Genomic DNA, 57,671 nt, shown 5'->3' with positions numbered 1-57,671 from the left:
GTTCGCCACGCCCAAGTTACCTTCTGAGTTTTCAAAATCAATCGGATTGACTTTGTGCGGCATGGTAGAAGAGCCCACTTCACCATCTTTTAGGCGCTGCTTAAAATAGCCTAAGCTAATATATTGCCAAATATCACGGTTAAAATCGATCAAGATGGTATTAAAACGTTTGACCACATCGAACAATTCAGCGATATAGTCATGCGGCTCGATTTGGGTAGTGTAAGGGTTAAACGTTAGCGCTAGGTGCTGGTCAATAAACTGCTCAGCGTGTGCTTGCCAATCAACATCAGGATAGGCTGAGAAATGAGCATTATAGTTACCGACTGCGCCATTAATTTTGCCGAGTAGCTCAACTTGACCGATTTGTTTAATTTGGCGGGCTAAGCGATAAGCGACGTTTGCCATCTCTTTACCGAGCGTCGTTGGACTGGCCGTTTGACCGTGCGTGCGTGATAGCATTGGCTGGTCAGCATGAGTAATCGCCAAATCAACAATGCTATCGGTCACTTGCTGCATTTTAGCAACGACGATTTCGCGGCTGTCTTTTAGCATTAACGCATAGGACAAGTTGTTGATATCTTCACTGGTACAAGCGAAATGAATAAACTCCAAGCTGTCTTCTAACTGCTGATTACCACGGAATTTGTCTTTGATAAAGTATTCAACCGCTTTGACATCATGGTTGGTCGTCGCTTCGATATCTTTAATCGTTTGCGCGTCCGCTTCGCTAAAGTCGTCAACGATGCTGTTTAAAAAGGCATTGGTATCGGCATCAAACGCTGCCAACTCACCAATTGCGCTATTATCTGCCAATGACTGTAACCAGCGAATCTCGACGGTAACGCGAGCTTTAATCAGACCAAATTCAGATAGATAAGGACGCAAGCTGTCGGCTTTAGATGCGTAACGGCCATCGATTGGAGAGAGTGCGGTAAGTGGAGTCATAGTGATGCCTCAAATAGTTGTCAAAAGTAACAGGAGTAAAAGTGATAAAAATAAGCAAAAATGAAGAAAGGTTGAAAGTTATTTAAAATCAAAACCCACAAGGCGCATCGATAGCGGCAATCACACCGCCACCAAGACACACCTCATCGATATAAAATACCGCTGATTGACCAGGCGTAACGGCTCGTTGCGGCTCATCAAATACCACACGGACTTCACTGCCATCATCATTTAGCGCGTAAACACGGCAGGCCTGATCGGGCTGACGATAGCGAGATTTTGCCATACAGCGTAAGCCTTCCGTGCTAAAAATATTGGCAGGCGGCAAGCCTTCGACCCAGTCAAGCTTATAAGCTTGTAGCTCATTACTCATCAGCATCGGATGCTCATGACCTTGACCGACGATCAAACGGTTTTTAGCCAAATCTTTTGCTAGTACAAACCAAGGCTCTTCTGGACGGTCTTTGACGCCGCCGATACCGATGCCGCCGCGCTGACCTAAAGTATAATACATCAAGCCATCATGCTGACCTATCACATGACCGTCGTCGGTGACGATATCGCCTTTTTGTGCTGGCAAGTACTGTTGTAAAAAGTCTTTAAAACGGCGCTCACCAATGAAGCAAATACCAGTAGAATCTTTCTTTTTAGCCGTCGCCAAGTCATGTTCTTCGGCGATTTGACGCACGACTGGTTTTTCAAGCTCGCCTACCGGGAATAGCGTCTTAGCGATTTTATCGCCGCCGACCGCATGTAAGAAGTAGCTTTGGTCTTTATTATTATCTAGTCCACACAAGAGCTGGGCGACGGTTTCACCGTTGTTATTTTCATAGTTCACGCTGCGGCGCGTATAGTGACCAGTGGCAATATAATCAGCACCGAGGGTCAAAGCATAATCTAAGAACGCTTTAAATTTGATTTCTTTATTGCATAAAATATCTGGATTTGGCGTGCGTCCGGCTTTGTACTCTGCTAAGAAATGCTCAAACACGCGATCCCAATATTCCATCGCAAAATTAGCGGTGTGCAGCTTGATACCGATTTTGTCACATACCGCTTGCGCATCTGCTAGGTCGTCCATCGCCGTACAGTATTCGGTGCCGTCATCTTCTTCCCAGTTCTTCATAAACAGACCTTCCACTTTAAAGCCTGCTTGCTGGAGCAAAACGGCAGATACGGAAGAGTCGACGCCGCCTGACATACCAACGATGACGTGCTTGCTGCTAGGATTGTCAATATTGGCAAGCGTCAAAGGACGATGGATGCTAAAAGCGTCTGAAACGGGTAGACTTGCGGTGTTTGGCGTGGCTGACATAGAATTGCTCAACAATTTATACCTTACCTAAAGTATAAAATGCCCCTATTCATCGATAAAAAGACTAAGAGTGATAGACTTAGTCAGCGGATAAGGTCATCTCATTTTTTGGACGGGGTATTTTGGACTGGGTATTGTGATAAAATAAGCGTCATATTATAACAGTTAATCGTAAGCGGTGGCGAGCTATGCACGCTCATGTTGTCTAAAAGCGCTTTAGAAATTTAGATAGCGGTTCTAAATTATTTTAATCACTCTTCATTCACTTAGTAATTCACTTGGAATAATAATGATAAAAATTGGTCAAGGTATCGATGTCCATGCGTTTCATAATACGGGCGAGCAGCAGCAATATGTGATATTAGCAGGCGTGCCGATAGAGCATACCCATAGTTTGCTGGCACATTCTGATGGCGATGTGGTGCTCCATGCGCTTGCTGACGCACTGCTTGGTGCATTGGCACTTGGGGATATTGGGCAACATTTCCCAGATACCGATGCCGCGCACGCCGGTTTGGATTCGCGCGTCCTACTCCGTTATGTGTATGGTAAAGTCCAAGCTGCCGGTTATACTTTAGGCAATGCTGATATTACTGTGATGTGTGAGCGCCCAAAATTGGCACCCTATAATTTGGCGATGCGCGAAAATATCGCCAGTGACTTGCAAACAGCTGTGAGTAATGTCAGCATTAAAGCCACAACGACTGAAAAATTGGGCTTTACCGGTCGCCAAGAGGGCATTATGGCCAATGCCGTGGTATTATTGGTACCAAATATGATGATGTCTGACGACAATATGGCTAGCAATACTATTTCTGATGTTAACGTTTCAGATGCTAATATGCCTAATGTTTAATCCCTAATGGCTTAGTAGTCAGTCATGATGGTTGCAATAAACGGCAATCGCCCCATGTAGCAGCCACAGGCCAAATTTAGCGTGACCTATCTTTTTTTGATAATAGTTTTAATAAATAGGAGCTTTTATGAGTGAGCAAACCCCAAATACTGCTGCAAACGATGTTGAACAGCTGATTCGTGATCAAATCAAAGACAATAAAGTCATCCTTTATATGAAAGGCACACCGCAGTTTCCACAGTGTGGTTTTTCTGCCAAGTCGATTGAGGTTTTGACCCAAATTGGCCGCCCGTTTGCTTATGTTAATATTCTAGAAAACCCAGAAATTCGTGCTACGTTACCGAAGATTGCTAATTGGCCAACGTTCCCGCAATTATGGATTGACGGTGAATTGATGGGCGGTTCAGACATCATTTTGCAAATGTACCAATCAGGCGAGCTAAAACCTTTGGTTGAAGCCAATAGCCCAGCTGCTTAATGGTTAAGCGTTTTTATTGGGCAGTTGATAAGCCTCAATAAATCATTTAGAAATTGCAGCAAAGTAAACCTGAATAGCCATTTCTCTTCATGAAGAAAGGCTATTCGGGTTTTTTATTGTCTATGCAATTTATTGTTTTTATCGCTTTTAGCCCCATATAGTGTCCAAGATAAATATATTTTGCCTAAAAGCGAGAGTTATATGAGTAATCACTTAGCAAACACCGAATTACCAAATACAGAATTAACGGAGCAGCAGGAGGCGGCTGAACAAGCGGCTATCGAAAAACGCCGCGAGTATTTAAAAAACGAATCAACCCGTTTAATCGATATGGCGGGCAATGAGCCAAATTCTGCCCTTAAATGTATCCATCAGCTTAGCGTAGCAGGCGGCGCAACCGAAGCGACTTATATTGCCATTGAGCAGCGTATCGTCGCGGATCAAGATGCAGCTGGTGCTTATCATTTGGCATTATTGGCACAAAACACCCCTGATTTACCCATCGATGCGCGGCAACTTATTGAGATGGTTGTGCTAAAGGGTGATAACGCTCAGCGTTTGGCCTTGCTAAAAAACTTGCCATTGCCGCCAGTTGAGATGATTAAAGAGCAAATCTTGGCGACCAATGACGGCGACGCTATTGGGCAGATGAATGCCTATTTGCAGATTAACCCAGAAGCTTACGGCAGCCACCATATGCTGGCAAGTGGGCAGGCTGACCGTATTGTACCGCTCAGCCCTGGTAAATAAATCCATTCGAGGTTTATCAAGCTTTTATTGATGCACCTTTATGATTAATGGCAATAGCAGTTAATTTAAATAGTTTTTCGTATAACGTTTTTTCAGTGGCAAAAAATTGTTATAATTACCAGCTATTTTACCTATCTTTAATGGCTCATCTGAGTCGTTATCTCTTTTTTAAATTCGATTGACGTTTATTGACCGGCAGCCATGCTATTTGACATAGCATCACGCTCACGGTTGCGTCGAGAGTCAAGTGAGGCATACATGCAATACCCAAAAAATTACGACGTGGTAGTGATCGGCGGCGGTCATGCTGGCACAGAAGCAGCTTTGGCGGCCGCACGTATGGGTGCGCAAACGTTACTCTTGACGCATAACATTGAAACGCTAGGGCAGATGAGCTGTAACCCTGCGATTGGTGGTATTGGTAAGTCGCATTTGGTACGTGAGATTGATGCGCTTGGCGGTGCGATGGCACTGGCGACTGACAAATCTGGTATCCAGTTTCGAGTGCTTAATAGTCGTAAAGGTGCTGCCGTGCGTGCCACGCGTGCGCAAGCGGATCGCATTCTTTATAAAGCCGCCATTCGTCATACGTTAGAAAATCAGCCAAATCTTGATATATTCCAACAAGCAGCAGATGATATCTTAGTCGAAAATGGTCGCGCGACCGCTGTTGTGACGGCAACGGGGATTGTTTTTAACACCCAAACTGTAGTGCTGACTTCAGGAACGTTTTTAGGCGGTGTCATTCATATTGGTTTGGAAAATTCAAAAGGTGGACGCGCAGGCGATCAGCCTTCTATCAAGCTTGCAGATCGTTTACGTGAATTGAAATTACCGGTGGGTCGCCTAAAGACCGGTACACCAGCACGTATTGATGCGCGTAGCGTTGACTTTAGCGTGATGACAGTGCAGCCAGGCGATACACCGCTGCCGGTGATGAGCTATATGGGCGATGTGTCCATGCATCCTGAACAGGTCAATTGCTATATCACCCATACCAATGCGCGCACCCATGACATTATCCGTGAAAACCTAGACCGCTCACCGATGTTCTCAGGCAAAATCGAAGGCGTTGGGCCGCGTTATTGTCCATCAATTGAAGACAAGATTCACCGTTTTGCCGATAAAGACAGCCATCAAATCTTTATTGAGCCAGAAGGTTTGACCACGCATGAGCTATATCCAAACGGTATCTCAACCAGCTTGCCGTTTGATGTGCAATTAGACTTTATTCATAGTATGAAGGGTCTAGAGAACGCACACATCACGCGTCCCGGCTATGCGATTGAGTATGATTATTTTGATCCGCAGAACCTAAAACCAACGCTTGAGACCAAGTCAATCGACCGCTTATACTTTGCCGGTCAAATCAATGGTACAACAGGCTACGAAGAGGCGGGCGTCCAAGGTTTATTAGCCGGCACTAATGCGGCATTGGTCACCTGTGAAAACAGTGAATTTGATATTTGGACGCCGCGCCGCGATGAAGCCTATCTTGGCGTACTGGTCGATGACTTGATTACGCATGGTACCACTGAGCCATATCGTATGTTTACCAGCCGCGCCGAATATCGTTTGCTACTGCGTGAAGACAATGCTGATCAGCGTTTGACTGAGACTGGTCGCAAGCTTGGTTTGGTAGATGATGTGCGCTGGCAGGCTTATCAAGAAAAAATGGAAGCCGTTGCTACCGAAACCTCGCGCCTCAAAGATATTTGGGCAACTCCTGCTAATGCTTTAGGTCAGCAAGTGACGGCGCAGACAGGCGAGGTGCTGTCTAAAGAATCGACTGCGTATGATTTATTAAAACGTCCGCAAATACATTTTACTGATATCGCGGCGATTACTGGTTCAGAGGTTGATAGCCAAGTCGGTGAGCAGATTGAGATTTCTGTTAAATACGCCGGCTACATTGACCGTCAGCAAGAAGATATCGATCAGATGAAGCGTTTGGAAAATACTGCCTTGCCAATGGATTTTGATTATAGTGTGGTGTCGGGATTGTCCAATGAGATTGTGCAAAAGCTGGCGCAAATTCGTCCTGCCACGCTTGCCCAAGCGGGACGCATCAGCGGGGTCACGCCTGCCGCCATTCAGCTATTGGCGATGACCGTCAAGAAGCAGAAAAAAGCCCAAGCAGCGTTAAACTCATAATAATGGTTTAGCAAATCTTAAAGCTTTAAACTGTGTTTATAAAAGAAGCCCGTAATGACAAAGCGTTACGGGCTTCTTTATGGCAAATACCTTAACAATTTCAAAACAGTTTCCTGATTTAAAACTTGATAATTTAAGACGTGCTCGTTTAAGAGTAGGATAAAAGAAAAATAATTAGCAAGGAGTAATGATATGCCTTACGATAAATTATCTGAACTGCCCGATTCGGTAAAAGGTAATCTGCCTAAGCACGCGCAAGAAATCTTTTTGGCCGCATTCAATAGCGCCAGTAAACAATATGACGATGAATCACGCTGGTTTGCTACCGCATGGGCCGCTGTCGAAAACAGTTATGAGAAAAACTCGGACGGCAAGTGGGTGAAAAAGTCTGATTAGGGCGTGTTTTCATTTTAAAATTTTAACCATTTTTAGCCCATTTAGATATATATCGATTGAATTGAGAACACGCCCTCGTATTCAAATCAGCAATAGCGGCGTTATATACACTATAATAAAATAGCTTTCCGTTATCCAAGCTAACCCATTTTAAAATACCTACTCACCATTGCTGTTTATTTAACAATATAGCTTTGGATATATTCATAACCTGAGCTTATTTATGACCGCTGCTATTATTTTTGCTATCACTATTGTATTGCCCAACCTTGTTTTGATGTGGTTGGGTTTTTTTATGCAAAGGCGCGGTGAGGCAAGCCAAGCTTTTATCGATCAAGCATCCAGCTTTGTCTTTAATTATTGTTTACCGTGCTTACTGTTTTTTAGCGTGGTTGATAGCGAGGTCGATTATGCCAAACAAATGACTTTAATCATTGCTGGTATTGTTGTGACCTTTATTTTGTTTATAGGCGCAGAGATTTATGCCAAGGCTTTTGTCGATAAGCCTGCCGACCAAGGGGTGTTTGTACAAGGTATCTTTCGCAGTAATATGGCGATTATCGGTCTGGCAACCGTCGCCAACGCTTATGGAGAGCAGGGTTTAAGTATTGGTGCCGTCTATATGGGCGTGGTGACGATATTGTTTAATATCTTAGCGGTCATTACCTTAAGTCGGGTGTCCAAAAGCGCCGACGATACATGGGTCAGTCGTAGCATAATGATTGTCAAAAAACTGTTTACCAATCCGTTAATTATCGCCTTGGTCGCAGCTTTTGCTTATAAAGCCCTGCCGCTGCCGCCTATTAGCGGCGTCATTCATACCACTGGCGATTTACTAGCTGCGGTGGCATTGCCATTGGCGCTGATTTGTGCGGGTGCAAGTATTGATTTAAAGTCGATGTTGCATCCGTCAGGTTTATCCATGCAAGCCAGTATTGGACGTATTGTGATTGCGCCTATAATCGCTATCGCAGTCGGATTGAGTTTTGGCTTATCAGGCGTGCATATGGGTGTGCTGTTTTTGATGGTGGCGTCACCGACGGCGGCGGCCAGTTATGTGATGGCGAAAGCCATGGGCGGTAATGATATATTGGCGGCCAATATTTTAGCATTTACCACCGTGGTGGCAATGTTTGGTATGGCGATTGGTGCGGCGATATTACGCGGATTAGGGTGGATATAGCATCGATAATAATGTTAGGTATATGAGAAATGCTTTCGCTTTTAATAAAAATAAAAACAGTCGTTATAAAAAAGTCCCCTTTTTAAATTAGAAAAGGGGACTTTTAAGATTTATTGTCGTTATCTCACATTGTCTTTATCATGATTATTCACGCGGCGATGTTTGCGTTTAGGGCTAACACGATACGTCAAATAACCGCCAATAATCAAGACCACAATAAAAGCGACGATGTATAAAAATATTGATGAGCCGATAAAGGCAGAAGGTTCCATGACCATAACCTCCTTAAGGTTTATCAATAATTATGCAAGCGGCGCGGGTTATTGTAAAGTAAACAAGTTTAACTCAGATGTAAGTTCCAGTGAACGCAGACGTGCTGCCTGGTCATAAACATTGGCGGTGACAATTAGCTCATCTGGTTGATACTTTGCGATAAATTCTGCCAGTTTTGGTTTGACCGTTTCGACAGAACCAACAAATGACACCGATAAAGCGTTGTCTACCATCATTTTTTCCGCAGGGCTCCAGATGCTGTCCATATCATGAGTTGGCATAGGCATTTGTCCACGCTCACCGCGGCGCAAGCGGACAAAGCTTTGCTGCGCTGAGGTAAAGTGATAATGCGCCGTTGCATCGTCGTCAGCCAGTAGCAGGTTAGCCGCCAGCATTACATAAGGCTTATCTAGATGCGCTGATGGTTTAAACTGTTCGCGATAGGCATTAATCGCTTGTGCCATCATCTGCGGCGCAAAATGCGAGGCAAACACATAGGGTAGGCCTAAATGCGCTGCTAGAGTGGCGCCAAAAAGAGACGAGCCCAATATCCAAATAGGAATATTAGATTTCGCCCCTGGGAATGATTGCACAGGACTGTCATCGGTGCCATCACCTAAGAAATACATAAGCTCTTGGACGTCTTGCGGGAAACGATCGGCATCTTGCATTTGACGGCGCAGCGCCTGAAATGTTGCACCATCGGTACCTGGCGCGCGGCCTAAACCTAAATCGATACGGTCACCGTATAACGCCTGTAAGGTACCAAACTGCTCAGCAATGATAAGCGGTGCATGGTTGGGCAGCATGACGCCACCAGCCCCGATGCGTATGCGCTTGGTTTGGCTACCGATGTGCGATAACAGCACCGACGTCGCCGCACTAGCGATACCCGGCATATTGTGATGCTCGGCCATCCAATAGCGGTTGAAGCCAGATTTTTCTGCTTGCTGCGCGATAGCAACGGTTTGGGCAATGCCTTCAGCAATGGTTTTGCCTTCGGGAACGGGTGCTAAGTCTAAAAATGATAATGGAATTGTGTTGCTCATGATTCACCTATTTTTATGCGGTCGCCTTGCAACGACGTTTTTATAGTTAGTTTTTAAATATCAGGAATAAAAAGCAGGCTGATGATTCAATAGCTCATATGATGGGGCAGTTATAGAGAATATAAAGGTCAGCCCTTAAAATAATAACAAATCGTAATAATTCGCAGCATGTATAAGAGCAAAAAAACACCGCTATCTATTGAGAACGGTGCCATTTGTATTTATCAAAGAAATCATGATTAAGCAGAATGCTTGAAGTTATTATTCATTGCCTAAGTGCTGAGTTTTAAAAAGCTACTCACTACATTCAAAGCTACTGACTAAATTGCTTTTGGCATAGTTCCATAAAGGCGCGTCCGTATTGACGGATTTCTGCATCATCACGTACCGCCATCCAACTGGTAAAACGTCCAAAATGATCGACAGGAATGGCGGTTAAATTATGATAATGGCTTGGCTCAAATGCCATTTCAGCGATAATACCAATGCCCAATCCTAATCCAACATAAGTGCTAATCACGTCGGCATCAAGAGCTGCGAGTACAATATCAGGCTCAAGTCCTGCGTCGCTAAAGGTTTTGTCAATCGCGCCGCGTCCCGTAAAGCCGCCGTGATAAGTGACAATCGGGTAGCTGGCAAGGGTTGGCAAATCAATCGATTCTAAACCCGCCAGCTCATGGTCGCTCGGTACAATAACCCGATGCGTCCAGTCGTAATAACGGTAGCAGCGTAGATAATCATTGTGCAACAAGGATTCGGTCGCAATGCCAATATCTGCCTGCCCACGAATAACCATCTGCGCGATGGTTTCGGGATCTGCTTGTTGCAGGATTAAATTGACCTTGGGAAAACGATCTTTAAATTCTTTGACCACTCTTGGCAATACATAACGCGCTTGCGTATGGGTGGTCGCAATGGTCAGTGTGCCAATATTGGGGTTATTAAAATCCAAACTGAGGTTTTCAATGGTCCGGATTTCAGCAAAGATAGATTCGATATGCGGCATCAGCGCTGTACCCATGGTCGTCAGTCCTGTTAGACGTTTGCCTTGGCGCACGAACACTTCGGTTTTAAGCTGGTTCTCAAGTGCCGCGATATGCTTTGATAGACTCGATTGACTGGTATGCAGCACGGTGGCCGCTTGACTTAAATTATAGCCATTGATTACCGTATGCCACACTGTTTCCAACTGTTTGAGCTGGATTTGTAGATGCCGTTGATTGACCACTACGTCGATTGCCATCATTTAACCCTATGTATAAATATACAAACCTCGTCTGTATATAAAAATAAAAAACTACAAGCATTCAATAAGTCGCTAGTGTAAATCAAAGTTATTATTCTCGTATATAATAAATGGCTATGAATTTATACTAATTTGGAATATATAGTAATTTATTTTTCTTAAATTGACAATAGGTGTTTAAAGCAATAGACAACGAAAGAAAGATTGTTTTAATGTTTGGGTGAGCTACTGATACACGACGTTACCGTATTGAAATAAACGGTGTTGCCAAATGCTATGGTTATTAAGTTAATGCAAAAACATCTAGTCAAGGTTAGCGTTCTCAAGTACCATAATTCAATTTTGTGCTAACGATGGTTTTTATACAACGCTGAGCAATTTTTATCGATCTTTTTTATCCGTATTACTGAGAAATGATTGATAAAAATTGTGCGCAGTTGTGTTTTTTATCTCAATTTTTGGTGAGTGATTATGTCTGCTGTCCAACCTGTAACGCCTGAACAACCGATTGCCAAAAAATCATGGGCAGAAGCCGCCAAGGCTTATCTAGATTCGCGCGTTATTATCATGCTGTTTTTAGGGTTTTCGGCCGGTATTCCCATTTTGCTTATTTTTTCCAGTCTGTCGTTATGGTTAAGAGAAGCAGGCATTGACCGCGGTGTCGTCACCATGTTCAGCTGGGCAGCATTGGGATATTCCTTTAAGTTTATTTGGGCGCCATTAATCGACGCGCTGCCGGTCCCTTTTTTGACCAAATGGTTGGGTCGTCGCCGTAGCTGGATGGTGGTATCGCAGATGCTGATTGTATTGGCCATTTTTTTGATGGCGACGGTCAACCCTATCAGCGAAGACGTGTTGGTTTATATGGCGGGCGCGGCGGTTTTGTTGGGCTTTTCTTCTGCTACCCAAGATATCGTTATTGATGCTTACCGCATTGAGCTGGCACCGCCATCGATGCAGTCTATTTTGTCCTCTATTTATGTGTCAGGTTACCGCATTGGTATGATTGTCGCTGGGGCAGGCGCGCTGTATTTAGCAGATTATTTTGGTTCAACGGAAAGCTTTTATAGTTATGAAGCGTGGCGCAATACCTATTATATTATGGCTGGAGTCATGACTTTAGGTATATTGACCACCTTTGCCAGCTATGAGCCAACCGCTGAGATTTTGCAAAATAATAAACAAAGAAATAACCTCAAAGTTTTCTTAATTTACTCAGCGTTACTATTAATACCGGCGTTGTTGTTTAGCGCCATATATCTTGTCAATATTCTGATTAATAAAGTTTTTGATAGTAGCATTGCGCTGATACCGCTGATAGCCATGCCGAGCATTAAGTTCTACTTTTTAGCATTGGTTGCTTGTGCGCCATTGCTGCTGCTTTATTTTATGATTAATCAACCTAAAATTATCAATAAAGCGCCATTGGTGGCTGAAACCCGCGAAGACTATGTCAGATTGGTTTTATTGTTTGTTTTTGCCGTCGTCGCCTTTATCGCCGCCTATGTTTTGATAGGGCAAGGATTGCCCGAGTTTGATGGTGTGTTTGTCAGCTTTATCAGTGAGACGCTGCATTTGCTAACAAGCTTAGCTGTAGCGCTGGCAGCGGGTTATGCCTTGGTAAAAGTCGGTTTGGTGAAAAAAGAAATTGCGATGGCGACGTGGATTGAGCCTATATTGGATTTCTTTAGACGCTATGGTAAAAAGGCATTATTGTTATTAGCGCTGATTGGCTTGTACCGTATCTCAGACATCGTGGCAGGGGTGATATCAAACGTCTTTTATCAAGATATGGGCTTTAGTAAAACCGATATTGCCAATGCGGTAAAACTGGTTGGCGTCATTATGGCCATTGCTGGTGGTTTCTTAGGTGGTCTGTTGGCGCAGCGTTTTCGTATCATGCATGCGATGATGATTGGCGCCATTCTCGCTTGTGCGACCAATTTATTATTTGTGGTGCTGACTTACAATCCTGGCAGCTTGCCTATTATGTATATGGCGGTGATTTTTGATAACTTAGCCGCTGGTCTTGCCAGCGCCGTATTTATTGCTTTCTTATCGGCATTGACTTCTATCCGTTTTACCGCGGTACAATACGCTATTTTTTCTTCATTAATGACGCTTATTCCTAAAGTAATGGGTGGTTATTCAGGCTCTATCGTTGATAGTATGGGCTATCCGTTCTTCTTTATTTTTACCTTTGCGATTGGTATTCCAATTTTAGCGCTGATTTACTTTGTCGATAAACATATCGTTATTGGTGATAACGACGATATTTATGACAATAATGGCGATAGTGAAGGCGGCAGCGGTATTGGCGATAAGTTAACCAAAGCCAATCCAAACCTAACGGATACCAAAGAGCCGCCCCGTGCTTCAGATTAGTTAATGCATGACATATAGCAAGTTCAACAGGCTTATTCAGTAAACAGTGACTTTACGAGTTATCTATGACAGCAGCTACCATTGGTCAAATAAAACAACAAATTCAGCAGTGGCTAAACGATAGTGAAAATAGTCATTTGCCCTCGTTTTGGCTCACGGATTGGCTGTTGTTTGTCATTGAGCAGCCAAGCTCTTTTTTAATCACAGATGAAAACTATCAACTGACCGATAGCGAGCTTACGCAATTTTATGCGGGTGTGACTAAGATGCAGCAGGGCACGCCCTTGGCGTATTTAACGGGACAGCAAGAATTTTGGTCGCTGAATTTTACAGTCAATGAGCATACATTGATACCGAGACCCGATACTGAGGTACTGATTGAACAAGTTTTAGCTTGGATAAACTCTCAACCAAACCGCAACGATGACGATAATAAACCAAAGCGCCTCTTAGATTTGGGCACTGGCTCAGGCTGTATAGCGATTAGCCTCGCGCATGAGTTAAATAAGCGTCAGCCAAACAATAAGGCTGAGAGATGGCAAGTGGTTGCCGTTGATTTATCGCTAGAGGCGTTAAAAATAGCGAAGCATAATGCAATGGTAAATGAGGTTGCTGCTGATATTAAGTTTATCCAAAGCAGTTGGTATGAGGTGCTGTCTGCTCAGAATGAGCCATTATTTGATGTGATTGTATCCAACCCGCCGTATATCGATGAAGAAGATGAGCATTTAGCAAGACTGGTCGCCGAGCCGATTAGCGCCTTAAGCGCCCCCAATCATGGACTTGCCGATATAGCGCTTATTGTTAAGCAGGCACCGCAATATTTGAATGCAGCTGGGCTTTTAGCAATTGAGCATGGTTTTGATCAAGGTTTAGCGGTTCGTCAGCTATTTTTGGACAATCGCTTTGAGTCTGTTCATACTGTGCAGGACTTTGGCGGTAATGACAGGGTGACTTTAGGTCAGCTGTTATAATTGGTTTTTAAGAGTAAGTTTTTAAAGGTGAGTCTTTAAGAATAGGTTTTCAATAATAGATATTTTGCTTATAACTTGTGGTAAAAAATAGTGGTAGAAAGTATGACGCACTCCAAAGAAACAGGACAGCTAACAGATGCAGAACTGCTGCGTTATGCGCGGCAGATTTTGCTTGATGGCTGGGATATCGATGCGCAGCTACGTTTGAAAGCCTCGCGAATCGTGATGATTGGGGCGGGCGGTCTCGGTTGTCCTGCTTCTGAGATGTTAGTGCGGGCAGGGCTTGGGCAAGTGCAGCTGATTGATGATGATGTGATTGAAGCCAGTAATCTACAACGCCAAACGCTATTTTTACCTGAAGATATCGGCAAACCTAAGGCGCTCACGGCAGCTCATATGCTGACCAAAATTAACCCTTTGGTTAGCGCGCGTGGGACAGTGGCCAGATTGAGTGAAGACAATGCTTATGAGCTGCTTGAGATGGCATCTGGTAAGCCTGACTTACTTTTAGACTGCACGGATAATTTTGCCACTCGCGATATCATCAACCGCATTAGTGTGCGTTACCAGATTCCGTTATTATCCGCCTCAGCGATAGCCATGCAAGGACAATTGGCACTATATGAGCCGCACTTAAATACCGGCTGCTATCATTGCGTCTTTGGTTCGGTAACAGACGATGCAGCGGCGGATGAACGTACTTGTGCCAATTCAGGGGTACTCGCCACCACGCCCGCTATTATGGGTAACTTGCAAGCCAATGCAGCGCTACAATATCTAGGATTAACCAAAAATCCACTGACAAATAAGCTGTTAATATGGGATGGTAGCCAGATGCAGCAACGACTGATGGGCTATCGCAAAGATGTGCATTGTCCGATTTGTGCCAAACATTAGCAAATTGCTCAAGCTTTTTAACTCTTCCTATCCTCATAACCTCCTTTTTATTACCATAGTTGTTTTTTTATGAAAATTCATCGTCCGCATTTATTAAAGCATACCTTTAATGTCGTTAATCGTGTGCGCCAAACCGCAAGCGTTGCTGGTTTGTCTGCACTGAGAGTTGCAAAGGGTGAAAAACCTGATGCGATGCTGTTAAAAGAAACCTTTGAGCAATTGGGCACGACTTATATAAAAATCGGGCAGTTTATTGCCAGTACGCCGTCATTATTTCCACGTGAATATGTAGAGGCGTTTCAGAGCTGTTTGGATCAAACGACGCCATTATCCTACACTTATATCGAACAGGTATTAAAAGAAGAGCTGGCCGCCACTGGCCTGACGCTTGAAAAGATTTTTGCTTATATCGACGAAAAACCACTCGCTTCAGCGTCTATTGCCCAAGTGCATGCCGCGCGATTGCATAATGGTGATGAAGTGGTATTAAAGGTACAAAAACCGGGGGTTGAAACCATTATGCAAACCGATTTGGGCGTCTTACATGGCGTGACTAAATTGGTTGAGCTACTAATGCCTTCGATGCGCTTTGCCAGTATTGCGCCAATTATCGATGAGATTCGTCTGCGGATGCTTGCCGAAACCGATTTTATCGCTGAGGCGCAAAATATCCGTGATTTTCAGCAGTTTTTAGCGATATCAGGAAATACACGCGTCGTTGCGCCAACTGTCTATGAGGAGCTGACCACCAAGCGCGTGCTGACTATGAGCCGCTTATACGGCGTTTCTATGGTAGATGAAGCCGCCATGCGTCAGTATAGTAATGATCCGGCACAAGTGATGGCAGATACCCTTAATACTTGGTTTGCCAGTTTGATGCTATGTAATAGTTTCCATGCGGATTTGCACGCAGGTAACTTGATGCTATTAACCGATGGGCGTATTGGTTTCTTGGACTTCGGTATCGTTGGTAAATTAAAAGCGGAAAGCTGGCGCGCCTGTATGGGTATGATGCAGGCAATGCAAGACAGTGATTATCAAGCCATGGCGCGCCATATGATTGATATGGAGATGACCCATGGCGGCAATCAAGTTGAGGTCGCGGCATTGGGCAATGATTTGCAGCGTATGATGAAAACCATTATGGCAGAAGACAAAGCCTTTACCAGCGGTGTGCCTTTTAATAGTAAAGAGCAAGCCGATGAATTAAATAAGATGATGCTTGAGATTGTTGAGGTCGGCAAGCGTCATGGCATTCATTTCCCACGTGACTTTGCCTTATTGACCAAGCAAATGCTCTATTTTGATCGCTTTATGCGCACGCTTGCCCCTGACATGGATATGTTTAGCGATCAGCGCGTGCAAATGCTAGGGCAGACGGAAGCAGCTGAACAAGCAAGCAATCCAATTCGCAATATTTCTTAGTAGTAAGCACGTGATAGCAGTAAGTGTTGTATTGAGACGTTTTTCTATTTTTAATTGGTTAGGTATGGCTTTTTTTAACACAAAGGATTGTGGGCGTTTTGCCACAAAATGGCTCTGTCATGATGACTGCTCTTAAAAGCCGTGCTGCTACTATTATTACCCATCAAACGGCGATTGCTTGCATAGGGTTGTATTGTCTGGCAGTAGTGATGGGGTTTGGGCGCTTTTTATTTACCGCCACCTTACCTGATATCATGACGCAATTATCGTTATCGACGGTCATTGCAGGTTGGCTGGCTTCGGTCAATTATAGTGGTTATTTTATTGGGGCGCTGATTGCGATGTTTGTGCCTCAGCGTTTGACATGGCAAATGCTCATAACATGGACAGCCGTCAGCATCGTGACCACCATGCTATTGGTGGTGCCAAATCTGTCATTAAATAGCTGGTATGTCATTCGGCTACTATCAGGTATCGCCAGCGGGGTGGCCATGATTTTAAGCTCATCGCTGGTGATTCAAAGCTTTAGTGATGAGCGCCGCTCGGTACTTTCAGCCTTACATTATGCAGGGATTGGCGTCGGTATCAGTGCCTCTGCCGTCTTGACTTGGTGGCTATTAACGCTCGGTTATCATTTTGATATCATTTGGCTGGTAGCAGGAATTATCAGTCTGCCGTTATTATGGCTACTTTATGCTATCAGACCGCAAAGCTTGATTTCGTCCGCTTCACACTCATCTAAATCCACGTCTTCTAATTTACAATCCTTTCAGCAAAAGGCTCTCAAATCGAAGCCTGCCGAATTAAACCATAACAATCAACGCCTATCTGTACCGCAAGCTTATCGTAATTTTAAACGTTCGTTATATGAAGCGGCCGCTGGTCATAGCAAGGCGATTGCATTACTGTCGGCAAGTTATGTGCTGGCGGGGTTTGGTTATATTACGTCGGCGACTTTTTTGCCAGTCATGGCAACGCAGCGCCTGACGGCACAAAACTATGCAGGGTTACTGATTTGGTTGGTAGTTGGTATCTTTGCCATGCTATCGAACCCTATTTGGGGCGCGCTTGCCAAGCGTATTGGCGAAAGCAGAACCTTGATGGGGTTGACGTTATTGCAAGCGTTTGGCATGTGTTTGCCGCTATGGTTTGATGGCGCTGTTGGCTTGTACGGTAATGCGGTGATTTTAGGATTAACCTTTGTCGGTATGGTGTCAATGACACTTAATTTGATTAAAAACATCAATCCTGCTTACTCAAATTTGTTGATTGGACTGGCAACTTTGGCCTATGCCATAGGGCAGTTCATAGGGCCGCTGGTCACGGTAGCGCTGGCAGGGAAACAGGACAATTTTAACGCGGGTTTGTTGGTCGCAGCGAGCGGTTTATTATTAGGGTTGGTTTTAGTCTTCTTTTTTCAGCGTCAAGCTCAAAAGCAGTCAAACTAGACCACGCTACGGCTAAAGACTTCTCGTAGCTCAAAACTGGTATGCACTTGAGCGACGCCTTCGATACGATTGAGCCTATGCAATAAAAATTCCTCATAATGTGCCATATCACGCACCCGTACTTTGATTAAGTAATCTTCGGTGCGACCGGTGACGATACTACAGCTCACCACTTCATCAAAACTTTGGATTTTCTCTTCAAAATGCTCAAAGCGATCTGCAGTATGGCGATCCATACTAATCGCAATAAATACCGCCAGAGGGTAACCGAGTTTTTGCGCATCGGTCTGGGTATGGTAGCCGGTGATAATACCTACTTCTTCCAAGCGTTTGATACGGCGCGCGCAAGGGGTCGCCGATAAATTCACCTGCTCGGCAAGCTCGGTAATACTCATACGTGCTTGGGTTTGTAGTAAGCGTAATAACTGTTTGTCGATAGCATCAATATCTATAGGTAAAACATTGTTCGTATGATTATTTAACATCGGATATCATCTGTCTAGTGAAATAATCTAATTATAGGTGAGATAGTGGTTTATTTCACTAAAATTTTATAAATAGTAGCTAAATAAAGCTGATTTCTAGCATAGAAACTTTGTTATTATAATGGCATAAACTTTTATTATCTCGTATGATAAAGAGTGCTTGGTCATTAGTTGCCCAGTTAAAACCTATACTTCAACTCAGCTCTTTATGTTATCTAAGGATTGATTATGCCTAATCAAGCAACACGCAATGCAGACCGCGCGCCTGCAAAAGTCACCCCAAAAAATGCCGCTTTTGATTTCCGTAAATATCGTCCATTTGCGTTTGCACCTGTGCTGCCAGATCGCACTTGGCCGAGCAAGACGATTGAGAAATCACCAATTTGGGCAAGCGTGGACCTGCGTGATGGCAATCAGGCGCTGATTGATCCGATGACCATTGAACAAAAAATGCGCTTTTTTAAAACCTTGGTCGATGTGGGTTTTAAAGAGATTGAAATAGGTTTCCCGTCAGCGGCGCAAGTAGAGTTTGATTTTGCGCGTAAACTCATTGAAGAAAATCATGTGCCAGCTGATGTGACCTTGCAAGTATTGGTACAGGCGCGTGAGCATTTGATTGCTCGTACTTTTGAGTCATTAAAAGGCGCGAAGCGTGCCATCGTTCACGTCTATAACTCAACCAGTCGTGTACAACGCGAAAAAGTATACGCTAAAGATAAAGCAGAAATTAAAGAAATAGCCATTGCTGGCGCTAATTTATTGGTTGAATATGCGGCCAAGTACCCTGAAACAGAATGGGTATTTCAGTATTCGCCTGAAAGCTTTAGCCAAACGGAAACTGAATATGCGGTAGAAGTCTGTGACGCAGTTTGTGAGGTTTGGCAGCCTGAAAACGGCCAAGAAGTGATTTTAAACTTGCCAGCGACGGTTGAAGCATCAACGCCAAACGTATTTGCCGACCAAGTTGAGTATTTTTGTCGTCATATTGCCAAGCGTGAGCATGTCACGGTAAGCTTACATACGCATAACGACCGTGGCTGTGCGGTAGCTGCTGCCGAGCTTGGCGTGCTTGCTGGTGCCGATCGTATCGAGGGCACCTTGCTTGGCAATGGCGAGCGTACCGGTAATATGGATATCATGGTGATGGCGATGAACTTGTTTAGCCAAGGTATAGACCCCGAGCTTGATTTTAGTAATATGAGCGAGATTGTACAAGTGGTGAGCGAGTGTAATAACTTGCCCTTACATCCGCGTCATCCATACGTTGGCGAATTGGTCTTTACCGCCTTTAGCGGCTCGCATCAAGATGCCATCAAAAAATCTCTTGATTACAATGAAAAACACCAAGATGAAACCGATAACGTCTGGGACGTTGCTTATCTGCCAATTGATCCGGCGCACATCGGTCGCAGCTATCAAGATGTGGTGCGTATCAATAGCCAATCTGGTAAAGGCGGCGTTGCTTATATCTTGCAGCGCAATTATGGCTTTAATTTACCGCGCTGGATGCAAATTGACTTTAGCGGCGTGGTCCAAAAACAAGCGGAAAGCGCTGCTCGTGAATTGCAAAACGATGAAATCTTACAAGCCTTTGAAGAGACATATCTACAGCAAGGCAGCCTCGAGCTTCTAGATTATAGTGTCAATAACAAGGGCGGCGAGGTCTACTTTAACGGTCAAGTACAGATGAATGGCGACACCATTACTATTGACGGAACCGGTAATGGCCCATTGTCATCGTTTATTGATGGGCTTGCGCAGCACACGGGTAAATCTATCCATGTTATCAACTACGCTGAACACGCGATTAATCCGCAGCACAACAGCGGTAATGGTATCGATGATGATACCAACAATGACAATAAAACCAACGCCAATGCCGCAGCTTACATTCAGCTAAATGTTGACGGTGATGTTTACTCAGGCATCGGCACTTGTAGTAGCACGGTATCAGCGATGCTGAAAGGGGCGTTATCTGCTTTTGCTCAAGCGGCTAGTCCAGTTGCTGCTTAATATCGCCTTTAGCCGATAATAAAATAGTTCGATTTACGATGTTAGTTTATAACGCCATGGCTTTTGCAAATTAGCCATGGCGTTATTTTTGTGTATATACACTTAATATTTGGTAGGTGAGTTTTAAGAACAATATTGGGCATGAATTTATTGATGAAGGGTTACGTTGAGGTCAGGGTTGGTCAAAGTCGTACGACTAATAGCATAATGTTACTTGTGTTTTTGGTGTCTAAGACTTACGCTAATGTACGTCTTATTTATTATTATAATATTAAAAAAGGTTAATTATGGAACCTATATCTTTTGCTTCATTTTCATTGGCCTCTATTTTAGCGTCACTGCCAGTGAACGGTGAAGCGGTTAGCAAACCTACCGTTACCACCCATATCAGTCCCGCTATCGCCGGACAGTGGGAGATAGATTTAGACAGTGGCATCACGATGACCAAAGATGCGCAAGCTAAGCAAGCGGCGTCAAAGATGGAGCTGGGCAAAATTGATGAACCAAAAGTAGGCACTGGCGCTGAGGGTGGCGTGTTGACCCAAAATGAAAAGCGTATCGTCAAGGTGCAGCCAACTAGCAGTAAAAACCTGCTAACCGCAACCGCTAAGTCTACTCAATGTCGAGAGATTTATAATTTTGCGGCCGATAATGAGATGTGGGCAGTTAGTGGTAAAGAGTGGACCTACGGGCGCTACTTAGTCACCCATCGTGATGAAGGCTTGCCTATTATTGCGCTAAAAACGGTTTATGATAATAACGAAGTCGATTGCTCGGGCAATCAGGTAGATCAAACTGGCGAGGCATTAATAGCGTTTTTAAATCATGATGGTAATAAAATGCAGTGGTGCGCCGATCCTGAGGGCACAGAATGCTTTATGAATTTCACCAGAATATTACCTTAGCGTTATTTATAAAATTTAAGCAGCATTTTATAAAATTTAGACATATAAAAAAACCGCTATCTTTTAGGTAGCGGTTTTTTTTAATTTCTGCTTAAACAAAAAGACTAAGACTAACTAAGAAGCAGAATCAGCTTTATCCTTATTAGATGTTAATAATTCTCTTTCTAGGTAGTGAATGTTTTGCGCTTCATTAACAAATTTATCATCCGCTAAAATAACATCACGATGCAAGGATATATTGGTTTTGATACCTTCAATCACCAATTCGTCAAGCGCATGCAGGGTTTTAGATATCGCTTGCTGACGTGTTTGACCGTGACAGATCAGCTTGCCAATCAAGGAATCATAATAGCTTGGAATCTCATAACCTGGGTAGAGGTGCGAGTCAAAACGCACGCCCGCGCCACTTGGGGCAAACAACTGATTGACCGTACCTGGGCAAGGCATAAAGGTCGCTGGATCTTCGGCATTGATACGACACTCTATGGCGTGCCCTTGAATTTCAATCTCGCTCTGACGATACGATAAACCGTAGCCAGCCGCGATTTTAAGCTGTTCAACGACGACATCGATACCCGTAATCATCTCAGTGACTGGATGTTCAACCTGCACGCGGGTATTCATCTCAATAAAAAAGTATTCATTATTTTCAAATAAAAACTCAAACGTACCCGCGCCGCGATATTTGACCAGCTCGCAAGCTTTGACACAGGCATCTAAAATGGGCTGACGCACATCGTCAGGGATATCTGGGGCAGGTGCTTCTTCTAAGACTTTTTGGTGACGACGTTGTAATGAACAATCGCGGTCATACAGATGAATGGCATTGCCATTACCATCGCCCAGTACCTGTACTTCTACGTGGCGCGGATTTTGGAGATAACGCTCCATATAAACGGTATCATCACCAAACCACAGTTCAGCCTCTTGTTTGGCAGCTTGTACTTGGCCGATAAGCTCATCAAAACGTTCAACAACGCGCATACCGCGGCCACCGCCACCAGAAGCAGCTTTAATCAAAAGCGGAAAGCCGATATTGCGCGCTTGCTCTTCAGCGTTATGCAAAGTGACGGCACCCACTGAACCAGGAACTGTTGGTACGCCTGCTTTTTTCATGGCATTAATGGCTGATACTTTATTGCCCATTAAGCGAATGTGGTCAGCATTGGGACCGACAAAGGTTAAGCCAGCTTCTTCAACGCGTTCAGCAAACTCAGCATTTTCTGCCAAAAAACCATAACCAGGGTGAATGGCATCAGCGCCAGTGATTTCAGCGGCGGTCAAAATGGTGCTAATATCGAGATAGCTTTGGTTGGCATTGGGTTTGCCAATACAGATTGCTTCATCAACAAAGCGTAGGTGCATTAAATTGGCATCCGCCGTTGAATAGACGCCGACGGTCTCTATGCCAAGCGCCTTGCAAGCTCGAACGATACGTAGGGCAATCTCACCTCTATTGGCGATGAGCAGTTTTTTTATCATGGGGTCATCCTTGTCGAAGCGGCAGTCATTGATAGCCTCGCTATTTTGGACATCGTAACAGCAAACGGCGCTACATCAAATTTAGACAAATTGAGCGCTGATGTCGATGAATAATAACGAGGTCTCAATCATTACAAAGTAAAGGTTGGTAGATAGCGTTACGCTTTATAGCGTATGACTGGCTGACCAAACTGTACCACTTCAGAATTATCCACTAAGATTTCATCAATGACGCCGCTTTGAGTCGCTTCAAGAGGATTCATGATTTTCATGGCTTCGATGATACCAAGCGTATCGCCTGCTTGCACTTTTTGACCGACCTTTACAAATGGCGGGTCATTAGGACTTGGCGCTGAATAATAAACACCCACCATCGGCGAGGTTTCAACGCTGCCAGCTTTGACAGCGGCTTTTGCGGCGGCAGCGACAGGTGCAGCACCTGCGGCAGGCGCAGCCATCATCGTCGGTGCTGGCGCATCATAGTGACGAGTCAAACTGATGTGTTCGTCATCTGAGCTGATTTCTAAATTAACCAGTTCACTTTCTTCCATGAGTGCGATCAGGGTGCGTATTTTTTCAATATCCATAATTTTAATTTTGCCTTGTACTAATTTCTAGAAAAAATAGTGTAACTAAATATTGTATTGGTAATTGCTAATGATACCTATATTCACGCCAATGAGCAATCGATGTACAGTTGTTAACTGAGTTTTTTTACATATTATGACGTAAGCATGCTTAAGCGTAAGAAATATTCAATGATTTATGATAGTCGATGTCATAAGGTAGCGCCAGTCATGGTTACTAGATGCTACGTTTGAACCAAGCGTATGACAGTATCAGGCCCATAATGTTGTCAAGCGTTTTTGCTGATAGCGCAGACGCAGACTTAATAATATAGACGATAAGAATAACCCAGTGATGAGCGCCATCCAAAAACCCTGTGCGCCAACGTCGGTGAAGCGCACCAGATAGACGCCAAGTGGTAAAGCAACCAACCAATAACAAAATAGCGTCACCCACATCGGCACAGTGGTATCTTGCATACCGCGTAATATACCAGCGACATTGACTTGCCAGCCATCAAATAATTGATAAGCGAGGGCAAAAATGAGTAAGTGCATGGCTTGCGCGCGTACCACAGGATTATCGGTGAATGCCGCCGCCAATTGCGGCCTAAATAACCAAACGCCGAGCATAGACGTCAGCGCAATGATAACCGTCCATACAAGCCCTGTAGTTAACACTTGACGCAGCGCCATCAGATTTTTTTCACCAAAGCGGTTAGAAATCATAATGGTTAGCGCCATCGCAACTGATATGGGAATCATAAACAGCTGCGAGGTCACCGAAAGTGCCACTTGATGTGAAGCGGTCGCAATCTCACCGAGCGGACTGATAACTAGTGCCCCTAAACTAAATAAGCTGGCTTCAAAAAAGATAGAAATACCAATCGGAATACCAAGTTTTAGTAATTTTTTAATTTGCGTGCGGTTAGGGCTAGCAAAAGCATAAAAGAAGCGCGTACTGGCAAACTGTTGACGCTTAGTAAAGCTGGTATATGTCGCTAATAGCAAGACATTAATCCAAAGTACGATTGCCGTTGCCACCCCGCAACCAGCGCCGCCCATTTCGGGCATACCAAATAAACCATGGATAAAAATATAGTTAAGCGGAATATCGGCAAGCAGTCCGATGATACTAATAACCGTCACCGGCTCAGGTCGGCCGAGCGCCTCACAATAACTGCGCAGCACGGCATAGACCGCGATTGCCGGAAAACCGAACGATACCCCATGTAAATATTGCGCAGCGATGGGTTGGATGTTTTCAGGCACGCCCATCACCCCAAGTATATTGGGCGCTAGATTGACAATGATAAAGCCGAGAATACCAATGACGCCGGCCGTCCATAACGATTGCTGGGTAATATGCGGCACTTGGCTATGATTGTTTTGGCCGATGGCTTCGCCGATAAGCGGCGTGGTGGCAATCAAAATACCGGTCGCCAATAAAAACAGTGGTAGCCAAATACCGGAGCCGACGGCCACGGCTGCCAAATCAAGGGCGGAGACTTTACCGGCCATAATGGCATCGACGACACCAAGCGCTGCTTGGCAAAACTGGGTAATTAAGATGGGGAGGGCGAGTACGCCTAAGCGTAAGCTGTAACTTTTAAAATCTCTAAAGGACAATGGGAAAACCATAATGAGCAACTTTTTATTCTTTGCAGTAATTATTGTGGATGAGCAAATGCTGCCATCAACAAGTTAATAGCGAAACAGTGAAATAGGATTGGTGCGACGATAATACTCCGATAAATAATATGAGCAAGTCCATTTTTAATGATTATTAATAACAACATGCCGATAAAGTAAAAAATTAAACAGTTAAGACTAAAATGAAAAATGACCCGTCAATCCATAAGTAGAATTGAGAGGTCATCATCAGAAAGATAGCAAATAAGCTAAAGCATGGGGTCAGCGTTTTAGCAGTGTTTGTTCATATTTGTCTCTTCTTTAGCTAGGATAGCAGTACAGACAAAAGCAGCTATTTACAACGATTCAGGTAAGTCCTGTACCAGCGCTTGATAGCCAATCAAGCTGTTATTTGCATCGAATGCTTGTACGACAATCGCATAATTGGTTGAGCGATCGGGAATAACAGGCGCAAACTGAGTTTCAAGATTGCTCAATAGCAGATTCTGAACATAACCGTTAGCGCCCGATTCTGCTTTATTAACATCAATTTGACTTAATAAGACGTGCTTAGTATTGCTAGGATTTTGCCAAGTAATCGTTTTTTGACTACCATTACCGGTAATATCTAGGTTTAGCTCGCCAAGTTGATAATCAAGTGGATAAGTCTTAAAGTTAGAGCGGTCGCTGATGGTATAGCTGACATTACAATTATCTTGACCGCTTGATAATTTCTTGCCGCCCAGACCGTCTTGGTACTCAAAACTGCCTTTCCAAGGCGCACCTGCTTCATTTTTTGCAAAGTTACCAGCAAAAGTCGTTAATAAGTTTGGTGTCTCTATCCCTAAATCGCTGACATACTTAATATCTAAGAATTTTAATGTATCAAGGCTACCCGTTACTTTACCAGCGATATAGTTGTCGACTTTAATTGCTGAATTGATACCTAACACATTGTTTTCTTGGCAAGCTTGCTGCTGATAACTAAAGCTACCATCAACACTACCAGCGCCATCTTTACTGATATCAAAGTATACCGCACCGATATCGATATCGCTGTCGTCCCCATCATCAATCTCGACAAAGTGACCTACATAAAGACCGCCGCGACCGCCTTCTGGAGTTAACTTATCCAAGAACTTATCAAGCGATTCTTCTGGTAAAAAGACCGACTCCAAAATCTCAGCCATGGATTTTTCATCATCGCTTAACTTATCTTCGACCTCTTCATATTTCTTTTTGACTTTATCTTCCACGCGATCGTATTCGTCTCTTACCTGTTCTTCTACGCGATCATATTCTTTCTTAACTTTATCGCCATCACTGCCGCAGGCGCTGAGAGTTAGACTGAGAATACTGGCGGTTAACACAGATAATAGTAGCTTGGGTGCGCTCATAAATGAGTCCTGATGGTCGATTGCTATAATAATAAGAGAGAAGCGTAAATAAAAAATAATTTCTGTGTATAAATATAGCAAAATCTATCAGGTATGTGCGTGGATAAATGTGCACTCATACCATAAAAATTCTTACGCCATCGTTACCGTCAAATCCTATCATTCTCTGGCAACAGATTCAGCTCTTCTGCCATATCCATAATCGTGTTCCAATGCTTGGGTTCAAGCGGCAAAATGGTCAGCTGCTCACAGCCTTTTCTTAGCAATAAAGAATCCTCAAGCGCCGGCAAAAATTTAAGCTGCGCTAATGGCAGTATATCCGTAAAAGCCTGCTCAAAAGTCACATCTACCATGTACCAGCGTGGCTCATCTTCAGTTGCTTTAGGATCATAATGGCGATGTTCGGGGTGAAACTGGGTGGGGTCGGGATAACCAGCTTTACTGATAGTCACGATACCAGCGACGCCAGAAGGTTTGGCGCTAGAGTGATAAAAAAATGCTTTGTCATCAACTTTCATATCATCACGCATAAAGTTGCGGGCGCGATAATTACGTACCCCATCCCACATCTCCGTGCCTGCACGTTGTAAATCTTCTATATTAAAACAGCGAGGATTGGATTTGATAAGCCAATATGCCATGGTTTTTATCCTTGTAAAATTATTAATGTAATCATAACGATTTAATAGTGATGGCTTTAAAAGCTGCTCATCATCTATTTTTATTCCATATTTATTTTCATTCTTTGTAGACATCTAGCTTGTTTAGCATTACTGCTATCAGCTATTGCTGCAAACGCCGATTGTTCCCAATACTTTTATGGCCAATTTATGCTGATTAGGCTTTTCTTTAGCGCGCCCAGCCGTTATCCTAGCGCTACTTTCTGCTGACGACCGCAGCTACTCCTTTATAGATAAGTCCGCTTATGTCAAATATCAAATCTTCTCATTTTTCGAATAATCTTGACGCTACTAATCGTAACGAAACAAGTGCGCTTATAGTGAAAGATATTCCGTTAGCACTTTATATCCATATTCCTTGGTGTGTGAAAAAGTGCCCTTATTGTGATTTTAATTCGCATGAGCTGCCGATGGACAGTCAGCTATCTATGTACGATGAGTACGTTGATACGCTATTACTTGATGCAGCGTCACAGCAAGCGTTAACCCAAGGACGAGAAATCAGCTCAATATTTATCGGTGGCGGCACACCGTCGCTACTGCCCATTGCTCAGTATCAGCGTTTATTTAACGGTTTGCGTGAGATTTTTCAGTTTGCCGGTGACATTGAAGTGACGATGGAGGCCAATCCAGGCACCCTTGAGCATGCACCATTTGCACAGTATTTAGACGTAGGCATCAATCGTTTGTCGATTGGCGTACAAAGCTTTGCTGCTGGCCAGCTCACCACGCTGGGGCGTATTCACGATCCCGCCCAAGCACTATCAGCTATTAAAGCCGCTCGTCGCGCTGGATTTGAACGTGTCAACGTCGATTTGATGCATGGGCTACCGCAGCAAACGATGAGTGAAGCCCTGAACGACATTCAAATGGCACATGACGCAGGTGCTACTCATATTTCATGGTATCAGTTGACCATTGAGCCAAATACGGTGTTTTATCGCAGTCAGCCGATTTTACCCGATGAAGATAGTTTGGCAGATATCGAGCAAGCGGGGCAGACATTGCTTGAGCGTTTGGGCTATGATAACTATGAAGTGTCGGCCTGGGCAGGTGCGTCCGATAAACCTTGCCGTCACAACGTCAATTATTGGCAATTTGGGGATTATTTAGCGATTGGTGCTGGTGCGCACGGTAAAGTCACCATTGATGATAGATATGGAAATCAAACATTAACGGCTGATAAATTGTCTGATGAGGTATTAAAAAAGGTATCAACAGAGACGGGTATTTATCGCTTTAGCAAATCTCGTATGCCAAAAGACTATATGACTTTTGATATCGACACGATGAATAATATAAAAAAAGAGGGCGCGCCAAAAATGGTCGGCTGGCAGGCAATTACGCGTGATGAGCTGGTCAGTGAGTTTATGCTTAATGCCTTACGTTTACATGAAGGCGTGACATGGTCTTTGTTTGAAGCTCGAACAGGGCTGAGCTATGACAATATTGCTCTAGAAGTAAATCAACTTATTAAACAAGGGCTTTTAGTAGATGATAATGAACACTTACAGCCAACGGCGTTGGGTAGAAGATATCTTAATCAGATCTTAAGAGTATTTTTATAAAGCGTGCAGACAAAAAAAGAAGCTTACCAAATGATAAGCTTCTTTAATATAAGCCTAAAAAGGCTTAGATTTTGTTTTGTACTTCTTGTGCAGTACCAGTTACAGCGCCACCGGCACTTGATACGTCTTGGCCTAGACCTTTAAAAGTGTTGCAACCAGTTAGTACAAACATAGCAGTCAAAGAAGCGATAACTAATTTTTTCATAATTTTTTCCTCAAAAAAGATAGAGTGTTATAAGTCATAACAATGGAACCTAGCGTTTTACATAAGTTTCACTGAGGGGTTACAGGATACAAGGACAATGTTTTTAAATTATCTCGCTATCCATTAGGGTCATGATAATCAAAGTTAAAATCTGTGCCCAGTATCAAAATGTAATTATTGGCAGTAAACTGTAACTTTTGATTACGTCTGTTATATACGTTTAGACAAAATGCTTAAATCATTTATGGAGTTCGTATGACCATTCATATCGTGTTGGTAGCGCCAAAGATGCCTAGCAATACTGGTAATATTATTCGCTTATGTGCCAACAGTGGGGCGCAGCTACACCTGGTTAGACCGTTAGGGTTTGAGCTCGACGATAAGAAGCTACGCCGTGCAGGTCTCGATTATCGTGAATACGCTCATCTGCAAGTACATGACGATTGGGCAATGACCAAGCAAGCGCTACAAGCGGCTGGTTGCGAGATTATCACCGCACTGACGACTAAGCTGAGTAAACCGTTTTATGACTATGATTTTAGCGGACAAACGACTCAGCATTTAGATAGCAGTGCGTCTAATAGTCCATCTTCACATCATGTGGCGCTGGTCTTTGGTTCTGAAACGGCAGGGCTGCCAGAGGATATCCGTACCGATATCGGCGCTGATAACTGGCTACGCTTACCAATGCTTGCGGATTCGCGCAGTTTAAATCTTTCTAATAGCGTGGCAATATGCTTGTATGAAGTTTGGCGACAGCAAGGATTTGACGGCGATGAAGGTCGCAGTATCGGTTATGACACCTTGACCGTTTATGACCCAAAATAGAGTAGAGATAGAGAAGCTAGCAGGGTAATTGGGTAAAAAAGCGGTTAAAGAAAATCAGTCGTTTAATTTTCTTTAACCGCTTTTTTGCTGCTTTTTTTATAAACCACGTGCTTTATAAACAATTTGGCGGTTTTGGCAGGCCAGCAAGCCGATTGACATGACGGGCAACCAAACCCGTACTAAATAACTGCTGGAGCTTTTGATTGCTGATGTCATGCTCAGGCAAGGTTTGCTGTAGCCATTTAATCAGCGGGCGGGTCGCTGGCGCGTGATTGAATTTGGTAAAAAATGCGCGTACCTGCTGTAAGATGGATAAATGTTCAGCATTTAAAGTCACATCTAGAGTATTCGCGAGCTGCTGCGCAATCGCAGGCGTCCAAACTGTATGGTCGCATAAATGCCCGTCTTGGTCTAAGTCCACTGCAGTCATCTTCTCAGCAGGTGTAATATTATCTTTAGAATTCATCATAGAGCAATTGTTACCACTTTATCAAAGGTAGCGCCATTCGTATGAGTATTTTGAGTTAAGGCGACCCATTCATTATCGCTCAAAATAGCCGTTAATTTGGCGGATAAATTGAGCTTTGCTACTATATTATCGTTCAGCTGCGCTACGTCCTCAGCGAGGGCATAAATTGCCGCTACCTCTTTTGTTTCAATGTCCTCAAGGTCTTCCAAATAAGCATTAAACCAGTCAATAAAAGCGACCGTTGTGCCTAATAGTATAATGCTATCACCCGCACGCCACGTCGATGTCATTTGTTCTGTGCTGCGTCTGAGCGTATCCATACTGCTATGTAATTGGTATAAAGTTGCCATAATCGTGTCCGCTTACTTACTGTATTTATTGTCATATTAAAATAAATATTAACAATGTAAATTCGTCCTAGCCCAAAAAGTTGCTACTAAAAGACCAAAATCTGGTCAAATTCTTGCGAATTTACCACCTCTGGTATCAAGGTCAGCTGCGTCGCCAAATCTGCCGGTAACATACCCGCGATCCAACCGCTAAACACATCGTCAGGTAACCAAGCGGCTGGCATATCATATAACTCAAGCGACTGAATCATGCCATGCAAACGTGATTCAGACTGCATTAAAAAACCAAAGACCGGCGCATCCAAATACAGCTGCACCTCATGACCAAAAGTCGCTAACGTTAAAGCCAGCGCGCAGCCTTCATAGCTTGCCATCTCGGTAGCTGTGTGCAAGCGAATGAGTAATTTCATCATGTATTCCTAATCTGATTATCGCCAACCACTATTATTCATCTGGTTATTATTAAGTTGGCTGTTTTGACAGCGAGTTGTCATGCAAAACGCTGTTTAAAACTGCAGTAAACGACAGTCACCTTGCATCATCATGGCAAGCTCACTCAGTCCTACCAGCTTAAAACCAGCGGCCAGATTTTCGCTATCTAATTGATGGCGTGTACTATTTTCGCTATCTGAAATACCGCGGCTAAGCGCCGTACTGACGCAAACGGGCAGCGTCAATTGATATTGCTCAGCAAGCTTTTGCCACTCTTTAGTGATATTCATCTGGTCTGCTGAGTGCCAGCGCAAGCGATTGGCGGTATTGGCGGCATCGGCATAGAAAAAAATATTCAATGGCGCAGGTGCGTTTTCATTATTATCGCTGTTATCGCTGCTATCGGTCTCATTATTATTGTTCGTGTCATTATTATTTGTGTCAGTGTTTGCGAGATAGGTACGCGCATAGCGTAACGCTAGATGTGCCAGCGGATGGCTGGGATCAGCAGTAATTAATAATAGCGGGGTCGTGGTCGTCATAATCGCAGTGTCACTTATGATGAATGAGGATAAAGAAAAAACACAGCGTCTCAAGATTTTTAAGACCCAAAGTGTTTAAAACTCAAGATTTCTAGGTTTAGTTTTGAAGTCTTTTTAAGTATTGGCTATTGTAGCATTATTCGCAAAACTTTCTTATGTTCGTCAGTTCTTAGTCAGTAAAGTGCTGTCAGTAGCATGGCTGAGGATTTATGCTACTATAAAAATCCTAAAATAAGATTGTTTATAGCCGCGTTAATATTGTAAAAATAATTTTTGCGATTGATGTGGTTTTTATAGCTTTATGCTGCAAGGAGTTGTTGTCGTTATGCTATCTACCATGCCTAGTAGTACAGGCTTTCAGCCTAGCTCAGAGCAGCTACAAGTGCTACAGACTGCCAGCGAGTTTGCTTATCAGGTTTGGCAAAGTCGAACGGGCGCTTGCCAGACGTTTTTGCGCAGTTATCCGCTAGAGAGCACGTTAACGCGCCAACAAATTGATGATTTGATTCAAGATTATACGTTGGATGAGAATTATCAGCTCGCCAATGAAGACAAGGTAATGAGTGGTTTGCGGCATTTGCGTATGCTGCTAATGATGCGCTGGATTTGGCAAGATGCCTTGGCCATGATTGAGCTTGAGCAACTGACCGATGAGCTGTCTGAATTTGCCGATGGCTGTATTTTATTTGCCAAAGACTATACCTATCAGCAGCTGATTGTGCAGTATGGGCAACCGACCTTTATTAATGCCAAAGGTAATGTGCAAATCGATGATATGGCGATTATGGCAATGGGTAAGCTTGGCGCGCATGAGCTGAATTTATCCAGTGATATCGATCTGATTTTCGTCCATCAGGCGCGCGGTGAAACGGACGGTGACAAAGCAAAAGGCACGCGCAGTATTGATAATAAGCGTTTTATGACCCGGCTTGGACAAGGCATTATTAGGCTGCTCGATAATAATACCGCTGATAGTTTTGTATTTCGGGTCGATATGCGTTTGCGTCCGTGGGGCGATGGCAGCGATTTGGCGATTCATTTATCCGCATTGCAGAAGTACTTTGCCCAGCATGGGCGGGCATGGGAACGTTTTGCTTGGCTCAAAGCGCGTGTGGTTGGGCACATCGAGCAGCCGTTTTTTGACGACATACAAGCGCTGATTAAGCCTTTTGTGTTTCGTTATTACGTTGATTATAGTGCTTTTTCAGCTTTGCGAGAGATGAAGTCTCTGATTCAAAATCAAGTCGCTCAGCGCGAAGACTTAGATAATATCAAGCTTGGCGCGGGTGGTATCAGAGACATTGAGTTTATCGTCCAAGCCTTTCAACTGATTTATGGTGGTCGGCACCCGCAGTTACAGGTTAAGTCTTGTTTGGCAGCGATGCAGGTACTGTGTCAACTTGGGTATTTAGAAGAAACTACTTATCAAGAGCTACAGGCTGCTTATCGTTTTTTACGGCGCCTTGAACACGGTATTCAAGCGATTAACGATCAGCAAACGCAGCGCTTACCGCATGACCCAGAGTGGCAGCATAATTTGGCCATTACCCTTGGCTTTGATGATTGGACAGGGTTATTAGCGACGCTGAATGATCACCGCTATCATGTCAATGTGCCGTTTGAGCGTATGGTTACCGAACGGCAGATACCCGATCAAGACGATGATGAGTTTGAGCCTGAACATCTAAACGAGCAGATTGCGCGCTTAAATGAGGTATTAACTGAAGAAAATCGTGAGCGTTTACAAGGTTTTTGGCAGTCAAAAATGGTCGCCAATTTGAGCGATGAAGCGCGTGAGCGTTTGGATGATGCGTATCCTGTGATTGTCCACGCGCTTCTTGTCCATGAAGAGCAGCAGCAACTTGCTAATATCGCTTTGCCGCGTTTAATAAATTTGCTAGAAGCCATTTGCCGCCGTTCTATTTATTTGGTGATGATTGCAGAAAACCCCAATGCCACCGTTGAGCTGATTCCGATGTTGTCGGCTAGCCCTTGGATTGCTAAGGAGTTGGCGCATTATCCGGTACTTTTAGATACCTTCTTACAGCAGCGCTATCGACATCTGCCAGACAAGCTTGAGCTGCGTGATATTTTGCGCCAGCAGTTGTTGCGCGTAGAGCCGAACGATGAAGAAGAATTGCTGAGCGTACTGCGATTGTTTAAAAAGAACCAAGTGCTCGCAGTGGCTGCCAGTGACGTGCTGGCAGAGCGACCAATTATGAAAGTGTCAGACTCACTGACTTATATTGCCGCTGTGGTGTTAGAAGCGGCGCTTGAGCGCGCCTTTGCCGAAATCGTCAAACGTTATGGTTACCCAATTGGTCAAGATGGCGATCCGGTCACTGAAGCGGATTGCGGCTTTGCCATCATTGGTTACGGCAAGCTTGGCGGGCTTGAGTTATCCTATTCATCAGATTTAGACTTGGTGTTTTTGCATAAAATAAAAGAGCAGGGCATGACCACGGGTGAAAAATCGGTCAGTGGTATGAAGTTTGCCGCCCGTTTGGCACAAAAGCTGATGACTTATCTTAATACCCAAACCCGTGATGGCCGTGCTTATGAAGTCGATATGCGCCTGCGTCCCTCGGGCAATGCGGGCATGATGGTGGTTTCTTGTCATGCGTTTGAAACCTACCAGCTTGAGAAAGCGTGGTCTTGGGAGCATCAAGCATTGGTACGGGCGCGGGCTATCTGCGGTGATAAACGCGTGACCGCCCGTTTTTGTGACATTCGTCGTACCGTTTTGGCGCTACCGCGTACCATTGAGCAAGTCCGTATCGAAGTCACCAGTATGCGTATTAAAATGCAAAAGCATCTGGGCACCAGTCAGCACCAGCAGCAAGCGGGCAAGTTTCACCTTAAGCAAGATGCGGGCGGCATTGTCGATATTGAGTTTCTCGCGCAGTTTGCGGTATTGGCTTATTCGCACGAGCATCCAAGCTTGACCAAATGGAGTGATAACGTGCGTATTTTTGAAGAAGTCGCCGCGCTTGGTATTTGGGAAGTAGAAGTTTGCCAAGATTTGACCGATGCGTATTTACGTATCCGCGCTGCCACCCATCAATTGGCACTATCTGAGCAATCGTTACTGGTGGATGAGTCATTATGGACAGAGACGCGAGCACTGGTACAAGCGCAGTGGCAGCATTTGATGGGCGTAGAATCTGCTGAATAATCCTGCCATAAAACAATGATGCGGCGTTATAAGTTCAATGCAATAAGCGTAGGGCTTTGATAGCCATTGTAACGAATGGTATATGAATAAAAGCCATGCAGTGATAAACTAAAATATTGTATTTGCTTCTCGTGCCGGTGCTATAATCACTGGCACCTTAAATTTGCAGATAGAAGAATTGCATTTGAAATTGCATCTGAAAATAGGCACTCAGTGTCAGCAGGCAATTTTACTTAAAACACTTATTTAACCATCAACACTCAACAAGAAAAGTTAGACGTCAGCGCTAGCATAAGGACTATTAAATGAATATGGCAACACAAGAAGGTAAGCTTTGGATGAATGGCACAATGATTGAACAGCCAGATGCCAAGGTTCATGTGCTTACGCATAGCCTGCATTACGGCATGGCGGTGTTTGAAGGGGTACGTGCTTACCAAACTGCTGACAATCGTACGGCAATTTTTCGCTTAAAAGACCATACCGATCGTCTATTGGGTTCTGCCAAAATATTTCAAATGAATGTACCGTTTGATGCAGCCGCACTTGAGCAAGCGCAAAAAGATGTGGTTAAGCAAAACAACTTGGCAGAAGCCTATATTCGTCCGCTTATTTGGGTTGGCGCAGAAAAATTGGGTCTATCATCACGTGACAATAGCATCAATGCGATGGTTGCTGCTTGGCATTGGGGCGCATACCTTGGTGAAGACGGTATCAAAAACGGTATCCGTGTAAAAACCTCGTCATTTACCCATCACATGACCAACGTGACCATGTGTAAAGCCAAAGCCTCAAGCAACTATCCTGTGTCTATCATGGCCAACCAAGAAGTCACGCGTAATGGCTATGATGAAGCTATCTTGATGGACCCACAAGGTTATGTCTGCCAAGGCGCGGGCGAGAACTTATTCTTAGTCAAAGATGGTGTACTGCATACCCCAGATTTGGGCGGCGGTGCGCTTGACGGTATCACTCGCCGTACCATCATTCAATTCGCTGATGATTTGGGTATCAAAGTCGTTGAGCGCCGTATCACTCGTGATGAGTTTTACTTAGCAGATGAAATCTTTATGACAGGTACCGCTGCTGAAGTGACGCCTATTCGTGAATACGATGACCGCGTCATCGGTAATGGGGGCCGTGGTCCATTGACTGAGAAGTTGCAAACCTTGTACTTTGATGTAGTCCATGGCCGTAATGAGCAGTATATGGATTGGTTAAGCTTTATTGATTAATTTTTAAAGCTGAAATACGAGTCGCTGATATTAAATATGATTGGCTATTTGACCCACCATTAGAGATGTAAAAATATATTAAGTTACTACGTACAGCTAGATTAGGGCGTGTCCTCATTTTAAAAATGGTGATAAAAATAAGATAAATTGCAGCCAAGCAAGGAAAATAGTGCCGTTAATATCGGGATATTACCCAGCTATTTGACGAAGTTTGGCAAGATTTAGCCGTTTTTAGCCCATTTAGATGTCCATCGATTGAATTGAGGACACGCCCTAGATTTTACACATCACAAATGGTCTGGTTTTACATTTAATCCATACCTTGCTTCCGTAGATAAATGGAAAAGTGCAAGTGGTATTCATTTTAATCGAAAACGAGATATCTCAATTTATTTTAGAAAGATGGGTTATGCCATCATATTAGCGAAAATATTGTATCCTATCCAAAAGATCAAAGTCTTTTAAGAAAATTTTACTCTAAAATATTAGGGTATTCTGTGTGATAGCCAAGATTGAACACATATATAGAGCCTTTATTTAATGAATAATATTACCTTATGCCTAACAATTGGTAAACGACCTGAGTTATTGTATCAGACATTAACGAGTTTACTTGAAAAACAACACTTCGAGAATGTCATTGCAATTAATGATTTTGGCGATAAAAAAACTAACGATGTCTTTTTGGATCTTTGTCCGCATGGTATTCTCCTAAATCAAGAAAATCATATAGGGCATCACCGCGCGGTTGACAAAATGTATCAATATGTCACAACGGACTATATTTTTCACTGTGAAGATGACTGGTATTTTGATAGCGAGCTTAATATTGCTTCGTATATTGAGTTACTAAAAACTGATCCCCGTATTACGAGTGTTTGTTTAAGAAAAATATTAGATTTTCCATTCTCGGATGAAGATTTAATGAAAGTTGAATACTTAAATACAATACCGGTTAAAGCAGCTAAATTAACTGTCTTACATGAACAGTGGCATGGATATACCTTTAATCCACATATTATTTCGGTAGATACATGGAAGGAAATTGGTAATTTCTCCATTTATAAAAAAGAAAGGCATATATCACGTTGGCTTAGAAAGAAAGGCAAGTATGTATTGTTTTTAAAAGAAGGTGTGTGTTATCACATTGGTGAAAATAATAGCATTGCTAACCCACCAAAAACTAATATTTTTGTACGAATGAAAGCCAAAATATTTGGGTAGTTCTAAATATGAAATTTTGATCAAAATAGATTCTAAAATCTGTTTGGATCAACTTTGATATAACGTCTTTCACCTTTTGTTCTGAATTTAATTAAATGATAGCCAAGAACAGTTTGTCTTAGAATACGTCTGGTTTTAAATACAAATTTCTCCTTTAGGTTTAACCCATATGTTGTTTTGACAGATGATGATACTTGAGCAATCACTGAGTTGAGGACGGTGTCACATGGGACATTGTATTGCTTACATTGATCACTTTGTAAAAGGGCTGCAGGTTCTATCTGGTAGCGGTTTAGGGCGTTACAACTATGAATAAACTCATCAGCTAAACCAATAGGGCGTTGTTGCATATAATCCAATAATATTCTTGCGCCACTAGGATAAATAACATAACCACCTGTACCACTTCTGTCTAAAAATAATCTTAATAGATTATATTTCTTATTAACAATACTAACATGTTCAGTAGATGAAACTATTTTTTTTCTACCGTGTACTTCAAGGTTAACAAAATCAATATCTTGCTGTTCTAGTTCAGACAAAATATGTACAAAATCTTTGACTAATACGGCATCATCTTCTAATATGGCGCATGGTTCATTTGCTGTAATTACATATTCCCATGCTTTTTTGTGGCTTAAAAAACATGCTAATTCTGCTTTTTTGAGTGGTCTTTGACCTGAAAAAGCTAATCGATGATATTCTGTATCATTAAAATCACCAATTGAAACTGCGGGTAGACGTTCAAACGATAAACCCAATTTCTTGAATTGTACTTCCTGTTGAGCTAAACGCTCGATAGACTGTTCAAGATTAATAATCAATACTTTCATGTCTTTTATATACTCTGTAAACAACATCTGAGCTTGTTTATTTGTTAAGTAGCTTGTTTTTTATGGCAATATATTTATTTGACCACATTCTTTTTTGGCGTGGAAATCGTTTCCCAATACGAGGATTATCTACATATTTTATTTTCATAGTCGAATTCTGTGTTGGGTCTATATCACTTTGTACATTATTAGCAATCACTAATTCTGGATACACTGAAAGCCCTTTACTATTTTTAGTAAGCCAAGATTGTAATGTTACGTCAATAGGTGCACTAATTATTTGGTAATCTTGGTAAAAACCTTCTGCACCTTGTCTTGACCAAATTAGACCTAAAGTAAGCACAGGAAAATAATAAGCCTTAAGTAAATTAAACTTGCCCACTTGATGTAAGTGTTTTGAGATTTTGCGTTTATTGGCTGCGAGATTCATCATATACCAATTGAGGTTTTGTTCTTCTAACCAAACTAAAACTTTCTGACTTATAGTTTGCAAATCATCTTCTAAAATCAAATCGTCTTCTAAAACTATTAAATAGTCTGCATCAGATGCTAAAAATCGTTCAATACATCTTAAATGACTCAAATAACACCCAATTTCAGCTCCTAATAAATCACGCCCCATTAGTTGATGTGCTTGTTTACCGTCATAGTTTTTATAGTTGTGTACATTAAGTCGTCGTCCATCAACGGCTGGAATGCGCTGATAGGCAATATTATGTTTTTTCAACTCTATATCGGCTTGCTTTAAGCGTTCAACACTACTATCAAGATTAATTAAATATACATCAATTTTCATTTTTATTGTGACGCCTCTTTAATTATTTAGCGAACTAAATGAAATATATTACTTACCATAATGGATTTTTAACTCATTCTATAGAGAATTTTAACATTCAACACTTATAATCTGACCTTCATATTTAGAATGGTTATGGAGTATATTAACGCTGCTTTTTTAATTATTGCCAATACTCTTGCAACCAAGGGCTAGGCTTCACATGACGATACCATTTACCGCCGCCACCTTTGATGGCGTCTGGTGGATTAATCTCACCATGAAAGATAACAATTTTTGCGCCTTCAGGTAACGTCGGTGCACGTACAAAATTCAAAGGAGTAGGCGCCATACACTGATATTTAAAACTGACACACCAGTCCTTATCCCAGTATTCTAAGTGATGATGCTCACGTAAATAATTAGATAAATACGCTTGCTCATGACGAACCTGCGTACGAATGGTTTCAAAGTTGCGTTCAAAGTTTGCGAGCAAATCAGGATAGGTACCCGTACCGATATTAAAGCGATAAACCGAGCTATTGCCAATCATGCGCCATGGCTTTTTCCAGTCACGAATAATGACGACGCTGTCTTCATATTCAGCTTTATAAGTGAAAAAAGCATCGATATTATCGACGATAACGATATCAATGTCTAAAAATAAGGCGACACCTTTTAGGTCATATAATTCAGGCTTAAAAGTGGTCAGCTTTTTCCAGCCACGTTCAGGACCAGCTAGTAAATCCATTTCTGGAATGGGATAACAAGCAACTGCAGGGTCGATGCCGGTGCTATCATCAGTGAGACAGACCATCTGGAAATCTAAGGTCAGATGCCGACTAACCATGTTATAAAGACGGTTGACATATTCTGCACCGTATTTATCGCCCCATTTCATACAAATAATATAACGTTGCTCAGAGTCTTTACCGTCTGCTTGGGCTGAGTCTATTGATAAATTTTGCTTTACGTCAGTTGCCATCATGCACTCATATTGATATAAATGAAGAACGAATGTTAAAGAAAATTAGGGCTTAAAAAGGATGTGAATAATATAAACGTTGACTGATATTAACACACCTATTATTCACATTATTTCTTAAGCGTTAGGTATTAGATCTTGGTATTGTTTTACTTATTATCAGCTATTGACTATTCATAGCTTAAGATTTTGTATGCTTAGAGTTTTGATTACGAATAAACGCTGCTAATGCTTCTTTATCAGCGATATAAGGGTTGTCTAAAACAGGTATGTGCTTAAAACGGCGATAACTCCACATATAATGACTGCATTTATCTTCAATCATCTGTTGCATGGCAATATTGAGCGCATGAGCAGCGGTTTCAGTATTGCGGTCATAGAGCGCTGGATCGTCTAATTTATAACAATAAATGTCAAAACCCTGCCCGTCGTCGCGGCGAATACAAGATAAACCAACTAACGCACACTTGGTTTTACTTGCTAGCTTTGATGCTAACGTGCTGGTTAACGTTTCAATACCAAAAAACGGCACAATTACGCCGCCTGAAGGTTCGGGTACATGATCAGGCAACACAATACTAAAACCGCCTTGTTTTAAGGTTTTAAAGACCGCTTTGACACCACTACCATCGGTCGGAACCAGTGTGGCATTAAGACGCGAGCGACCTTGTAGAACAAAATCGTTGGTAAGCTTACCTTTAACAGGCTTATACATAATCGTTGGCGCGCCAAACTGATTGAGCCACGCGTTCATCATCTCCCACGTACCCAGATGCGGGACAATCGCCAGCATTCCATTAGGATTGGCAAGCCCTTCTAAGAAATACTCTTTATTATGCACGTCACGAATCTGGGCAATGCTCCATTGCGGTGGCATCGCCCAGCTTTTAATAGATTCGATACTGGTTAAACATTGATGATAAATAATCTCTTTGGTTAATGCGCGTTTTTGATGAGCAGATAACGACGGCGCAACCAGTGCCATATTAATACGCACAGTACGCATAATACTAGCATTTGGTAGGCGTAATATTATCCAGGCAACAAAACGTGCCAGCATCTGCAAAACAGACAGTGGCACGAATTTGAAGAAATGATATGGATTCATAACCATTCACATGGTGATGAATCACATAACGGGCAATATAAACAATATTTGCGCATGACTAAACCAATTATTGTGCAGGTTTATTGGTATCAGGCTGGGCCTTTTCGCGTACACGGATACCAAGTTCACGTAGCTGTTTGCTATCTACCGGAGCAGGCGCTTGCGTCAATGGGTCTTCAGCAGTTTTGGTTTTAGGGAAGGCGATCACGTCACGGATAGAGCTTGCGCCGACCATTAGCATAATGAGGCGATCCAAACCAAATGCTAAACCACCATGCGGCGGCGCACCGAATTTTAGAGCATCAAGTAAGAAGCTAAATTTCTCTTCGGCCTCAGCCTCATCGATACCTAGCGCTTCGAATACCGCTTTTTGCATCTCAAGGGTATTGATACGTAAGCTACCACCGCCGATTTCAGTACCATTTAACACCATATCATAAGCGATAGAAAGCGCTGATTCAGGATTGGTTTTTAATTCTTCAACTGAGCCTTTTGGCTTAGTAAACGGATGGTGCATTGACGTCCAGCGGCCATCATCCGTTTCTTCAAACATTGGGAAGTCAGTCACCCAAAGAGGCGCCCATTCACAGGTCAGCATCTCTAAGTCTAGACCAATTTTTTGACGTAGTGCGCCGATGGCATCGTTGACGACACTGGCTTTATCAGCACCGAAGAAGATAATATCATTACTCTCGGCACCCGTACGCTCAATCAAGCTCGCTAGGATGTCATCGGTCATGTTTTTAATGATAGGCGACTGTAGACCAGATTCTTTATCCACGCCGTTGTTGATGTTATTGGCGTCGTTGACTTTAATATAAGCCAAACCACGTGCACCATAAATGCTCACAAACTTGGTATAAGCATCGATTTGCTTACGGCTGAGCGCAGCGCCACCAGGAATACGTAGAGCAGCAACGCGGCCCTTAGGATCGTTGGCAGGACCGGCAAAGACTTTAAAATCAACGTCTTTCATTAAATCAGCAACGTCGACCAATTTTAATGGAATACGCAGGTCAGGCTTGTCTGAGGCATAGTCGCGCATCGCTTCAGCATAAGTCATACGCGGAAATTGCTCAAATTCAACATCTAGCATGGTTTTAAATAGATGCTTAATCAGACCTTCGTTGATATTCATGATTTCTTCTTCATTTAAGAAAGAAGTTTCAATATCGACTTGGGTAAATTCTGGCTGACGGTCAGCACGTAAGTCTTCGTCACGGAAACACTTAGCGATTTGATAATAACGATCAAATCCTGACACCATCAATAACTGTTTAAATAGCTGTGGTGACTGCGGCAAAGCAAAAAAGTTACCCGGGCGAGTGCGTGAAGGCACCAGATAATCGCGTGCGCCTTCTGGTGTGGCACGAGTCAAGATAGGGGTTTCAACGTCTAAGAAACCATGGTCATCTAGATAACGACGAATGGCTGAGGTGGCTTTAGCACGGAAAACCATACGCTCTTGCATTTGCGGACGACGCATATCAAGGTAGCGATATTTTAAACGCAGATCTTCTGATACCGTGGTTTTCTCATCATTTAATGGGAAAGGCGGGGTTTCAGATTTTGCCAATACTTCAATCTCTTTACCCAATAGCTCAATCTGACCACTGGTCATATTAGCGTTTTCAGTGCCTTCGTAACGACGGCGAACGCGACCGGTAATTTTTAAAACATATTCAGGACGTACCGCATCAGCAGTCGCGAACGCTTCTGGCGTATCTGGGTCAACGACAACTTGTAAGATGCCTGCGCGGTCACGCATGTCTAAGAAAATCACACCACCGTGATCGCGACGACGATGTACCCAGCCTACGATGCTAATGGTTTGCTCAAGTAAGCTTTCGGTTACAGCGCCGCAATATTCGTCTCGGTATTCGCTATGCGTCATAGTGCTTTGCGTCATAATATAATTATCCAGTTGTCAGCCCAATTCGAAATACAATAATGCAGCCGCTAGCGTGTAATATAAGCGCCGTGCCTTTGAGCATTTAGCCAAAAAAGCACGAATAACGCGATATAAGACAAATGGTCATCACGTTGGCTGCAGAAAATTTGGTGTAAACGCATATTATGCCTAATCTGCCTTTGTTATACAACCTGTGGCGTCCAATCAGTAGTGTTCAAACGAAGTGCAGGGACGTATCAGTAGAGGTGGTATTTATGCAGTAGTATTTGTCTTGGGTTAAATATTGTCATTTTGCTTGAAAATACTAGTCACTGTGCGCATATCAAGCTAACTTATTAAACCGTATTAAAACCCCTTCAATTATTTATTAAAATTATTTATTTCAACTATCAAGGAATCCTGCTCATGCTTTTTCATCCTTCTAAAAATCCTGTTGAGCTAAGAGTTATTCATCTCAATAAAAGCCAAGAGCAACGTCGTGAAGATCTGATGGAGGCGACGCAAGGTAAAGCGGCGCTTAAACAACTGAAGAAAACCATGGCGAAAAAAGCCAAGCAAGCATTAAAAGTAAAAAGTAAAAGCAAAAAGAATAATAGCGATGAGAAGCAGCAAGTTTTTGTGCTTGATTTTGATGGTGATATCAAAGCCACGGCGGTGAAGCATTTACGCGAAGAAGTCAGCACACTCATCAGTACCGCCAATAAAGGCGATGAAGTGGTCGTACGCTTAGAGTCAGGTGGCGGTTTGGTTCATGGTTATGGCTTGGCAGCGGCACAATTGGCTCGTTTAAAAGATGCCGGTCTAAAGCTTACTGTTTGTGTTGACAAAGTCGCGGCCAGTGGCGGTTATATGATGGCTTGTGTCGCCGACAATATCGTTGCCGCGCCCTTTGCGGTGATTGGTTCAATCGGTGTGGTCTCGCAATTACCAAACTTCCATAAATGGCTCAAAAATCACGACGTCGATTACGAGATGTTCACCGCAGGCGACTATAAGCGCACCGTGACCGTGTTTGGTGAAAATGACGCCGAAGACCGCGCTAAATATCAAGAAGAGCTGGAGCAGACGCACGAGTTATTTAAGCACTTCGTTAATACCTATCGTCCAACACTGGATGTTGCGAAAGTCGCCACTGGTGAGCATTGGTATGGAGAAGATGCATTGAAACTTAACTTAATTGATAGCTTGCAAACCTCTGACAGTTATATTTTAGAGCGTATGGAAAATAATGAAGTGTACGCGCTGCATTCACGTCAAAAGCCAACGCTTGCCGAAAAATTGGGTTTATCACAAGCCGCAGAAGCAACACTCAGCATGGCGATTGATAAGTTACCAGATGCATTGGCACGTTTTGATTTAGACACTCGCTTAAATATCCTAAAATAAGTTTAAATATCATTAGGTTAATTGATAGCTAGCGTTCTAGTATTTCAACAGCGAATCGTGCATTGTTTGCATTTTGTAAAAGGCGTGTCCTAGCGGGTCGCGCCTTTTTTGCTGTTTAATCGCAAATGCTGTGTTATAAATGGGGCAGATAAAACAGAGTATACGCACGTACACTATAAAGTCTCATTAATTTTTTTATGAAATCTCGATATATAAAGTATTGATATATAGAATTTTGATGTGAATTTCATAAAAGCCATTAATCATCAGTAAAGAAAAGGATGTCAACTATGTCTACCGACACATTAATGTTTACCGCCAGCGAACATGGTCAAGCCGTGCATGCCAAAGTCAAAGAGTTTATCGAAACCCAAATCGAGCCCATAGAAGCACAGTTTTGGGCGGATTGTCATGCGCAAAACCCTGATGGTAATTGGAAAAATTGGCGCTGGCCAGAAAAGTACGAGAGCCTACGTAAACAAGCGCGCGAGGCGGGTTTATGGAATTTATTTTTACCTGATGATAAGCTTGGCGCAGGGCTGTCGGTTACTGATTATGCACCGATTGCCGAGCTGACCGGTCGCAGTTTGCTTGCGCCTTATGTCTTTAACTGTAATGCCCCTGATAGCGGTAATATGGAGCTGTTATGGCGTTATGGCTCACAGGAGCAGCAAGACAAGTGGCTGACGCCGATATTAGAAGGTAAAACGCGTTCGGTATTTTGTATGACTGAGCCTGATGTGGCGTCAAGTGATGCCACCAATATGCAAGCGACAGCTGTCGTCGATGGCGATGAGATTATTATCAATGGTAGCAAGTGGTGGTCATCAGGTCTTGGTGACCCTGCGGTCGATGTTTTGATTGTCATGGCTTATACTCCTGATGAGAATAAAGACCGTCATCATCAGCATTCGATGGTCTTGGTGCCAGCAAAAACCGCAGGCGTTAACATCGAGCGTATGTTAAAGGTATTTGGTGATTACGATGCGCCGCACGGTCATGGCGAAGTCAGCTTTAACAATGTACGTGTGCCATCTGATAACTTTATCGGTGGGCCTGGTATGGGCTTTGAGATTGCGCAAGGTCGCTTAGGACCAGGTCGTATTCACCATTGCATGCGCTGTATTGGTGCTGCTGAGAAGTCTCTTGAGCTCGCGGTTAAGCGCGGTATGCAGCGTACCGCGTTTGGTAAGCCATTATTACAATTAGGCGGTAACTTTGAGCGTATTGCTGACGCCCGTATCAAAATTGATCAAGCGCGTTTATTGACACTATACGCGGCGCAAAAAATGGACGCGAAGGGGACCAAAGCGGCCCTAACTGAAATCTCTGCCATTAAAGTGGTTGCGCCGACTGTCTTGCAAGAAGTGGTTGATATGGCGATTCAAATTCACGGTGGCATGGGTGTTTGTCAAGATACGATGTTGCCTGCTTTCTTTGCACAAGCTCGCGCACTACGTTTAGCCGATGGTCCTGATGAAGTGCATAAAACTATGATTGCCAAATTAGAATTAAAACGTCAAGGATTTAGCCGTTCGTCTAAACCTGCTAAATCTTAAAAAGTCGGCTACATTGTCATTTAAATTATATGACCAAAAATTCACTATCAATGATTTGATAGTGAATTTTTAACTCTTAAGCTTTTATAAACAACAAATAACTGGTAAAAAATAAACGACCACACGATAAGGAATGTCTTATGGCAACTGAACATCATGCCAACCATACTGATGCTGACAATCAAACTGTTAATAAAGTCCTAGATAAAGGCGGCGAAGTGCGCGAGGGCGAAGAGCTTGACGCCAAAGCGGTCAGCAACTGGCTACGCGAGCAAGGCGTTGACGTAGAGGGTGATCCAACCGTTACCCAATTCTCAGGTGGCGCTTCAAACTGGACTTACCGGCTGCAATATGAAGGCGAAGGTGACAGCCAAGATTTGATTTTACGCCGTCCGCCAAAAGGCACCAAGGCCAAATCGGCACATGATATGGTGCGCGAATATACCGTGCAAAAAGCTTTAAAGGACGCTTATCCGTATGTACCAAAAATGGTCGCGCTCTGTACTGATGAAGACGTTATTGGCGCAGATTTTTATGTCATGGAGCGAATGGAAGGTATCATTCCGCGTGCTAACTTGCCAAAAGGCGTCGATTTAAACGAAGCGCAAACACGAGAGTTATGTACCAATGTCATCGATGCTTTGATTGAGTTGCATGAAGTCGATTATACCAAGCACCCTGATTTGGTAAATCTTGGTCGCGGCGAAGGTTATTGTGAGCGCCAAGTGACGGGCTGGGATAAGCGTTATGTCAAAGCCAAAACGCCCAATGTGCCAAGCTTTGCCTTGGTAAGACAATGGCTTGGCAAGCACACGCCTGCCGATAGTAAAACTTGTGTTATCCATAATGATTGGCGCTTTGATAATGTGATTTTGGCGGCTGATGATCCGACCAAGGTCATCGGTGTGCTTGACTGGGAAATGGCTACCTTAGGCGATCCTTTGATGGATTTGGGTAGCGCGTTAGCGTATTGGATTGAAGAAGATGACAACATCATCATGCAGCAATCTCGCCGCCAGCCAACGCATTTGAAAGGCATGATGACTCGCGATGAAGTGGTGACCTATTATCTTGAAAAGACGGGCCTTAAGATAGACAACTGGACGTTTTATGAAGTGTTTGGACTATTTCGCCTAGCCGGTATCGTGCAGCAGATTTATTATCGTTATTATAATAAACAAACCAGCAATCCAGCTTTTAAGAACTTTTGGATTATCGTCCATGTCTTACATGCTAAATGTCTCAAGCTGATTGCTCAGTATGAAGGTGAGGCTTTATTTATAAGCCACGTGCAACCGCATCTGCAAGATATGGGCGTCGATGCGTCGATGATCGAGCAACTGCCAAGTCCGATTCAAACGGTTATCAAGGGCATTTTACCAAAAAGCTATTTTGGACAAAGTAATTCTAAAGCTAAAGAATAAACGCTTTAAACGCATAGTAAATGCACAAATTTATAGCCGTTGATTCAATCTAAAAAATCCAAAAAAGTACGATTAATAAGGCAGTTTTTTATGACAACCATACTTTTAGCACGTCATGGTCAAGCGTCATTTGGGCAAGAGGATTATGACCAGCTCTCAGAGCTTGGTAGTATGCAGGCGCAAATGCTGGGTCAGCATTATGCAACGACCCAGCGCCGAATCGATGCGATTTTTAGCGGTAGTTTGGTTAGGCAGCAAGATTCTGCGCGCCATTTTTGGCAAAGTTATCAATCATCCTTTGGCGAGAGTAACGAAAAACCAAGCGTAACTGCCATCAATCTAGATGTGCCTGATAGCTATGTACTGCCGCAATTTGATGAGTTTAATCATAAAGATGTACTGATAAAATCGAATCCTGCTTTTGCTAGCCGTGTGGGAATTGCTGCTGAGATTGCTAAAGCAGAGGTGCCGGTCACACGGCTGGCAGAGTTGTTTGACGACGCGATGCAGCGTTGGCATGCGGGCGAAAACGACAGCGATTATATCGAAAGCTGGCTACAGTTTAATGAACGCGCTAAGCAGGCACTTGAGCAAGTACGTCAACAAGTTGCCAATTTACAGTTAGGCGTTGATAGTACGGTGTTGGTGTTTACCTCAGGTGGTATCATCGCTGCGATCACCGCGCAGTTGTTACAACAAGGTAGCTCGACGGCGTATCAGATCAATAAAAGTTTGGTTAACACTGGCGTGACATCGCTGACGCTTAAAAATGAACGGAGTCGCCTGTTGTCTTTGAACGAATACAGTCATTTATTTGCTGAGGGCAAACGCTTTGTGACTTGGCGCTAACAAACAAAGATCAAAGTTTTAAAGCCAGCTAATTAAGAAGTTAATTAAAAACATCGTGAAGCGGTTACTGTAAACAGGTAGCCGCTTTTTTTGCATGAGCTCTCATGACTATCTTTAAATTAGTTTAATTCTATGCTGCTTTAGGTTGCTTGCGTGTTTGCTTTAGGCTATAACTGCTAAACTTACTCTGTAGATTTACGTTATGATAGACAGTCGACGTCATTTATATGAATACCAATAGGATGGTTTATGAAAAATAAATTAATAAACTTAGTGACCAGTAGCGCTAACCACCATAAAAATCAGTTATTTAGTGCCATTCAGCCAGCGCGTTATCTTAAAGGTTTAAATAAGCAGCAGGTTGGCCGCGGTAAAACGGTTTTAATCACTGGCGCAAGCTCAGGGTTAGGCGAGGGTATGGCAAGACTCTTTGCAAAACTTGGTTATAATCTTGCCATTTGCGCCCGCCGTACTGATCGTTTAGAAAATTTAAAAACCGAGCTATTAGCGCAGTATCCTGATATTCGTATTGAATATCGTGTCTTGGATGTCAGTGATTACAATGCGATATTCGAGGTGTTTGATGGGTTCGCAGCGGATTTTGGTCATATCGATCGCGTGGTGGTCAATGCGGGCGTCGGTGATAGCCGCCGGATTGGCAAAGGGCGCTTTGATACCAATCGCAAAACCGTCGAGATTAACTTCATCTCAGCGCTTGCCCAATGTGAAGCGGCGATGAATATTTTCCGAGCCCAAAATAGCGGTCATCTGGTGGTGATATCTAGTATGTCAGCGATGCGCGGCTTGCCTAAACATTTAACCGCTTATGGGGCAAGTAAAGCGGGTTTAGCACATCTAGCGGAAGGTATCCGTGCCGATATGCTATTGACCAAATTGCCGATTAAGGTATCGACTATTTATCCAGGCTATGTGCGCACCGAAATCAATGAAAATGCCAAACCTTTACCGTTTGAAGTGGATGCAGAAACAGGTACCAAAGCGATCGTTGCTGCGATTGAGGCGGAAGTAGACGAAGCTTGCGTACCAAGCCTGCCATGGTCGATTGTCGGTCAAGCGATGAAGCATTTGCCATTACAAGTGGTCAATAGAGTCAGCTGATAGCAGTTGTGTTGTTATTAATTTTAAAACTAATCAAGAAAAATTAACGCAACAAAAAGCCCGCTACATTGTATATAGTGGGCTTTTATTTTTTGAAACTTATAAGTCTTAACTACTGAGAGTCTTAACGACTACAAGGTTTGCGGATTATCTGACATATGTTTTTCACGCAATTTTTGACGTAGTATCTTGCCGACATTACTCTTAGGTAGCTCGCTGACAAACTCGATATGACGCGGGCATTTATAACCGGTCAAGTTATCGATAGCGAACTCTTTGATATCTTCTTTAGTTACATTGTTGTCGGCAGGGACGATATAGATTTTCACCGCTTCGCCTTGGTGTTCATCAGGAACACCGATGACTGCACACTCAATAATGCCTTTACAATCAAGCATGACCGACTCGATTTCATTCGGGAAGACGTTAAAGCCTGAGACCAAAATCATGTCTTTTTTACGGTCAAGCAAGGTGATATAACCTTTTTCATCCATACTGACGATATCACCCGTACGGAAATAACCCTCTTTAGTAAAGTCGCTACTACTGTCTTTATTAAAGTAGCCCGACATGACATTTGGACCTTTGATGCACAGCTCGCCTGCCTGATTAACGCCTACTTCTTTGCCATCTTCATCGATAACAATAATATCAACGCTTGGACCAGGCGTGCCAATCGTACCATTAAATTTACGATCAATGACGATATTGTTGGTGCCGACTGCTACACATTCAGTCATACCCCAACCTTCAACCATCGGACAGCCTGTCACTTCTAACCAACGCGCCGCTGTTTGTTCGGTTGCTGCCATACCACCTGCCTGCGAGAGACGAAGTGAGCTGAAATCTAGGTCTTTAAAGTTTGGCTGATCAAGCAAGCCTTTAAACAAAGTATTAACCGCTGGGAAAATATGGAAAGGCTGTTTGGATAAAGTTTTGATAAATCCAGGCATATCACGCGGATTTGGTACCAAAATAAAAGTGTAACCTGAGCGCATGCCAAGCAGGCTAAGCATGTAAGCAAAAATATGATATAGCGGTAGCGCCATGACCATATTGATATAAACCTCATTAATTTCTGAGGTAACAGGGCGAAACCATGCTTCTGACTGCATGGCTGCAGCGACGACATTACGCTGAGTTAATACCGCGCCTTTAGATAGTCCTGTGGTACCACCGGTATATTGCAAAATCGCTTTATGTTGCAAAGCCGTTTTTGGTGCTTGGAATGGTAGGCTTTTGCCTTTTTTTAGCACATCTGGAAACTTGGTAACGTGATATTTAGGATCATTCAAGTTGTATTTAGGCACCAAGCGTTTGACCTGACGGATTACCGTATTGACTAAGATACCTTTTAATCCCATCATATCGCCCATTTTCGATAGGACAATACGTTTGATATCCGTCTCTTCGATTACCTGCTCGAGTGCTTGGGCAAAATTATCGACCACAAAGATAACTTGAGCACCAGAATCATTGAGCTGATGGCGCAGCTCACGACCCGTATAGAGCGGATTAATCGGCGTGCAAACGTAGCCTGCACGCAAAATACCAATCATCGTCGGTAGATATTGCGGCACGTTTGGCATCATCAGTGCAACCACGCTGCCTTTAGGAATCCCTTGCGCTTGTAACCATGCAGCCACGGCAAGAGAAGCTTTGTCCACGTCGCCATAGGTGTGAGTCACACCCATACAAATGGTCATAGGGTGCATACGAAAGCGATCAAAGCATTCTTCATAGAGGTCTATAAGGCTTTCATACTGATCGGGATTGATGGTTTTAGGTACGTTTTTTGGGTATTGAGCAAGCCAAGGCTTATCAGTGGTCATACTTAGCGTCCTTAAATGTGCGATAAGTTAAGGTTCTATAAAAAAGTAGTCACGTCCCTGTCAACAATACCATCATCGCCCTATCATCGATGGATTGCCGAGTGTTATCCTATTTATTCACAGACTGCTAAAATACGGTGGCCTTTATACAAATATCATGGATTACAAGATTATTTAATTAAAAAATATTTAACTACCAAGCATTAGCTCCTAAGTAGATTAAATGGCTAGTGAGTGCTGTTGATACTAAAGATAGTACTGAAAAAGGTAGTACTGAAAAAATATCACATCCAGACAAGGTTGGTCGATTAACCTCAGTTGAAGGAACTATCAATATCATTTAATAAATAATAGCGTAACATATTTTCGCAATACATTAACATAACTGCAATTGAGTCTGTTATTCCTATACAAGAACTTGTTAGTTTATAATTCAGTTTGATAAAATAAAAAAACTGTGTTGCAAGCTAAAATAGACAAGTGGTCATTAATATAAGATGAAAGGGCAGCCAAATCATATAATACATAGTACTACAAATATAAGTCATTAATTTTACTAAAAACGTCCTAAAAACATTCTTAATGTCATCTTAGTTTAGCTAACTGAACAGTTACAAAGCGTAAAGTTTTAGTAGTAAAGAAGAATAATTAAAGCATAAAAAAAGCGCTCTATAGTGAAGATAGGGCGCTTTTTTTATGACTTTTTTATGACTAAGATATTGAACTTTTACCTTAATTAGTGCTGTGGATTATCAGCGATATGTTTCTCACGCAGCTTTTGACGCAGTACTTTACCCACATTACTTTTTGGCAATTCAGTCACAAATTCGATATGACGCGGGCATTTATAACCGGTCAAATTATCTAAAGCAAACTCTTTGATCGAGTTTTTAGTGACATTGTTATCAGCAGGAATGACATAGATTTTGACTGCCTCGCCTTGACGCTCATCAGGAATACCAATCACAGCGCAATCAATAATTCCTTCACAGTCCAGCATGACGGATTCAATCTCGTTCGGGAAGACATTAAATCCTGAGACCAAAATCATGTCTTTTTTACGGTCTAATAGTCTAAAGTAGCCTTTTTCATCCATGCTGACGATATCTCCGGTACGGAAATAGCCATCTTTCGTAAAGTCGTCACTACTATCTCTATTCAGATAGCCTGAGGTGACATTGGGCCCTTTAACGCACATCTCACCAGCTTGGTTGACGCCAACACGATTGCCTTCATCATCGATGATAATAACATCAACACTCGGGACAGGAACACCAATCGTGCCATTAAACTTACGGTCAGTAATCACGTTGGCAGTGCCGACAGCCACGCATTCAGTCATACCCCAACCTTCAATCATAGCGCAGCCGGTCGTCTCGAGCCAGCGTGATGCTGTTTGTTCAGTCGCCGCCATACCACCTGCTTGCGAGATACGCAGTGAGCTAAAATCAAGGTCTTTAAAATTTGGATTATCAAGCAAGCCTTTAAACAAAGTATTCACTGCTGGGAAAATATGGAACGGTTGTTTAGATAAGGTTTTGATAAATCCAGGGATGTCGCGTGGATTGGGTATGAGGATAAAGGTATAGCCTGAACGCATACCAAGTGAGCTTAGCATAAAGGCAAAAATATGATACAGCGGGAGCGCCATGACCATATTGATATAAACTTCGTTAATCTCTGACGTGATAGGGCGCGTCCATGCTTCTGATTGCATGGCTCCTGCGACGATATTACGCTGAGATAAAATCGCACCTTTAGAAAGTCCAGTTGTACCACCGGTATATTGCAAAAATGCTTTTTGGTCCAAAGTCATTTTTGGCTTTTGGAAGGGCAGGTTTTTACCTTTTTTGAGCACATCGGGAAACTTCGTGACTTCATGCTTAGGGTCGTTCAGCTTGTATTTGGGCACCAAGCGTTTGACTTGACGGATAATGGTATTTACTAGAATACCTTTGAGACCCATCATATCGCCCATTTTTGATAAGACGATACGCTTAATTTGTGTCTCATCAATCACTTGCTCGAGCGCTTGAGCGAAATTATCCACCACAAAGATAACTTTCGCACCTGAGTCATTTAACTGATGGCGCAGTTCACGGCCAGTGTAAAGAGGGTTGACGGGCGTACAGACGTAACCTGCGCGCAAAATACCAATCATGGTTGGCAAGTATTGCGGCACGTTTGGCATCATCAGCGCGACCACACTGCCTTGAGGCAGTCCTTGTGCTTGTAGCCAAGCGGCGACGGCAAGAGATGCTTTATCAATGTCATCATAGGTATGAGTCACGCCCATACAGATACTCATAGGATGCAGACGAAAGCGATCAAAACACTCTTCATACAGCTCCACGATGCTGCCATATCTATCTGGATCGATCGTTTTCGGCACACTCTTAGGATATTGGGCAAGCCAAGGTTTATTCAACGTCATAGTCAGCGTCCTGGAATTTCAATTAAGTTTCTATCGTTAAGCAGTCGTATCCGTGTCAATAAAAAATCAGCGCTGACGTAAAGCAATGGCCGCTGAGTTTGATAACATCCTTATCTATTGACGGACTACTAAGTTTCTTTGCAACTAAAATATAATGTATCGACGATATAATGATACATTTAAGCAATACATTAGCATGAATCTAAGTAAATGCAATATTAGCATGCGAGTACTGCCCAGTACATATAAAATGTTTATAAATAAATGCTTCTATAGGAAGAAAAGACCATCAATGAGATGGTAGTGAAACAAGCTGATATTTTAATAGAAATTTAAGATGGTCTTTGGATAAATGCGATAGATAACTTAAAAACCGTTTAAGTCGTACCTAAAAATATCACTGCAAAGGAATGGCGTTATGTTAAAGAGTAGTGCGTTTTTACTTAAGCTTTAAACGAGAATGAATCAGCACTATGTACGGGTTACTGTTCAATACTATGTGCGGTTATTGCCTGATTAATAGTTTCGCTTAATTTTTGCGGTACACGAATAGGGCGCATGGGTGCGCTATGATTGCTTGAAGAGTCAGGCGTGATTTGGTTTTGCACGCAAGCGATGACGATTTTAGCGCGACTTAATAAAGTAGTGTTTGAAAAGGCATTTCTTTTCTGAGGGCTATCATTGTCATTCGGCGCTAAGCGATGGATACTTTGATAAAATATAATGCTGGCAGGTTTTAGCTCAACCTTATCAATGCGGACATTGATGACCTCATCTAATAAAATGGCTTTTTTATATTGCAAATCTGCTTGGCTGACGACAAAATGCTGAATTTCACCATCATCGGTCTGTAAAAAATAGCCATTTAAACCAAGCTTGGTGAACCAGTCGCGGCGGCAGTTTTCAAAAAACACTAAGTGATTGGCATGGTAGACAATCCCGCCTGCATCAGTATGGTTAATATAGACATTATAATCAGTAGCAAATAGCGGGGTGCTTGCGTGCATCGATTGTGCAGCGGTACTTTTATTCATGGTTGTCATTATCGTGTTGCTCAGTAAGTTTGCGCCATTAATAGCGTGTAGAGTTTGAGAGGTTGATATATAAGGTTATAAAAATAAGAAGTAATAATGCCTAGATTATTACTCATGACAGCTACTCTATCGTAAGAGATAAAGGCGCGCAACAGCTAGCTGTGGCGATGTCTGTTATGATAAGCCTTTATTTATAATGTCTCGCTGCTTGCCTTATTTTATAAAAATACTTGTTATAGAAAGATTTTATTTCAATTCATAATGATAGGATAGTTTATGACCCGTTTTGTTTGTTTTAATATCAATGGTATTCGCGCTCGTCAACATCAGTTAGAAGCGATAAAAGAGATTATCGACCCTGATGTGATCGGTCTGCAAGAAACTAAAGTACACGACGAGCAGTTCCCGCTCGCAGATGTGGAAGGTTTGGGCTATCACGTCGAGTATTTTGGTCAAAAAGCGCATTACGGCGTCGCATTGTTATCTAAAATTGCCCCTATTTTTGTGCAAAAAGGTTTTCCGGGAGAAGATGAAGAAGCACAGAAGCGCTTTATCCATGCGCGTTACGTATTTGACTGTCGCGAAGTGGATGTGCTTAACGGTTATTTTCCGCAAGGCGAGAGCCAAGACCATCCGACCAAATTTCCTATGAAGCGTGCCTATTATGCGGATTTGATAACCTATATTGATACGCTAAAAGCTGAAGGGCGCTCGCTGGTTATCATGGGTGATATGAATATTGCCCCAGAAGATATCGATGTTGGTATCGGCGAGGCTAACGCCAAGCGCTGGCTTAAAAATAGAAAAACCTCATTTTTACCTGAAGAGCGCAAATGGTATGGTAACTTGATGGCGCGAGAGCTGACCGATACTTATCGCCTGCATTATCCAGACAGCACCGAATTATATAGCTGGTTTGATTATCGCAGTCGCGGTTTCAATGATGATCCTAAGCGCGGGCTGCGTATCGATCATATTTTATGTACGGCAGATTTGATCGACCATTGTGTCGATGCTGGTATCAGCTATGAGCTACGCGGCATGGAAAAACCGTCTGACCACGCGCCAATTTGGGCAGCGTTTGATTTAAATAAAGTATAATAACTGGCTTTGAACCATAGACTTTTAACATCAGGTTTTTAGTACCAGTTTTGCACAACTAAAAATGAATAACCAATAAATAATACATCAGCATTGATGAATAAGGATTGAATGATGGCTGTCGGCAACGTTGCAGTACCTAATACGATTTATCCTATTGATGGGATTAAACTAAGCGCTACCGCGGCAGGCGTACGCTACAAAGACCGCGATGATTTGGTGGTGATAGAGATTGCTGATAGTGCCAACACTGCCGTTGTCACTACCAAAAATACCTTTTGTGCAGCACCAGTACGCGTGTTACGAGAGCATTTTGCCAAAGCCAGTCCGCGCTATTTAATCACCAATACTGGCAACGCCAATGCTGGGACTGGCGCTGACGGTAAACGCCGCGCGCTTGATATCTGTGCCGCCTTAGCTGCCAAAGCTGGTGTGGACGTCAGCTCTGTGTTGCCATTTTCGACAGGCGTGATAGGTGAGCCACTCAATAGCGATGCCATCATCGCAGGTTTAGACAATGCGTTAGCCAGTTTGGGCGCTGATAATTGGTTAGCAGCAGCAAATGGTATTCGTACCACTGATACAATTCCAAAACTTGCCAGTGAAAAGGTCGATGTTGACGCTAGCAGCTATCATGTTACTGGGATGTCAAAAGGCTCAGGTATGATACGTCCCAATATGGCGACCATGCTCGGCTATGTAGCGACCGATGCCAATATCGCTGCTGATTTATTGCAAGAAATGCTGAGCAAAATTAACGAGCAATCTTTTAATCGCATTACTGTCGATGGCGATACCTCAACCAACGATTGCTGCGTCTTAATTGCAACCGGAAAGGCAAATTCAGAGGTTATTGATAGCCCAGAACATCCGCATTATCAGCCGATATTTGAGGCCTTGACATCAGTGTTTGTACGTTTGGCACAATTGATTGTACGAGATGGAGAAGGCGCAACCAAGTTTATGACGGTCAAAGTCACAGGCGGCAAAACCACGCAAGAATGCTGCGATGTAGCGTATGCCGTTGCGCATTCACCACTGGTCAAAACCGCATTTTTTGCCAGTGATGCCAACTGGGGACGTATCTTGGCAGCGGTTGGTTACGCGGGTATCGACGACCTTAATACCGAGCAAGTTGATGTCTACTTAGATGAAGTGATGATTTGTCAAAATGGCGGTGTGGCACCAAGTTATACGGAATCGGCGGGCAAAGAAGTCATGAGCCGGCCTGAGATTACCATTAATATTGATTTGGCCCGTGGTGACGCTGAAGATACGGTTTATACCTGCGATTTGTCTTATGATTACGTTAAGATAAATGCAGACTATCGCAGTTAAAAGTTCTTTATTATTTTATAAAACGCTCGAAGCTAGTATTGTCATGCATAGTTTGAGCGTTTTTTTTGCTCAATATTTTTGTATTAAATAGGGTTTAATTTAAACCGTTTATTAACAGCAGTTGCAAAAGCTGACGTTACTTTACAAAGCAGTTATAGAGGCTGGGCATCTGCGCGACCTATACTGATTGCAGTAAACAATAGACGGTACTATTAACAGTTGAGGAAGTTTATATCAATAATGCTCGTTTTTATTTTATATGAGCTTAGATTGATTTTCTGATTAACAGTATCTTTATGACTGCTTGCTACCTTTTGGATAGTGATAATTGATTAAAATGAGTTTAAAAGGTAATGATTAATACTAATAAATAAACTGAGGATTTAATAATGAAAAAATTAGCGATTGCGGCATTGATGACAACTTTTGTTTTGTCAGGTTGTTCTACTATGGGTATGAATGATGAACGTACTATGGTGGTTGAAGGCGAGCCTATGAATGTGAAAGTGGTAAATATTCCAAGTTTCAAAATTGAAATAGCGCCACTTAAAGCGGTGTGTGAGCTGCCAACCGCCAGTGGTACTATGGTTGAGTCAGAATGCCTACAATATCGTCAGACTTATCAGAAAAACTATACGCCTCTAAATGGTGATATTCAAGGCTTTACTTATGAGCCAAACTATCGTTATATCTTGGATGTGCGTCAAGAAGCGGTTATGAATGAAGCGACGAAAGTGGTTAAACCAGTTTGGATCCTAAACGAAGTGATTTCAAAAACTGCTGAATAATTTTAGTTGTAGCTTATTATAGAAAAGCCTCTAATCATTAGAGGCTTTTTTTAGTCACAGAAAAAGGTAAACGTATTTTATCAAAAAGCGCTGTAAAACCACGTCCCTTCTAGGGCGTGGATATCAGGCGTCAGCTATTGTCGCTCAGCCTTAAAACAGACTTGTCAACCAAACTTATTAAGACCATAATCACTCTATGAAAACGCTCAAGTGTCGCATCAAAGACAAA

Annotated in this window: 49 protein-coding genes and 1 pseudogene (1 of these 50 running past the window's edge); 26 read left to right on the top strand and 24 right to left on the bottom strand. The window is 42.9% G+C overall.

Going from position 1 to position 57,671, the window contains the following annotated elements:
• On the bottom strand, nucleotides 1-948 hold the 5' portion of the coding sequence (gene purB / locus JMX70_RS08280; protein ID WP_201591193.1) for an adenylosuccinate lyase. The gene continues 444 nt to the left of window position 1, outside the view; the window shows 948 of its 1,392 coding nt (coding positions 1-948); its start codon is at nucleotides 946-948; its stop codon lies beyond the left edge, outside the window.
• Between the two features lie 88 nt (nucleotides 949-1,036).
• A complete protein-coding gene (gene mnmA, locus JMX70_RS08275) occupies nucleotides 1,037-2,263 on the bottom strand; it encodes a tRNA 2-thiouridine(34) synthase MnmA (protein ID WP_201591505.1) in 1,227 nt (408 codons plus the stop codon).
• A gap of 289 nt (nucleotides 2,264-2,552) precedes the next feature.
• Here mnmA and ispF point away from each other — a divergent pair.
• From ispF to JMX70_RS08245, 6 genes and pseudogenes are all read left to right on the top strand, one after another.
• A pseudogene (gene ispF / locus JMX70_RS08270) lies at nucleotides 2,553-3,029 on the top strand (2-C-methyl-D-erythritol 2,4-cyclodiphosphate synthase); the annotation flags it as partial.
• Between the two features lie 217 nt (nucleotides 3,030-3,246).
• Complete coding sequence (gene grxD, locus JMX70_RS08265) at nucleotides 3,247-3,597, top strand: Grx4 family monothiol glutaredoxin (protein ID WP_068408679.1); 351 nt, start codon at nucleotides 3,247-3,249, stop codon at nucleotides 3,595-3,597.
• Nucleotides 3,598-3,798: 201 nt separating this feature from the next.
• On the top strand, nucleotides 3,799-4,347 hold the full coding sequence (locus JMX70_RS08260) for a hypothetical protein (RefSeq protein WP_144296904.1): 549 nt from the start codon (nucleotides 3,799-3,801) through the stop codon (nucleotides 4,345-4,347).
• Nucleotides 4,348-4,605: 258 nt separating this feature from the next.
• A complete protein-coding gene (mnmG, locus tag JMX70_RS08255) occupies nucleotides 4,606-6,501 on the top strand; it encodes a tRNA uridine-5-carboxymethylaminomethyl(34) synthesis enzyme MnmG (protein WP_191690913.1) in 1,896 nt (631 codons plus the stop codon).
• Nucleotides 6,502-6,693: 192 nt separating this feature from the next.
• Nucleotides 6,694-6,897 carry a ChaB family protein gene (locus JMX70_RS08250; RefSeq protein WP_191690910.1) on the top strand — a complete coding sequence of 68 codons (204 nt, stop codon included), beginning with the start codon at nucleotides 6,694-6,696 and terminating at the stop codon, nucleotides 6,895-6,897.
• A gap of 223 nt (nucleotides 6,898-7,120) precedes the next feature.
• The gene (locus JMX70_RS08245) at nucleotides 7,121-8,080 is read left to right on the top strand and encodes an AEC family transporter (protein WP_201591191.1); all 960 of its coding nucleotides are present in this window, start codon (nucleotides 7,121-7,123) and stop codon (nucleotides 8,078-8,080) included.
• Nucleotides 8,081-8,199: 119 nt separating this feature from the next.
• On the opposite strand, the gene JMX70_RS08240 is transcribed toward JMX70_RS08245, so the two are convergent.
• From JMX70_RS08240 to JMX70_RS08230, 3 genes are all read right to left on the bottom strand, one after another.
• Nucleotides 8,200-8,352 carry a hypothetical protein gene (locus JMX70_RS08240; RefSeq protein ID WP_190295496.1) on the bottom strand — a complete coding sequence of 51 codons (153 nt, stop codon included), beginning with the start codon at nucleotides 8,350-8,352 and terminating at the stop codon, nucleotides 8,200-8,202.
• Nucleotides 8,353-8,400: 48 nt separating this feature from the next.
• Nucleotides 8,401-9,402, bottom strand: coding sequence for an LLM class flavin-dependent oxidoreductase (locus JMX70_RS08235; RefSeq protein WP_144296907.1), 1,002 nt, complete (start codon nucleotides 9,400-9,402; stop codon nucleotides 8,401-8,403).
• A 313-nt stretch (nucleotides 9,403-9,715) separates the two neighbouring features.
• Nucleotides 9,716-10,645, bottom strand: coding sequence for a LysR substrate-binding domain-containing protein (locus JMX70_RS08230; protein WP_191690903.1), 930 nt, complete (start codon nucleotides 10,643-10,645; stop codon nucleotides 9,716-9,718).
• Between the two features lie 474 nt (nucleotides 10,646-11,119).
• Between JMX70_RS08230 and JMX70_RS08225 the strand changes: the two genes are divergently transcribed.
• The 5 genes from JMX70_RS08225 to JMX70_RS08205 all read left to right on the top strand — a co-directional run bounded on the left by JMX70_RS08225 (nucleotide 11,120) and on the right by JMX70_RS08205 (nucleotide 17,777).
• Entirely contained in the window at nucleotides 11,120-13,033 is a 1,914-nt protein-coding gene (locus JMX70_RS08225) for an AmpG family muropeptide MFS transporter (RefSeq protein WP_201591189.1), read from the top strand.
• 65 nt (nucleotides 13,034-13,098) lie between these two features.
• Nucleotides 13,099-14,007 (top strand): peptide chain release factor N(5)-glutamine methyltransferase, encoded by a 909-nt coding sequence (gene prmC, locus JMX70_RS08220; RefSeq protein WP_201591187.1) that lies wholly within the window; start codon nucleotides 13,099-13,101, stop codon nucleotides 14,005-14,007.
• Between the two features lie 102 nt (nucleotides 14,008-14,109).
• Nucleotides 14,110-14,904 (top strand): HesA/MoeB/ThiF family protein, encoded by a 795-nt coding sequence (locus tag JMX70_RS08215; protein ID WP_201591185.1) that lies wholly within the window; start codon nucleotides 14,110-14,112, stop codon nucleotides 14,902-14,904.
• 69 nt (nucleotides 14,905-14,973) lie between these two features.
• Nucleotides 14,974-16,329: an ABC1 kinase family protein gene (locus JMX70_RS08210; RefSeq protein WP_201591182.1), complete on the top strand. Its 1,356-nt coding sequence runs from the start codon at nucleotides 14,974-14,976 to the stop codon at nucleotides 16,327-16,329.
• 119 nt (nucleotides 16,330-16,448) lie between these two features.
• A complete protein-coding gene (locus tag JMX70_RS08205) occupies nucleotides 16,449-17,777 on the top strand; it encodes a YbfB/YjiJ family MFS transporter (RefSeq protein ID WP_201591179.1) in 1,329 nt (442 codons plus the stop codon).
• On the opposite strand, the gene JMX70_RS08200 is transcribed toward JMX70_RS08205, so the two are convergent.
• A complete protein-coding gene (locus JMX70_RS08200; RefSeq protein ID WP_193030196.1) occupies nucleotides 17,774-18,262 on the bottom strand; it encodes an Lrp/AsnC family transcriptional regulator in 489 nt (162 codons plus the stop codon). The two genes, JMX70_RS08205 and JMX70_RS08200, sit on opposite strands and share 4 nt — an antisense overlap.
• 228 nt (nucleotides 18,263-18,490) lie before the next feature.
• Between JMX70_RS08200 and leuA the strand changes: the two genes are divergently transcribed.
• Together leuA and JMX70_RS08190 are read left to right on the top strand one after the other, a co-directional pair.
• Complete coding sequence (gene leuA / locus JMX70_RS08195) at nucleotides 18,491-20,275, top strand: 2-isopropylmalate synthase (RefSeq protein ID WP_201591175.1); 1,785 nt, start codon at nucleotides 18,491-18,493, stop codon at nucleotides 20,273-20,275.
• 287 nt (nucleotides 20,276-20,562) lie between these two features.
• Nucleotides 20,563-21,180 carry a hypothetical protein gene (locus tag JMX70_RS08190; RefSeq protein ID WP_201591172.1) on the top strand — a complete coding sequence of 206 codons (618 nt, stop codon included), beginning with the start codon at nucleotides 20,563-20,565 and terminating at the stop codon, nucleotides 21,178-21,180.
• Between the two features lie 114 nt (nucleotides 21,181-21,294).
• Here the strand turns inward: JMX70_RS08190 and accC are convergent, their stop codons facing one another.
• From accC to JMX70_RS08165, 5 genes are all read right to left on the bottom strand, one after another.
• On the bottom strand, nucleotides 21,295-22,662 hold the full coding sequence (accC, locus tag JMX70_RS08185; RefSeq protein WP_193030191.1) for an acetyl-CoA carboxylase biotin carboxylase subunit: 1,368 nt from the start codon (nucleotides 22,660-22,662) through the stop codon (nucleotides 21,295-21,297).
• Nucleotides 22,663-22,820: 158 nt separating this feature from the next.
• On the bottom strand, nucleotides 22,821-23,249 hold the full coding sequence (gene accB / locus JMX70_RS08180; RefSeq protein ID WP_144296917.1) for an acetyl-CoA carboxylase biotin carboxyl carrier protein: 429 nt from the start codon (nucleotides 23,247-23,249) through the stop codon (nucleotides 22,821-22,823).
• A 252-nt stretch (nucleotides 23,250-23,501) separates the two neighbouring features.
• Nucleotides 23,502-24,869, bottom strand: a complete 1,368-nt coding sequence (locus JMX70_RS08175; RefSeq protein ID WP_191690966.1) for an MATE family efflux transporter — start codon at nucleotides 24,867-24,869, stop codon at nucleotides 23,502-23,504.
• Between the two features lie 347 nt (nucleotides 24,870-25,216).
• Nucleotides 25,217-26,257: a peptidylprolyl isomerase PrsA family protein gene (locus JMX70_RS08170; protein ID WP_201591169.1), complete on the bottom strand. Its 1,041-nt coding sequence runs from the start codon at nucleotides 26,255-26,257 to the stop codon at nucleotides 25,217-25,219.
• Between the two features lie 149 nt (nucleotides 26,258-26,406).
• Nucleotides 26,407-26,898, bottom strand: a complete 492-nt coding sequence (locus tag JMX70_RS08165) for an EVE domain-containing protein (protein WP_201591166.1) — start codon at nucleotides 26,896-26,898, stop codon at nucleotides 26,407-26,409.
• Between the two features lie 284 nt (nucleotides 26,899-27,182).
• Between JMX70_RS08165 and hemW the strand changes: the two genes are divergently transcribed.
• Nucleotides 27,183-28,505 (top strand): radical SAM family heme chaperone HemW, encoded by a 1,323-nt coding sequence (hemW, locus tag JMX70_RS08160; RefSeq protein WP_201591163.1) that lies wholly within the window; start codon nucleotides 27,183-27,185, stop codon nucleotides 28,503-28,505.
• A 64-nt stretch (nucleotides 28,506-28,569) separates the two neighbouring features.
• Here the strand turns inward: hemW and JMX70_RS08155 are convergent, their stop codons facing one another.
• Complete coding sequence (locus JMX70_RS08155; RefSeq protein WP_144296920.1) at nucleotides 28,570-28,710, bottom strand: entericidin A/B family lipoprotein; 141 nt, start codon at nucleotides 28,708-28,710, stop codon at nucleotides 28,570-28,572.
• A 255-nt stretch (nucleotides 28,711-28,965) separates the two neighbouring features.
• On the opposite strand from JMX70_RS08155, the gene JMX70_RS08150 reads away from it, so the two are divergent.
• Nucleotides 28,966-29,538, top strand: a complete 573-nt coding sequence (locus JMX70_RS08150; protein ID WP_201591160.1) for a tRNA (cytidine(34)-2'-O)-methyltransferase — start codon at nucleotides 28,966-28,968, stop codon at nucleotides 29,536-29,538.
• Between the two features lie 112 nt (nucleotides 29,539-29,650).
• Here the strand turns inward: JMX70_RS08150 and JMX70_RS08145 are convergent, their stop codons facing one another.
• From JMX70_RS08145 to tusD, 4 genes are all read right to left on the bottom strand, one after another.
• A complete protein-coding gene (locus JMX70_RS08145) occupies nucleotides 29,651-30,007 on the bottom strand; it encodes a TusE/DsrC/DsvC family sulfur relay protein (RefSeq protein WP_406947869.1) in 357 nt (118 codons plus the stop codon).
• On the bottom strand, nucleotides 30,004-30,357 hold the full coding sequence (locus JMX70_RS08140; RefSeq protein ID WP_201591158.1) for a hypothetical protein: 354 nt from the start codon (nucleotides 30,355-30,357) through the stop codon (nucleotides 30,004-30,006). The genes JMX70_RS08145 and JMX70_RS08140 overlap by 4 nt, the downstream gene beginning before the upstream one ends.
• Before the next feature lie 86 nt (nucleotides 30,358-30,443).
• Nucleotides 30,444-30,767, bottom strand: coding sequence for a hypothetical protein (locus JMX70_RS08135; RefSeq protein ID WP_201591501.1), 324 nt, complete (start codon nucleotides 30,765-30,767; stop codon nucleotides 30,444-30,446).
• A 96-nt stretch (nucleotides 30,768-30,863) separates the two neighbouring features.
• Nucleotides 30,864-31,331, bottom strand: coding sequence for a sulfurtransferase complex subunit TusD (tusD, locus tag JMX70_RS08130; protein WP_201591155.1), 468 nt, complete (start codon nucleotides 31,329-31,331; stop codon nucleotides 30,864-30,866).
• Nucleotides 31,332-31,656: 325 nt separating this feature from the next.
• Here tusD and glnE point away from each other — a divergent pair, with 325 nt between their 5' ends.
• The 3 genes from glnE to JMX70_RS08115 all read left to right on the top strand — a co-directional run bounded on the left by glnE (nucleotide 31,657) and on the right by JMX70_RS08115 (nucleotide 36,965).
• Nucleotides 31,657-34,506, top strand: a complete 2,850-nt coding sequence (gene glnE, locus JMX70_RS08125; protein WP_201591152.1) for a bifunctional [glutamate--ammonia ligase]-adenylyl-L-tyrosine phosphorylase/[glutamate--ammonia-ligase] adenylyltransferase — start codon at nucleotides 31,657-31,659, stop codon at nucleotides 34,504-34,506.
• Nucleotides 34,507-34,811: 305 nt separating this feature from the next.
• Nucleotides 34,812-35,741 carry a branched-chain amino acid transaminase gene (locus tag JMX70_RS08120; protein ID WP_068408726.1) on the top strand — a complete coding sequence of 310 codons (930 nt, stop codon included), beginning with the start codon at nucleotides 34,812-34,814 and terminating at the stop codon, nucleotides 35,739-35,741.
• A 540-nt stretch (nucleotides 35,742-36,281) separates the two neighbouring features.
• A complete protein-coding gene (locus JMX70_RS08115) occupies nucleotides 36,282-36,965 on the top strand; it encodes a glycosyltransferase (protein WP_201591149.1) in 684 nt (227 codons plus the stop codon).
• A gap of 32 nt (nucleotides 36,966-36,997) precedes the next feature.
• Here the strand turns inward: JMX70_RS08115 and JMX70_RS08110 are convergent, their stop codons facing one another.
• The 5 genes from JMX70_RS08110 to aspS all read right to left on the bottom strand — a co-directional run bounded on the left by JMX70_RS08110 (nucleotide 36,998) and on the right by aspS (nucleotide 42,560).
• A complete protein-coding gene (locus JMX70_RS08110) occupies nucleotides 36,998-37,798 on the bottom strand; it encodes a glycosyltransferase family 25 protein (RefSeq protein ID WP_201591146.1) in 801 nt (266 codons plus the stop codon).
• Between the two features lie 37 nt (nucleotides 37,799-37,835).
• Nucleotides 37,836-38,594: a glycosyltransferase family 25 protein gene (locus tag JMX70_RS08105; protein ID WP_201591142.1), complete on the bottom strand. Its 759-nt coding sequence runs from the start codon at nucleotides 38,592-38,594 to the stop codon at nucleotides 37,836-37,838.
• 163 nt (nucleotides 38,595-38,757) lie between these two features.
• A complete protein-coding gene (locus JMX70_RS08100; protein WP_201591139.1) occupies nucleotides 38,758-39,558 on the bottom strand; it encodes a glycosyltransferase in 801 nt (266 codons plus the stop codon).
• A 181-nt stretch (nucleotides 39,559-39,739) separates the two neighbouring features.
• Nucleotides 39,740-40,666 (bottom strand): lysophospholipid acyltransferase family protein, encoded by a 927-nt coding sequence (locus tag JMX70_RS08095; protein ID WP_201591136.1) that lies wholly within the window; start codon nucleotides 40,664-40,666, stop codon nucleotides 39,740-39,742.
• A 67-nt stretch (nucleotides 40,667-40,733) separates the two neighbouring features.
• On the bottom strand, nucleotides 40,734-42,560 hold the full coding sequence (aspS, locus tag JMX70_RS08090; protein ID WP_201591499.1) for an aspartate--tRNA ligase: 1,827 nt from the start codon (nucleotides 42,558-42,560) through the stop codon (nucleotides 40,734-40,736).
• Between the two features lie 417 nt (nucleotides 42,561-42,977).
• On the opposite strand from aspS, the gene sohB reads away from it, so the two are divergent.
• The 5 genes from sohB to JMX70_RS08065 all read left to right on the top strand — a co-directional run bounded on the left by sohB (nucleotide 42,978) and on the right by JMX70_RS08065 (nucleotide 48,915).
• Nucleotides 42,978-43,964: a protease SohB gene (gene sohB / locus JMX70_RS08085; RefSeq protein WP_406947872.1), complete on the top strand. Its 987-nt coding sequence runs from the start codon at nucleotides 42,978-42,980 to the stop codon at nucleotides 43,962-43,964.
• Between the two features lie 308 nt (nucleotides 43,965-44,272).
• On the top strand, nucleotides 44,273-45,523 hold the full coding sequence (locus JMX70_RS08080; RefSeq protein WP_201591497.1) for an acyl-CoA dehydrogenase family protein: 1,251 nt from the start codon (nucleotides 44,273-44,275) through the stop codon (nucleotides 45,521-45,523).
• Nucleotides 45,524-45,663: 140 nt separating this feature from the next.
• Nucleotides 45,664-46,947, top strand: a complete 1,284-nt coding sequence (locus tag JMX70_RS08075; protein WP_201591131.1) for a phosphotransferase family protein — start codon at nucleotides 45,664-45,666, stop codon at nucleotides 46,945-46,947.
• Between the two features lie 90 nt (nucleotides 46,948-47,037).
• The gene (locus tag JMX70_RS08070; protein WP_201591129.1) at nucleotides 47,038-47,796 is read left to right on the top strand and encodes a histidine phosphatase family protein; all 759 of its coding nucleotides are present in this window, start codon (nucleotides 47,038-47,040) and stop codon (nucleotides 47,794-47,796) included.
• Between the two features lie 249 nt (nucleotides 47,797-48,045).
• On the top strand, nucleotides 48,046-48,915 hold the full coding sequence (locus tag JMX70_RS08065; RefSeq protein WP_227671208.1) for an SDR family oxidoreductase: 870 nt from the start codon (nucleotides 48,046-48,048) through the stop codon (nucleotides 48,913-48,915).
• Nucleotides 48,916-49,046: 131 nt separating this feature from the next.
• On the opposite strand, the gene JMX70_RS08060 is transcribed toward JMX70_RS08065, so the two are convergent.
• The 3 genes from JMX70_RS08060 to JMX70_RS08050 all read right to left on the bottom strand — a co-directional run bounded on the left by JMX70_RS08060 (nucleotide 49,047) and on the right by JMX70_RS08050 (nucleotide 54,215).
• Nucleotides 49,047-50,747 (bottom strand): AMP-binding protein, encoded by a 1,701-nt coding sequence (locus JMX70_RS08060; protein WP_201591127.1) that lies wholly within the window; start codon nucleotides 50,745-50,747, stop codon nucleotides 49,047-49,049.
• Between the two features lie 736 nt (nucleotides 50,748-51,483).
• Nucleotides 51,484-53,181 carry an AMP-binding protein gene (locus tag JMX70_RS08055; RefSeq protein WP_201591125.1) on the bottom strand — a complete coding sequence of 566 codons (1,698 nt, stop codon included), beginning with the start codon at nucleotides 53,179-53,181 and terminating at the stop codon, nucleotides 51,484-51,486.
• A gap of 482 nt (nucleotides 53,182-53,663) precedes the next feature.
• A complete protein-coding gene (locus JMX70_RS08050) occupies nucleotides 53,664-54,215 on the bottom strand; it encodes a hotdog family protein (protein WP_200662007.1) in 552 nt (183 codons plus the stop codon).
• A 276-nt stretch (nucleotides 54,216-54,491) separates the two neighbouring features.
• On the opposite strand from JMX70_RS08050, the gene xthA reads away from it, so the two are divergent.
• From xthA to JMX70_RS08035, 3 genes are all read left to right on the top strand, one after another.
• Nucleotides 54,492-55,316, top strand: a complete 825-nt coding sequence (gene xthA, locus JMX70_RS08045; protein ID WP_201591123.1) for an exodeoxyribonuclease III — start codon at nucleotides 54,492-54,494, stop codon at nucleotides 55,314-55,316.
• A 114-nt stretch (nucleotides 55,317-55,430) separates the two neighbouring features.
• Nucleotides 55,431-56,654, top strand: a complete 1,224-nt coding sequence (argJ, locus tag JMX70_RS08040) for a bifunctional glutamate N-acetyltransferase/amino-acid acetyltransferase ArgJ (protein ID WP_201591120.1) — start codon at nucleotides 55,431-55,433, stop codon at nucleotides 56,652-56,654.
• A 389-nt stretch (nucleotides 56,655-57,043) separates the two neighbouring features.
• Nucleotides 57,044-57,442 (top strand): DUF4377 domain-containing protein, encoded by a 399-nt coding sequence (locus JMX70_RS08035; protein WP_201591117.1) that lies wholly within the window; start codon nucleotides 57,044-57,046, stop codon nucleotides 57,440-57,442.
• Nucleotides 57,443-57,671: the final 229 nt, after the last annotated feature.

The sequence above is a fragment of the Psychrobacter pulmonis genome (assembly GCF_904846465.1).
Classification (GTDB): Bacteria; Pseudomonadota; Gammaproteobacteria; order Pseudomonadales; family Moraxellaceae; genus Psychrobacter; species Psychrobacter faecalis.
This window is presented reverse-complemented; position numbering and strand designations above follow the sequence as displayed.

Coding starts and splice junctions, on each gene's coding strand:
- argJ (WP_201591120.1), top strand. CDS start 55,431: ATGGCTGTCGGCAACGTTGCAGTACCTAATACGATTTATCCTATTGAT.
- JMX70_RS08215 (WP_201591185.1), top strand. CDS start 14,110: ATGACGCACTCCAAAGAAACAGGACAGCTAACAGATGCAGAACTGCTG.
- JMX70_RS08165 (WP_201591166.1), bottom strand. CDS start 26,898: ATGGCATATTGGCTTATCAAATCCAATCCTCGCTGTTTTAATATAGAA.
- JMX70_RS08205 (WP_201591179.1), top strand. CDS start 16,449: ATGATGACTGCTCTTAAAAGCCGTGCTGCTACTATTATTACCCATCAA.
- mnmA (WP_201591505.1), bottom strand. CDS start 2,263: ATGTCAGCCACGCCAAACACCGCAAGTCTACCCGTTTCAGACGCTTTT.
- prmC (WP_201591187.1), top strand. CDS start 13,099: ATGACAGCAGCTACCATTGGTCAAATAAAACAACAAATTCAGCAGTGG.
- JMX70_RS08100 (WP_201591139.1), bottom strand. CDS start 39,558: ATGGCAACTGACGTAAAGCAAAATTTATCAATAGACTCAGCCCAAGCA.
- JMX70_RS08070 (WP_201591129.1), top strand. CDS start 47,038: ATGACAACCATACTTTTAGCACGTCATGGTCAAGCGTCATTTGGGCAA.
- JMX70_RS08110 (WP_201591146.1), bottom strand. CDS start 37,798: ATGAAAGTATTGATTATTAATCTTGAACAGTCTATCGAGCGTTTAGCT.
- JMX70_RS08235 (WP_144296907.1), bottom strand. CDS start 9,402: ATGAGCAACACAATTCCATTATCATTTTTAGACTTAGCACCCGTTCCC.
- JMX70_RS08050 (WP_200662007.1), bottom strand. CDS start 54,215: ATGAATAAAAGTACCGCTGCACAATCGATGCACGCAAGCACCCCGCTA.
- JMX70_RS08225 (WP_201591189.1), top strand. CDS start 11,120: ATGTCTGCTGTCCAACCTGTAACGCCTGAACAACCGATTGCCAAAAAA.
- JMX70_RS08190 (WP_201591172.1), top strand. CDS start 20,563: ATGGAACCTATATCTTTTGCTTCATTTTCATTGGCCTCTATTTTAGCG.
- JMX70_RS08150 (WP_201591160.1), top strand. CDS start 28,966: ATGACCATTCATATCGTGTTGGTAGCGCCAAAGATGCCTAGCAATACT.
- JMX70_RS08060 (WP_201591127.1), bottom strand. CDS start 50,747: ATGACCACTGATAAGCCTTGGCTTGCTCAATACCCAAAAAACGTACCT.
- accC (WP_193030191.1), bottom strand. CDS start 22,662: ATGATAAAAAAACTGCTCATCGCCAATAGAGGTGAGATTGCCCTACGT.
- JMX70_RS08075 (WP_201591131.1), top strand. CDS start 45,664: ATGGCAACTGAACATCATGCCAACCATACTGATGCTGACAATCAAACT.
- aspS (WP_201591499.1), bottom strand. CDS start 42,560: ATGACGCATAGCGAATACCGAGACGAATATTGCGGCGCTGTAACCGAA.
- JMX70_RS08065 (WP_227671208.1), top strand. CDS start 48,046: ATGAAAAATAAATTAATAAACTTAGTGACCAGTAGCGCTAACCACCAT.
- JMX70_RS08260 (WP_144296904.1), top strand. CDS start 3,799: ATGAGTAATCACTTAGCAAACACCGAATTACCAAATACAGAATTAACG.
- JMX70_RS08145 (WP_406947869.1), bottom strand. CDS start 30,007: ATGATGAATTCTAAAGATAATATTACACCTGCTGAGAAGATGACTGCA.
- tusD (WP_201591155.1), bottom strand. CDS start 31,331: ATGACGACCACGACCCCGCTATTATTAATTACTGCTGATCCCAGCCAT.
- JMX70_RS08230 (WP_191690903.1), bottom strand. CDS start 10,645: ATGGCAATCGACGTAGTGGTCAATCAACGGCATCTACAAATCCAGCTC.
- JMX70_RS08200 (WP_193030196.1), bottom strand. CDS start 18,262: ATGTTAAATAATCATACGAACAATGTTTTACCTATAGATATTGATGCT.
- JMX70_RS08250 (WP_191690910.1), top strand. CDS start 6,694: ATGCCTTACGATAAATTATCTGAACTGCCCGATTCGGTAAAAGGTAAT.
- JMX70_RS08240 (WP_190295496.1), bottom strand. CDS start 8,352: ATGGAACCTTCTGCCTTTATCGGCTCATCAATATTTTTATACATCGTC.
- glnE (WP_201591152.1), top strand. CDS start 31,657: ATGCTATCTACCATGCCTAGTAGTACAGGCTTTCAGCCTAGCTCAGAG.
- xthA (WP_201591123.1), top strand. CDS start 54,492: ATGACCCGTTTTGTTTGTTTTAATATCAATGGTATTCGCGCTCGTCAA.
- JMX70_RS08175 (WP_191690966.1), bottom strand. CDS start 24,869: ATGGTTTTCCCATTGTCCTTTAGAGATTTTAAAAGTTACAGCTTACGC.
- JMX70_RS08155 (WP_144296920.1), bottom strand. CDS start 28,710: ATGAAAAAATTAGTTATCGCTTCTTTGACTGCTATGTTTGTACTAACT.
- JMX70_RS08080 (WP_201591497.1), top strand. CDS start 44,273: ATGTTTACCGCCAGCGAACATGGTCAAGCCGTGCATGCCAAAGTCAAA.
- JMX70_RS08095 (WP_201591136.1), bottom strand. CDS start 40,666: ATGAATCCATATCATTTCTTCAAATTCGTGCCACTGTCTGTTTTGCAG.
- JMX70_RS08035 (WP_201591117.1), top strand. CDS start 57,044: ATGAAAAAATTAGCGATTGCGGCATTGATGACAACTTTTGTTTTGTCA.
- JMX70_RS08115 (WP_201591149.1), top strand. CDS start 36,282: ATGAATAATATTACCTTATGCCTAACAATTGGTAAACGACCTGAGTTA.
- grxD (WP_068408679.1), top strand. CDS start 3,247: ATGAGTGAGCAAACCCCAAATACTGCTGCAAACGATGTTGAACAGCTG.
- JMX70_RS08210 (WP_201591182.1), top strand. CDS start 14,974: ATGAAAATTCATCGTCCGCATTTATTAAAGCATACCTTTAATGTCGTT.
- JMX70_RS08055 (WP_201591125.1), bottom strand. CDS start 53,181: ATGACGTTGAATAAACCTTGGCTTGCCCAATATCCTAAGAGTGTGCCG.
- JMX70_RS08105 (WP_201591142.1), bottom strand. CDS start 38,594: ATGAAAATTGATGTATATTTAATTAATCTTGATAGTAGTGTTGAACGC.
- hemW (WP_201591163.1), top strand. CDS start 27,183: ATGTCAAATATCAAATCTTCTCATTTTTCGAATAATCTTGACGCTACT.
- mnmG (WP_191690913.1), top strand. CDS start 4,606: ATGCAATACCCAAAAAATTACGACGTGGTAGTGATCGGCGGCGGTCAT.
- accB (WP_144296917.1), bottom strand. CDS start 23,249: ATGGATATTGAAAAAATACGCACCCTGATCGCACTCATGGAAGAAAGT.
- JMX70_RS08135 (WP_201591501.1), bottom strand. CDS start 30,767: ATGAAATTACTCATTCGCTTGCACACAGCTACCGAGATGGCAAGCTAT.
- JMX70_RS08120 (WP_068408726.1), top strand. CDS start 34,812: ATGAATATGGCAACACAAGAAGGTAAGCTTTGGATGAATGGCACAATG.
- JMX70_RS08245 (WP_201591191.1), top strand. CDS start 7,121: ATGACCGCTGCTATTATTTTTGCTATCACTATTGTATTGCCCAACCTT.
- leuA (WP_201591175.1), top strand. CDS start 18,491: ATGCCTAATCAAGCAACACGCAATGCAGACCGCGCGCCTGCAAAAGTC.
- JMX70_RS08170 (WP_201591169.1), bottom strand. CDS start 26,257: ATGAGCGCACCCAAGCTACTATTATCTGTGTTAACCGCCAGTATTCTC.
- JMX70_RS08140 (WP_201591158.1), bottom strand. CDS start 30,357: ATGGCAACTTTATACCAATTACATAGCAGTATGGATACGCTCAGACGC.